Origin of the sequence: Mesorhizobium sp. LSJC285A00 (assembly GCF_000503155.1) — a bacterium.
GTDB lineage: Bacteria > Pseudomonadota > Alphaproteobacteria > Rhizobiales > Rhizobiaceae > Mesorhizobium.
The window spans coordinates 1-56888 of record NZ_AYVK01000007.1 but is presented as its reverse complement, the minus strand read 5'-3'; the positions used below and the strand labels follow the sequence as shown (position 1 = coordinate 56888).

Genomic DNA, 56888 nt, shown 5'->3' with positions numbered 1-56888 from the left:
GGCGACATCTTTGCCAACAACGATGCCTTCATCGGCACCGTGCAGGTGCCCGACGTCATGGACGTGGTGCCGATCTTCCATGAAGGCACGCTGGTCGGCTGGGCCGGTGCGGTCTGCCACGAGCTCGAAGCCGGCGGCATCACGCCCGGCGGCGACGTCTGCCTGGCGCAGGAGCGCTTCACCGAAGGCCTGTTCGTCTGCGCCGAGAAGATCGGCGAGAATGACGAGATCCGCCGCGACTACGTCATCCGCTGCGAGCGCAATCTACGCATGCCGATCTACTGGGTGCTCGACGAGAAGGCCAAGGTCGCCTCCTGCATCGACATGCGCGAAAGCGTCAAGCAGCTGATCTCCGAGATCGGCCTCGACTACTGGATGAAGGTGTCGAAGGAGTTCATCGAGGAGGGCCGTCGCGCCCAGCTCGCCCGCACCCGCCAGCTCACCGTGCCCGGCATTTATCGTGGCCACACCTTCTACGGCCATGTCACGACGGGCAAGCCCGGCTTCCAGCTGCTTGGCGATCCCGACTGGCTCTACAACATCCCGATCGAGATGGAGATCACCACCGACGGCAAGATCACCATGGACTTCGAGGGCACGCAGCCCTGGGGCTACCATTCGATGAACTGCACGCCGGCCGGCATGGATGGCGGCATGTTCGTCACCTTGACCCAGCACATGAATTTCGAGGGCCTGGTCAATGACGGCGCCTGGATGGCGACCGAGCTGAAGCTGCCGCACGGCACCTGGACCAACCCCGACAATGAGATGGTGGCGACCGCCACATCCTGGGCGCTGCTGCTGCCGGCCTATGGCGTGTTCCAGCGCCTTTTGTCGCGCGGCTTCGTCGCGCGCGGCTTCGTCGAGGAAGCCTTCGTTGGCCAGGTCAACAGCCCGATGATCGAGATGGGCGGCGAAAGCCAGTACGGTACGCCGTTCGGCATGGCGCATTTCGAATGCGCCGCCGCCGGCTCCGGCGCGCTGGCCATCGCCGATGGCCTCGACACCGCCTATGTCGGCTGGAATCCGGAATCCGACATGGGCAACATCGAGGTCTGGGAACAATCGATGCCGATGGTCTATATCGGCCGCTCGATCGTCCCCAATTCAGGGGGCGCCGGCAAATATCGCGGCGGCTGTTCCTTCGTCTCGACCTGGCTGATCAACAAGACCTCGCACCTGCGACTGCACACCTCGGAACACTCCTCGCGGGTATTCGACAATGGCGGCATGTGTGGCGGCTATCCCGCGCCGACCTGCCAGAAGCATCGCGCGGTACGCAATTCCAACATCCATGAACTGGCGGCAAAAGGCGAACCGCTCGCGCATGCCCCAGGTATCGATCCGCATGTCTCCGACTACGAGAAGAACATCGGCGGCGACCATGCCGTGGTCGAAGGCCCCTACATCACCTCGCCGCACAAGTCGGGGGACATCTTCAGCCATTCCTACAATGGTGGCGGCGGTTACGGCGACGTGCTGGAGCACGATCCGGTCAAGACCGCCTGGGATGCCGAGAACGGTTTTCTCACCCGCCAGGCGGCGATCCAGATTTTCGGCATCGTGCTGAAGGACGACGCCGAGGGTTATCCGGTTGCCGATATCGACGCCACCGTCGAACGTCGTGCCGCCATGCGCAGAGAGCGTCTGGCCAAGGCGATCCCGGTTTCGGACTGGATCGCTGCCGAACGCGGCCGTGTCGAGAAGGCCGACTTCGCGCCCGAGGTGAAGAAAATGTATGCCAGCGCGATCAAGCTGTCGTCGCGCTTCACCAGGGATTTCAGTGATTTCTGGACCGTCGACGCCAGATCGATCTTCATGCCGGGAGCAAAGCCATGACCTCATACAGCAAGGAAGTCCTCGGCGATCTCTCAGCCGGCAAGCTGCCCTGGCCGCAGACAAAGCGCATCATGAGCGCCTACAAGGACGACGACCGCTTCTTCAAGATGCTCGCCGTCTATCAGGACCGTGTCGCATGGAAGGACCCGATCCTGCTGCCGGTCTCGGATCACCTCTTCATCTGCCAAAGCGGCGATGAACGGATCACCCGCTGCGAATGCGGCCACTCCTTCGGCGACTACCGCAAGAACTGGAAGCTCAAGGCCGCGATCAACGTGCGAAACACCGAGGAAGCGCTGCGCGAGATCTATCCCAACAGCGATATTCCCGATCCGCAATGGATGGAAATTCGCGAATTCATCTGTCCACAATGCGGCACCATGCACGAAGTGGAAGCGGCGGCGCCGGGCTACCCGATCGTCCATGATTTCGAGCCAGATCTCGAAGGCTTCTACCGCGAGTGGCTGGGCAAACCGCTTTAGCGAAACTCGATGTTACGGCCGCGTTGCCGGCAAGGTAGCGCTCCTAGCCGGCGACGGACTATGAATAAACGCATCGTACGTCGCATCGGAGACTGCCCACCATGACAGACCTTTCCGGCCGCAGCGCCATCGTCACCGGCGGGTTTTCCGGCATGGGTTTCGCCATTGCTACGGCCCTGGCGCAAGCCGGCGCCAATGTCGCCGTCGGCTCCTACATCGCGCCCGCCGGCGCCGACAGATCCGACGCCGCCTACTATCCCGGCGCCGATGAACTCGAGGGCGTGCGGTTGGCCCTGTCGGCACACGGCACCAGGGTTTGTGCCGCCCATCTCGATGTCCGCGACAGCGAGGTGACCAACCGGTTTGCAGCCGACGTGCAGGCCGCCATCGGCCCGGCCGACATACTGGTCAATGCCGCGGGCACCACCGCCGAACAGCCGGTCTGCGGCCATTCCGACGCGCTGTGGGACAAGATCGTCGACACCAATCTCAGCGGAGCGTTCCGCGTCACCCGAGCTGTGCTGCCCGGCATGATCGAGCGCGGCTGGGGCCGTATCGTCAACATCGGCTCGACGGCGGCTTCCGTCGGCTGGAAGGACAACCCGGCCTACTGCGCCTCGAAGGCCGGGCTGCTCGGCCTTACCCGCTGTGTAGCGCTGGAAGGCGCCGCGCACGGTGTCACTTGCGTCATGATCAGCCCGACCTGGGTCGAGACCGAACTGATGCGCCGCAACGTGGCGCAGGTCGTCGAGCGTGAGGGCAAGGGCAGAACCGCCGAGGAAGCGATGGCCGAGATCGCCAAGGGCAATCCCCAGCAGCGCATGCTGCAGCCGCAGGAAATCGCGGCTCTAGCCGTGTTCCTGTGCTCGGATCTGGCCAAGGGCATCACCATGGAAAACATCCAGGTCACCGGCGGAGCGCTGTGGTAGCGGCCACAGTTTGAATTTTCGAACAAGCGAGCCGCATTAACGCCATTTGTCGGTTGCATGGTCGTTTTGGGCCTGCCTGCAGCAACTTTACCCCTCGCGGCAAATTTACCATTGAGTGACAGGCGATAGAGGTTATATTGTGCACTGCACAATGGATGCCCGCTGATCGGGGTCCGGCAAGGGCAGGTTCCGGCGATCGCGCATGACGCAGAAAAGCCGACCATGGGCGCTTCAGCCCAGCCGAAAGGCGGCAGCATGAGAAATCCGGTACGGATATGAAGATCCCGAAATCCATTCTGATCGATCCGGACAACAACAAGGCCTATGCCGCCTTCGCCGTTGCGGTGTCGGTCTTTGCCTTCGCCTACTCCACCAATTTCGGCCAGATCCTGATCCTCGCCTACTATCTGGTATGGCTGCCGCTGCTGTTCGTCGATTACCGGCGTTTCGCCCGCGATCTCTCCAGCGCCTGGCTGCCGCTGCTGTTTGCGGCCTATGTCTGCCTGTCGCTGTTCTGGTCGCAAGCGGCCGGCATCAGCGCGCGGGCGGGGCTGCAATATTTCTCCCACATGCTGTGCGCCTACATCGCGGCGCGCACCATCAGCACGCGCACGCTGGTGCTGGGCTCGCTGATCGGCATCTTCATCGTGCTGCTGTATTCGCTGAAGGTTGGCGCCTATGCGCTCGACACTATCGACGGCACCACCAATTTCGTCGGCGCCTTCGGCTCCAAGAACCAGATCGGCTTCTTCGCCTCGCTCGGCATCTTCTTCTGCTTCGCTTTTCTGGCCTTCTACCGGCGCAACTGGATGAGCTTCGTCTGGACCGCGCCGATCATCCTGCTGTCCGTCTATATGCTGGCGATCGCCCACTCGGCGACGTCAGTCGCTTCGCTTCCGGCGGTGATCGGTGTCGTTGCCTTGCTTGCCATGAGCAAGGTTCTGTCACGCCGCTACCGCCGCGTGCTGTTCGTCGTCGGCGCTACGGCGCTGGTCGGCGGTGTGATGGCTGCGCTGAACCTTGGCCTGCTCGATGTCGTGCTCGGCATCTTCGGCAAGGATTCGACGCTGACCGGCCGCACCTATCTCTGGGAACAGGGCTGGGCCGCCGCGCAGCAGCGTCCGGTGCTCGGTTATGGCTATGCCGCCTACTGGATCCAAGGTTTTGCCGATCCGGAACGGCTCTGGGCCGAGTTCTACATCTCCACCCGCACCGGCTTCCATTTCCACAACACCTATATCGAGACGCTGGTCGAGCTCGGCTTCATCGGCGTGACGATGCTGGCGCTGATCATCCTGCGCTCCTTCTGGGGCCATGTTTCGAAGGTGGTGTTCGGTGACTGGAGCGCCGATTCGGTGGTGCTCGCCGGCGCGGTCGGCATGATGCTGATCCGCTCCTTCTTCGAGGTCGAGATCCTCGGCCCCTATTTTATGGCCTCGTTCATCGTCTATTACGGCCTGTTCAAGCTGCGCCCGGTGCCGCTCGCCAGGGCAAGGCGGGCCTATGTTCCGGTGCCGGGCGAGAACACCGCCAACGGCCGCATGCCGGCGCGCGTCTGACTTGCTTATCTCAGGCGACGGCGCGCTTGCGCAGCATCAGCCGCTGCAGGAAGCGGCGCAACGGCTCGTCATAGAGGCGCGTGGCGATGTCGGCGATGACGATGACGGAAACCGCCATGACGATGCCGAACCAGGGATGATGCGCGAACGGGTCGATCGCTGCGGCCTTGCCCGCCCCGGCGATGATCATCAGCAGCGGCGTGTGGATGATGTAGATTGGGTAGGAAATCCGCCCCAGCCAGCCATAGAGGCCTGACAGGCGCGGCGCCGTCGGCGCAATAGTGCCGACCACCACCAGCGCCGGGAAAACAAAGACGACGCAGGCGAGATCGTAGGCGACGCGCGCGCCGCCGGCCGGCGCAATGGCAAAGACGATGAGCGTCAGTGCGATCGCGGCCTCTATCCACCAGCCGCGCCGCAGAAAGCCGAGCCCGCTTTGATAGCGTGTCATGGACCGGCAAAGCAGCACGCCCAGGAAGAACGAGAAACAGACGCGCGGCAGGCCGCTGATGATGGTCGATCCGGTCATGCCGAAGTCGAGGGTGCCGGCAATGATAGAGACGACCACCAGCAACACCAGACTGACGGCAATGAGCGTGCTCAGCACGCGTTTCGTCAGCAGGAAGAAGACGGCGACATAGGCTATGTTGACGATCAGCTCGAAGAACAGCGACCACGACGCGGGGTTGAGCGGAAAGATCGTGTGATAGGCATCGCTGACCAGCGGGATGAAGAACATGCCGGTCGTCAGCATGGTGCCGATCTCGGAGATCGGCATGTATTCCGCCGGAATCAGCCGGTTCTTGACGACGAGATAGAAGAAACCGAGCAGCGTGCCGGCGAGGTAGAGCGGGTAGAGGCGTATCAGGCGGATCGCCACGAACGTGCCGAAGCCCATGCCGTTTTCGATCTTGCGGTCATAGGCATGCGCGATAACGAAGCCGCTGAGCAGGAAGAACAGGTCGACCGCCAGATAGCTCGACGGCAGCACCTTGCCGGCGGCCAGGAACGGCGAGAAGTGGTAGAGCATGACGCTGATCGCCGCGACGCCGCGGATGGCATCGAGATTGAGATAGACGTGGCGCGGGGCAGCGGGCTGCATTTTTGCCTCAAGCGGTCGAAAACGGAAGTTCCCGCCCGCACCCTGGCGCGAACGAGCCGAACTTGTTCATCCCGCCCCTCCGTCGTTCCGGTCTAGCTGAGCGAGACAGGAACTTACTGGCTGGCCGTCGGCGCCAGCTTCACCTTGATGACGTCGCCCGGCAGCACCGGTGTATCTTCCTTGGCATCTATCTCGCTGGTCTTGCCGTCGGTCACGCGCACCAGCGAATAGATGAGCGCCGGCTCTTCATTGTTGTTTGTGATGGCGGCGGTCGTGGCCGGGTCCGATGCCTGGGCCATCAGGCCCTGTTGCATGTTGACCCTGAGTGCGGCTTCGTTGAGGTCTGCTTCGACCTGCTGCCGGTCGGCGGCAAGTCTCGAGTTCAACGTGTTCTGGGCATCGATGGCATCCTGCGTCGCCTTGCTGACCGACTGCTTGGCGGTGAGGATCGCCGTCTCATAGTCCAGGATCTTGCCCTGCAGATCGGTGACCGACTGTTGCGAGGAAAGCAGGCGTGCGTTGGCGACCAGGCCCTTTTGCGCCAGCGGACCGATACTGTCCGCCTGCTGCTGCGCCAGGTCGACCTGCTTTTGCTGGTTGACGATCTTTTTCTGCAGCGCCTCGATTTCGGACTGCAGGACCCCTTTCAGATCGTCAAGCGCCTGCAGCTTCAGCTTCAACGCTTTCTGGTCGGAGATCAGGATCTGCATTTCGTCGGAGACGATTGTCGCCAGGCGCGGGTCGCCCTCGACTTCCTTAGGCGCCTCGAAACTCTCCTTGCCGGCGAGATCGGCATCGATGCGGGCACGCTTGACGATCAACCGCACGCGCTGGTCGTCATAAATGTCGAAATTGCCCTTGGCGGTGATCAGGTCCTTGCCGAGCTGGGTGCCGTAATCGGCGTTGCGCCGGATGCCGCCGGCGATGCTGATCGCCTTGAGCACGGTCAGCTCCGGCACATAGGGAAACTGGCCAGGCGTCTGGATCTCGCCCGAGATGTAGAACGGCCGGAACTGCACCATTTCCACCGAGGCTTCGGGCTTGTCCGACAAGGCAAGCTTGCGCTGCAGGGCGACGCTGATCGCGGCCGCAACCTCCGACGTGGTCTTGCCGGCGGCCGGCAGTTCGCCGACGAACGGCACCGACAAATTGCCGGCTGGACCGACCGAATATTCGCCGTTTACCGCCGACCAGTCACGGAACGTGCCTTCCACCGTCTGCCACTCGGCGACGCGGATGTTGAGCTTGTCTTGCGAGCCGAGCCGGTACTCGTCGGCCATGGCCGGAACCGCGAGCGACAGAGCGAGGCACGTGGCGACGAGCCGTGCCGGCCGCATCGGGCCGGCAAGGCGAAAATACGCTGATATGTCTGTTTTCAACTGAACGTTTCCGATCCGTTTTGGCCCCATCCGCCCGATAGGCCTGCTGCCGAGTGCCTCCTTCGGAACCTGGCAGAATACTATGGCTGCAATGCGAGACCGGCCCATCACCGAATAGCTTTGGACCGGATTGGCTTCGGGCCGTACCGGCCCGATTGCTGACCAGTTGCGGTCGGTCAGTAGGAACCGCGCGACATCCACACCGCGGGCACGGTCTTGAGGATGATGCGAACGTCTTCGAACAGCGACCAGTTCTCGACATAGTGACGGTCGAACGCGACGCGACTGTCATAGGAGACATCGTTGCGTCCGCTGACCTGCCAAAGCCCGGTCAGGCCCGGCCGCGACTTCAAATAATAGACCGCGGCGCTGCCGTAGATCTCCAGCTCGTCGCGCACCACCGGGCGAGGCCCGACAAGGCTCATGTCGCCCTGCAGGATGTTGATGATCTGCGGCAGCTCGTCGAGGCTGAGCTTGCGCAGAACGGCGCCGACGCGGGTGACGCGCGGATCGTTCTTCAGCTTGCGGGTCGCGATCCATTCGGCGTTGGCTTCCGGATTGGCCGCGAGATAGGCGGCCAGCACACGTTCGCCGTCTTCGACCATGGTGCGGAACTTGAGGCAGGGGAAAATCCGCCCACCGCGTCCGATGCGCTTGTGGCCGTAGAAGATCGAGCCGCCGTCGGAAAGCTTGACCAGAAGGGCCACCATCAGGAACAGCGGGCTAAGCGCCACCAGGCCGACAAGTGAACCGAAAATATCGAAACTGCGCTTCAGCAGCCCGCCGATGGGTGGCGGAAAATCTACGCCGACATGCGAAAATGCCGCATTGGCCGACTTGGCAACGTCCCTCATGCAAAAGCTCCATACGTTGAACGGATGGTTTATGCCACGATACCAAAAAAATGCTGCAGCGCAACACACAATTTCCCATATGGCTGAAATAGTCACGTCAGGAATTGACTAAATAATAAACCCTCCTTGCCCAAATTTTGCCCTTTATGGCGGGTTTGTGACGAATAATTAGCAACCGTAGGAAATGTAATGCCTTTTTTCGGCGGGTTTTGGGCAAATCGTCCTTTGCCGCAGAGGGAACGGCTTTAACTGATTTTCGAATCACTGGCTTTGCTAAATTAATCAAGTAAAATACTAATCAACATTGCAGATTCTACTGTAGTATAAAGCGCATGACGAGTTAGGCCACCACCCCTGCGTGTGCATCGCAGCATGGCGGAGTCCAAGCCGCCGCCAAGCCGAAAATTATTGCTGGTTGCCCTTGCCGTCAGTTTCGCGCCTTAATAGAGTCGCAAATTATTCCTGATAGAGTCTGGATGGGTTGGGAAGGCCGGAAGCAACCGGCCGAAAAAGAGCAGCTAAATAAGCTCGCATGGCGAATGGGGAGATACTCGGGTGGGTAAGTCATCGCTTTTGCATGCTCGGGCCGGTTGACGGGCCGCCGAACATGTCATTACCAAAATTCGTCATTGGAATGGTTTTCGCCCTCGCGATCGTGGTCGCGTGGTCCTATGTCGACGGCGCGACGGTCACCACAACGGTGCTTCGCGTCATCGGCTGCGCTGTCCTCATCCAAATCGGTTATTTCCTGCTGGTGTATGTGATGATCGCCAGGAGCGCGCCGACATCGGCCGACAGGGCTCGCGACGCCGAAAGAAGCCTCGGCGCCGACAAGGCGGTTGAAGGCGAGAAGCTCTCGGCGAGGCGCAGCGTGCATTGAACAGTCTGAAGCCGCAAGGTCGGCCTCGGATCATCTTGCAGCCGGACTCAGCCTGCTTCGGCCGGCTCGGGTTCCGATTGCTCGCCTGAAAGCATTTTCGACAGGCGGCTGCCGGCCTTCGCTTTCAACCTCTGATATTGCCCCACTTCGACGATTCGTCCGTTTTCGACTGCAACCACCCAGTCGGCGAAGGCGATCATCGATGGCCTGTGCGCAATGGTCAGGATCGTCATCGATCCGCGCAAGCCGTCGATCGACTTGGCGATCAGGGATTGGTTCTGCCAGTCGAGCGCGCTGGTCGCCTCGTCGAGAATGAGCAGCGAAGGTTTGCGCAGCAGCGCGCGCGCCAGCGCGATGCGCTGGCGTTCGCCGCCCGAGAGCCGGACGCCGCGGTCGCCGACCACCGTGTCGAGCCGCAACTCCAGCCGCTCGACGAAGTCGGCGCCATGCGCGGCGCGCAGTGCAGTCCACAGCTCCGCGTCACTGGCTTGCGGCGCGGCAAGGCGCAGATTGGCGGCGATCGTATCGTGCAGCAGGAACACGTCTTGCGGCACATACGCCACCTGGTCGCGCCAGCGCCGGCGGTTGGCGGCGCCGATCTCGACGCCATCGGCCAGGATCTTGCCCTCGCTCGGTTCGAGCAGGCCAAGCAGCATGTCGGCAAGCGTGCTCTTGCCCGATCCTGACGGACCGATCAGCGCCGTTACCTTGCCGGCGGGAAGGCCAAAGGTGACATCGCTCACCACCGGCTTGCCGCCGGCCTCATAGGCAAAGGAGACGTTGCGGATGTTGAGCCCGACATCGAGCGACAGCTTGGCATCCGATTCGCGGTTTGCCGGCTCGCTTTCGGCATCGAAACGCGCCTGCATGTCGCGCATCGAGGCATAGGCCGGCAGGTTGATCAGTACCTGCTGCGCCTGCATCTGCATGTCCATGAAACGCGGCGCGATGCGCATGAACACCAGAAGCAGGACAACGATCTCGGCCAGCGAGAGGTTGAAGCGGACCAAAGCGACATAGATGAACAGGCTCAGACCAATGACGCTTGCGACCTGGAACAGAGCGGTGCCGACGGTGCTGTTGCGGACATAGTTGATGTTGTCGGCCTTCATCTTCTCCAGCGTCGCGCGAAGCTGCGCGTAATAGGTCGCCTCGACATTCAGACTCTTGGCCACCTTGATGCCGCCGAGGAACTCCGAGACCGTTCGGTACTGCTCCTGGCGATTGCTGGTCAAGACCCGGCCGAAGGCGCTGGCTCGTGCCCGAAACGGCTGCAGCGCCAGGAAGGTGACGATGCCGACGACAATGGCAAACGCCGTCATCACTGGCGAAATGAACAGCGAGACAACGAGATAACCCGCCAGAAGCACGGCGATCTGCACCAGCATAAGCAGCGAGAACGCCGCCGACTGCACGCGGTCGATATCGCCGGTCAGCGCATGGTCGAGATCCGAGCTTCGCATGCGCGCGAATATCCCCCACCGCGCCTTGCCGATGCTCTCGAACAGGTTCATGCGCAGGCGATTGATGAAGTCGAGCAGCAGCCGCGCCATGTAGACGGATTTATAGCGGTTGAACGCTGCCTGCAGCGCGACAAGCCCGACCAGCAGGCAAAGCACCGTGGTCAATTGCAGCGTTCCGTCCGGAGCCAGCCAGCGCACCCAGTCGCGGTCAGGCAACCTGACCGCGAAATTCTGCTCGGGTCGCCCGACCAGATGCAGCAGCGGCACCAGAAGCAGGATCGAGATGCCTTCGGTCAGGCTTCCCAGGATCAGGAACAGCAATGCCGTGAAGGTCCTGCGCCCGCCGATCCGGGCCATGGCGGCGCCGAAGCCGGCGACATCGCGGTAAAACGAAAAGCGCAGGATCTGCGATGCGGACATGTCAGTCACCGCGGCCCTTTGTCGGCCGCCAGATCGTTTTCGATCAGGGCGACAGCTTCGCCGATACGGTCGAGCCCGGTGGGCACTTCGAGGCGACAGACGCCGATCTGGCTGGCCAGGGCGGCGCATTGGCGAAGATGTGTCGTGGCAAAATCGCCGACCAGGGCTGGACGGCCGAAACGCGTCACATAGGAAAATTTGATGATTGCCGGCAGGGCGCCGATGCCTGGCAGCGCCGTGATCGCTGCTTTGTCGCTGCGCTCGAGGATATAGATCCGGGTCGCCGGCACCGCGTCTGCCGCAAATCCGGCGTGCAGGCGATGCTGCATCTTGTCGATCGCCGCATGCACCTGCGGGCGTATTTCTGCCTGGCGGATGGGAAACGCGGCGGCCGCATCGGCGGCGAGTTTCAGCTGCGGAAAACCCGGAACGATCATCGGCCGGTCCGTGAGATCGAGCGCCACGACATCGTCGGTCAGCAAGCGATGGCCGGCGCGGATCATCGCGCTCGCCGTCGTCGATTTCCCGGCGCCCTTGTCGCCCATGAAAACAGCGCTTTTGACGCCGACGGCAATGGCGCTGGCGTGCAGGATGAGCAGGCCGCGCTGGTGCAGGAGCAGTGCCATGACCGGACCGAGCAGCGGAAACGCCAGCAGCGCGTCGTCGACATCAGGCGCCGGCTCCACCTCGATGCGGCAGGCATCGGTAATCAGGAACGCGCCGACCGTCTGCCATGCCAGATATTGCTGCCGCGCCTCGAAGCGGAAAGCAGTTCCGGTCTCGGGCGAGGGTTTTGGCAAGTCGATCGGGCCGACTGTAATCACCACATCGACCGCCGCCGGCGCGCTCGGCTCCAGCTCGGGCAATTCGACCTGCGAACCGATCGTCAGGCCATAAGCCCTGTAGAAGCGTTGCGCGCGAGCCTTGGGATGGCCGGCATCGCGGATCGCATCGGCGGTGAGTGGCATGTTGGCCAGTGTCATGCTTGGCTCCCGCGCTGTTGCACCTGCCTTAGCCACAGCGACAACGCGATCGAACGCCAGACATACTGGACATCGGGCAGGGTGGCTTCGTCCGGTTGCCGCGCGATGCGGCCATAGGCGGCTGTCACTTCGGGCAAATTGACATAGGGCGCGATCAGCGCCGCATCCGCTACCAGCACCTTGTCGAGGAGATCACGGTGATTGCCGAGCATGCCTTTGACCAGGTTCGAGGTGAAATCGATCTTGTCGCGCCGCCACTGCACCGCCGGCGGCAGGATACCTTCCATGGCGCGGCGCAGCACCGAGCGGCCAAAGCCCTGGTTCAGCTTTTCCGCGCCGGGCAGCGCCAGGCAGAACTCGACCAGCGGCTTGTCCCAGAAGGGGTAGCGCGGCTCGACGCCGAAATTGGCGGCGGCCTTGTCGAGAACCTCGAAGGCGTGCGGCACCATGCCGTTCGACAGCAGCCAGCGATGGGTCAAGGTCTCGCTGGCGCTGACCGCGGGCGGCATGTAGCCGGCCCTGCGGAACCGCTCGACGAGGTCGGTGCGCATCGCCAGGTCCGGATTGATCAGGCCGCGCCAGCTCGTCGCCGGCCGCCCAGTTGGATGGCGCCGCAATTTGCCAAGCACGCGGTTCGCGAACCGCTTGATTCTCGCGATGCGCCAGGCCGGCCCGTAAAGGGTAAGGAACTGGTAGTAGAGGCCGAGCATGCCGTCGCCATAGGTGTTGGAGGCGCTGCGCAGCTCGCGCCACAGCTCCATCCATTTGCCGGCGTCGGCGAGTTCGTGCAGATGGCCGTGGCCTTGCGAAACCACCTCGTCGCCACCATGGCCGTCCAGCAGCACCTTCATGCCCTTGGCGCCGGCCGTCCTGTAGATGTCGCGGGTCAGCGACAGGCCGGGGGCCAGGAACGTTTCTTCCTGCTCCTCCAGAATGCGTTCGAATTCCGCGAAGGGCGCGTAGTTGCCGACGGAAATCAAAGTGCCGTCGACCTGCTCCTGTCCAAGCACTGCCTCGATGAAAGGCCGCTCGTCCATCGGCGAACCCTTTTCGAACACCAGCGAGAAGGTCGGCAGCCTCGGCTTGCGCTGCGCGGCATTCTGAAGGCCCGCCACGCAGGCGATCGAGGAGGAATCGAGGCCTCCGCTCAGCATCGCCCCGACCGCAGGCGTGCCGCGCATGCGGTTGCGGACCGATTGCGAAAACAAATGCCGGAATTCCTCGGCCGTATCCGATCGCATCGGCCTTGGCGAGGGTTCGATCTGCCAGTAGCGGCGCAACACCACCTGGTTCCCGGTCACCGTCAGGCTATGGCGCGCCGGCAGGCGGAAGATATCGGCATAGGCTGTCGACTGCGGATTATCGGGCAGCCCGGCCAGGAATCCCGAAATCTGGTGTTCGCTGATGCGCATGTCGACGCCGCCGGCATCGAGGATCGGCCCGATCTCCGAGGCAAAGACGAAGCGCCGGTCGCTCGAATGATAGTAGAACGGTTTGACGCCGAAATGGTCGCGCACGCAAAACAGCTGCCGGCGCTCGCCATCCCAGATGGCAAAGGCGAAGTCGCCTTGCAGATGCTCGGGGCAGGCTTCGCCCCAGCGCAGATAGGCGCGCATCAACAGCACGGCGTCGGCAACCGAACTGTCCCGGATGCCGAGCCTGGCCAGCAATTCGTCGCGATTGTCCAGCCGGCAGTCCGCGGTGATCGCGAGCTTGCCGCCGGCCATGGTCAGCGGGCCGGGGCCGGCTTCATCGGTGGTGTTGAGCCAGGCGTGGCCAAGAACGACGCCCTCGTCCATCCACCACGAACTGCCGTCAGGCGCGCGATGTTGCATGCGGGTAAGCATGCGCTGGATGTCGGCCGCGGCGGCCTGCCTGCCTTCCTGCCTCAGCAGAATTCCGGCGACGCCGCTCATCGCTCACTGGCCGTGGTCGACGAGATGGTTAAACCTGCCAAGCGAGCCGCCGAGCACGATATGGTCGCCGCTGACCAGCCAGGCATGCGCCTTCAACTCGGTGCCGGTGTCGCGCTCGATGCCGATGCGGATTTTTGAGGCGTTGCCCTGGCGGGCAAGCAAATATTGGCCGGAAAGCGCTTGGGTCAGACAGCTTGCGCCAGGCACCAGGCGGGCAGCCGCAGCCACGCCCCAGGCGACACGCCTGAGATCGCCGATGTCGGCTGGTTCGCGCGCGTCGAGCCGGGTCACCATGCGGCGCACTTTGTTGTAGGAAAGCAGCGTCAGCCCCAGCCGCACCGCCACGACCACCGCAAGGCAGTGGGCGAGAAAGAGCATCTCCGGCCCGCTCAGTGAGAAAGCTCTAGACAAGTTCCTCATCATGGAGCCTCGCAAGCCCGGCGTCCGCCAAGCCCTTCAACAATCCATCGACATCGGCCTTGCAGCGTTCCGGATCGACATTGTAGCGATCCAGCACGGCGCTGCGGATTTCGGAAATCGGCCGCGGCTCCTGGATCAGCTCCCAGATATAGGCGCCGACGCTGTTCAGGCTGTAATAGATGTTGGACCTCATATCGAGCAGGGCCAGGCCGTTGCCGAATTCGCAGGCCACGGCATCCTTGCTCGCGCTCATCCGATCATGGTCCGTGGGGTTCCAGTCCATCCTAAACCTCGCTCACAACCAACGCTTCGGCAATTCCGGACAAAGACGCGAGAGCCGGGGTTTGACCCCCGACTCTCCTTAGTGCGCTCTGTTTGCAGAGTCCGGACTTTGTCACCCCAACGAGAGAAGACTCAGGAGAAGGTGAGTTCGCCGACCGGCGTATGTGCCGGAAACGAGGCGTCGAGTGCCGTAGTACCGCTACCGCCTTGCGTGATGGTCTCGATCGAGCCGTGGACCGTCAGGCTAGGGGTTTCGTACTCATGCTTTTCAACATTCTGTTCCAATTTACTCTCCACTTGTGGACTGGAAGCGGCCTGTCGATTGCCGGCAGCGAGCTATTGCTGCACTGCAATAGCTGCATGGCAGCATTTATGAGTCAAGCCTGATTTACCAGCCGTTAATCAATTCTCGGTTGCGGTAGCCTTCAATGGTGATCAAAGCGCTTTGCATTTTCACATCCCAGGAGAATTCAGCAGAGTGTCCGAGGCCATCAACTAAGTATCTGATTTAATTACGCTAAATTTTCCTTCGAATGCTCCTCACTTGGGCGCTGGCGCATTCCCACAAAATTGTTGCTGACGTACCCGCCACAAGCCCCGATCAGGCGACGCCTTGCATCACGTTGTACGACTGTGTCGCCAGACGTCCAGGTTGCAGGAAAATTGTCTCCAAAGGAAAAACTGGACGCGGCGCATGAATTTGGCGATGCTTTGCTTCGCAGTTGCAATATAACGCGCCTGGCGAATTTTTTGCGGAGTTGCTGCAGCATATGGCATTGCAGGAAGGGACCTTCGAAAGGTTGCGCGCCGCTGGCTGCGCCGACGAAGTGGCCTATGTGCAGGCTTGCCTGCGGCTGTTCTTCGCCTCCAGGGCGAGCCCCAGCGCCGCGCCTGCACCGGCCATCTCCGTTGCCGATGTTTGCGATATCGCCAGGCTGAACAAGGTCGCCACCTTCATGCTGAAGGCGCTGTCGCGCCCACCGGCGGGCGAGACGCCGCCGGGATTGCTCGGGTGGCTCGACACTTATCGCCGGCGCACGATTGCGATGAACTCGTCCGGCATCATGGATTCGATGGCCATCGACAAGGCGCTGCGCGGCAGCGGCATCGATTTCGTGTTCCTGAAGGGGCCCCTCCAGCAGCAACTGCTCTATGGCGACCATTTCATGAAGCCGTCCGGAGATGTCGACATATTGGTGTCGCCGGCCGGCTTCTTTAGAGCTCGCGATGCGCTGCGCTCGATCGGCTACGAGGTCGCCGGCAAGTCCCGCTCCGTCTGGTGGGTGCGCTTTCTGGGCGAGCAGCACATGGTTCGCAGCCAGGGTCGGAAATTGTCCACCGTCGATCTCCATTACCGGCTCCAGCAGCCGGGATCGCCCAGCCCGCGCGATACGGAAGGGTTCCTGCGCCGCAAGCGCGCGCTTGCGATCGCCGGCTCCAGCGTGCCGTTCATCTCGGCCTCCGACACTTTGCTTCTGTCCTGCATCAGTGTCGCAAAGGCGCTGTTCAACCGCGAGCCATGCGCGGGCTATGTCTGCGATATCCGGGCCGCTGCCAGTCGGCTGAGCGAGGCCGAGCAGCAGACTGTGCTCGACTACGCGGCCGAGCAGGGGCTGGCCGACACCCTGCTGCTGGGCCTGCGCGCCGCCGATGTGCTGCTTGGTGGCGCCGGCACGCTGCTGTCGGATCGGGCCACCAGGATCCTGTCACGCATCGGCAATGAAGACCTGTTCCACATGGTCATCGCGCCGTGGCTGTCGTCGCTCAGATGGCCGCAACGGCGCACCGTTTTGTGGGAATTGTGCGGCCGCGAACCTGTCCGCTATCTGACCGAGGCCGGCTGGGCCGCGTCAGCCGACCTCAGCCGGCGGATTTTCGAGCGGGAAAGCCGGTGACGATGAGGGTCGTCATGCAGCAGGCAGATAACGTTCCGTCCCGATCCGCTGGGGATGGATCGGGGGATGGATCGGGGTCCGGCGCCGCGCGCCGGGAGGGCGAGGGGCCTCGCGACACTTTATGCAATCGAAAGGCCACCCTATGTCCATGACAGAATCCCGGGTCTGCGTGATCATCGCGGCGCGCAACGGGGCCCGGACCATTCCCGCAGCCATCGCCTCGGCGCTGCGCGAGCCGGAGGTGGCGGAAGTCGTCGTCGTCGACGACGCCTCCACCGATGACACCGCAAAGGTGGCCAGCGCTGCCGACGATGGCAGCGGCCGGCTTTCGGTCATCCGGCTCGACGCCAATCGCGGCCCGTCCTTCGCCCGCAATACCGCCATTGCCGGGTCGAAATCACCTTTCATCAGCATTCTCGACGCCGACGATTTCTTCCTTCAGGGACGGTTTCGCCAGCTGTTTGCCAGCGCCGACTGGGATTTCGCCGCCGACAACATCATGCTGATCCGTGACGATACGGCGACCGATGTCTCGAAGATCGTCGCCCCGTCCTTTTCGGCGGACCCGGAATTCCTCGACTTCGAGCGATTCATCGAGGGCAACATCTCCAGACGGCGTGTCCAGCGCGGCGAACTCGGCTTTCTCAAGCCGGTGATATCAAGAGCTTTCCTCGACAGGCATGGGCTGCGTTACGACGAGAACCTGCGTCTCGGCGAAGATTACGAACTCTACGCTCGCGCCTTTGCCCTTGGCGCACGCTTCAAGGTCATCCGTTCCTGCGGCTATGGCGCGATCGTGCGCGCCGATTCGTTGAGCGGGCGCCACAAGACACAGGATCTGAAGCGCCTCGCCGATGCGGATCTGGCACTGCTCGAGATCGACAGCCTGCCGGAAGGCTCCAAGGCCCTGCTGCGCAAGCACGAGCGGCATGTGCGTGACAAATACCGGCTGCGCAATTTCCTCGATGTGAAGGCCGAGCGCGGCATGGCGTCTGCCGCCGCCTATGCGCTGGCCAGCCAGTCGAACTTCATTCCCATCGTTGTCGGCGTGGCCGCCGACAAGCTCGATGCGTTGTTTCGCCACGCCGGTCTGTCCCCGCGGCAGCAGCCGGTGCCGCCTTTGCGCTTCCTCATGGCCGCTACCAACACGGCGGCGCAAAAGTAGGCTCCGCCAAGTCCGGGACGGCGGCCGCAAGGCTGAAAAAATTGCCTTTCTGAAACTCGGAGGTTGCCTACACGCCCCGACGATGGCACTGTATGTTGCGGTGCAGCAATTTTGGAAGGCCAACCGGATGGCTTCAATTTTCGGCTTCAGGTCCAGGGACCCAGCGCGCGACAAGCAGACCGATCTGGCGCGTTTCGACCGTCTGGCAAAGCTGTTGGATCAGATCACGGCCGAGATTGCGGCCGAGAAGACCGGGTTGGAGGCCCGCTACCGGTCGAAGTCCACCAACGCGGCCTTCCTGGTCGAGTCGATGGAGAACGGCTCGGCGTCGGCACGCAAGCTGTCGGAAGTCGGCGAGCTGACGAAGTCCATCCTGAACTGCGAACAGCGCATCGCCGAGCTGGTGCGCCAGACGAGCCGGATGAAGGAACTGCGTCATTCACTCGACGCGATCGTCGGCGAGGATGGCCAGAGTTCTGATTCGCACGGGGAATATGTCAAACCCGCAGGTCGCTTCGGCTGAACACGGTCACACGAGACACAGAAGAGAAAGTTCGGGGACGGAGGATCGGGATCGGCCCGTTAGCAATGTGGGCCAATCGGTGACTTTGGGTTGGGGCGGAACAGCACAAAGGTGAATTGATATGAACGCAGATCCGAAGACGACGCCCATGGCGGCAATCGATGCCATGATTTCGACGCGGCCAAATCGGCCAATGCGTCTTGTAAACCCAACGCGTCTTCTATCCGTTGGTGCGCTTCTGTTGGCGGCAGCCGCAGCTCTGCTCGGCGCCGCCCACCCCTCCCGCGCCCAGGACGCCTCCCCGGAGATGCAAAGCGCACCGTCCTTCGTCGACGATTTCAAGAGTTTCGATCGTTCGCGCTGGTATGTCTCCGACGGTTGGTCGAACGGCAATCACCAGAACTGCACCTGGTCGAAAAGCCTGGTAAAATTTTCCGACAACATGCTGACGCTCGGCTTCGAAAAGCGCAAACTGAAGGACCGCGAGTTCGCCTGCGCCGAGATCCAGACCAAGCAGCGCTTCGGCTATGGGACCTATGAAGCACGGATGAAGACCGACACCGGATCCGGTCTCAACGCCGCTTTCTTCACCTATATCGGCCCTGCCGACAAACAGCCCTGGTATGAGATCGACTTCGAGGTGCTGACCAAGGATACATCCAAGGTGCAGGTCAACAGCTACATCGCCGGCAAGCCCAAGAACGAGAAGCTGGCCGAGGTCGAAGGCGGCGCCGACAAGGGCTTCAACGACTATGCCTTTATCTGGGAAAAGGACCGGCTGCGCTGGTACGTCAACGGCAAGCTGGTCCAGGAAGTGACCAATCCCGAGCAATTGCCGACCCACTCGCAGAAGATATTCTTCAGCCTCTGGGGCAGCGACACGCTGAAAAACTGGATGGGCGCCTTTTCCGACCCCGGCCGCCAGGTGACGATGCAGGTGCAGCGCGTCGCCTTCACCGCGCTCGGCCAGCCGTGCCAGTTTCCGGAATCGCTGGCATGCAGTGTAAGCAGCATAAAGTAGATCTGAACCGGCCCGGCTATATAAGGCCAAAGGGCGTGAACAGGAATTAACCCGAATGAATTTGACGGTCTTTGGAATTGGCTATGTCGGTCTCGTGCAGGCCGCGGTGCTGGCGGAGGTCGGGCACCAGGTGGTGTGCGTCGATGTCGATGAAAAGAAGGTCGAGCGGCTCAACCAGGGCCTGGTGCCGATTTTCGAACCGGGACTGGAGGCCCTGGTCAAGGAGAACCACGCCGCCGGCCGCATCAAGTTCACCACCGATGCCGCCGCCGGCGTCAAGCATGGCGAGATCCAGATGATTGCGGTCGGCACGCCACCCGGCGAAGATGGTTCGGCCGACCTCAAATATGTGCTGGCGGTGGCCGAGACCATCGGCCGCGAGATGGACGGTCCCAAGATCGTCGTCGGCAAGTCGACCGTGCCGGTCGGCACCTGCGAAAAGGTGAAGGCCAAAATCGCCGCGACGCTGAAGGCGCGCGGGCGCCAGGACCTGGCTTTCGACGTCGCTTCCAATCCTGAGTTCCTCAAGGAGGGTTCCGCCGTCGCCGACTGCATGAAGCCTGACCGCATCATTGTCGGCACCAACAGCGAGGGCACCGAGGCGGTGATGCGGGAGCTCTACGCGCCGTTCAACCGCAACCACGAGAAGATGATCGTGATGGACGTGCGCAGCGCCGAATTCACGAAGTACGCCGCCAACTGCATGCTGGCGACCAAGATCTCCTTCATGAACGAAATGGCCAATTTGGCCGAGCAGCTCGGCGCCGACATCGAGGAGGTACGCAAGGGCATCGGCTCGGATCCGCGCATCGGCTACCACTTCATCTATCCCGGCCTCGGCTATGGCGGTTCGTGCTTTCCCAAGGATGTCCGCGCGCTGATCAAGACCGCCGAAGGTGTCAAGTTCGACGCCAAGCTGCTGCGCGCCGTGGAGGAGCGCAACAATGCCCAGAAGTCGGTGCTGTTCGACAAGGTGCACCGTTATTTCAAGGGCAGTCTCAAGGGCAAGACCTTCGCGCTCTGGGGCCTCGCCTTCAAGCCCAACACCGACGACATGCGCGAGGCGCCGGCGCGCGTCCTGATGGAGGCGCTGTGGCAGGCCGGCGCCAATGTGCAGGCCTACGACCCCGAGGCGATGCAGGAATGCCAGGCCATCTACGGCCTGCGCGACGACCTTTTGTTGTGCGGCACCAAGGAGGCGGCACTGCGCGGCGCCGACGCGTTGCTGATCGCCACCGAATGGAAGAGTTTCCGCGCCCCGTCCTTCGACGCGGTGAAGGATGCCCTGACCACGCCGGTCATCTTCGATGGCCGTAACCTCTATGATCCCAAGGTCATCGCCCGTCACGGCATCGAGTATTTCTCGATCGGCAGGATGGCGGCGTGAAGGCAGGGCGGCACAACGCGGAGCCAGGTTCATGAAAGTTCTGTTTGCAGGCGGCACCGGCTACACGCCGCAATTCAGCGGGGGCGTCCAGTCGAGCACCCACCACCTGGTCGAGCAATTGCGCGAAAACGGTCACGAGGCATCCGTTCTGGCAGCGCTGTTCGGCGACGGCATGTTCGGCTTCAGGGCGCGCGCCAAGATGAAGCTCCTTCGTCAGCGCGCGGTCATCGACAATTTCCCGGGCTATCCGGTTGTACGGGCGTGGTTCCCCTGGGAAGCGGCCGACTTCGCCGTCAAAAAGTTGAGGCCGGATGTCGCGGTCGTGCAGTGCCACAATTCGGTGCCGATCGGCAGAGAGCTGCAGAGGCTTGGCGTGCCGCTGACCGTCTATCTGAGGAATGTCGAATTCGACGAATTGGCCGGCGATCTGCGTGAGCTCCATTCGGCGGTCTATATCGCCAACTCCGAGTTCACCGCGCGCGCCTATAAGGCAAAATTCGATATCGATTCGACGGTTATTCCGCCGACCATCAATCCCGCGTTCTACAGCACACCGACGACCGGTGAATTTGTCACGCTCATCAATCCATATGAGGAAAAAGGCTTCGATCTTGCGGTGCGCATTGCCGCCGCCTGTCCCGAGATCCCGTTCCTGTTCGTCGAAAGCTGGAAGCTCGACGACGATCATCGAGCCCGGATCGAAGCAACAATCTCTCCCCTCCAGAACGTCAAGCTGGAAAGCCGCACCAGCGACATGAAGACGGTCTACGGCCGCACGAAAATCCTGCTTGCGCCCAGCAAATGGGAAGAAGCCTGGGGCCGGGTGGCCTCGGAAGCGCATTGTAGTGGCATTCCCGTGGTCGGCTCGCGGCGCGGCGGTCTGCCGGAAGCGATCGGCGCCGGCGGCGTGGTACTGGACTACGACGCCCCGCTCGCCGACTGGGTCGCAACGATCAGGCGGCTGTGGAGCGATGAGGCCGAGTACAAGCGGCTGTCAGCGACAGCACGTCAGTTTTCGGAGCGGCGGCAGATGAACCCCGACAGCCAGTTCGCAACGTTCATGGGCGTTCTCGACCGCGCAAGACGTGTCGGTTTGGAGCGCGCAGCCTAAACGCGTCGTGTTGCATTTCAGCTGAGACGCTGCACGACCGTGGTCGCGCTAAGATCCCGTTAGCCAGGTCCAGGCGTCGTGCGCCCGTCCGGATCACTTTTAATTGCTGCAGTGCAATATTTTGTGGCACTGCAGGAATCAACGTGTATTCTGCCTGTCTACATTAGGGCTTGTGCGATATGGACCGCTTGGTCCGAGCAAGCCCCAACCTTATGGGCGGGTCATGCGCGTGGGCTTTGTCGTCGGCGAATTCCCTCTGCTTTCGGAAACCTTCGTCGTGGACCAGATGGCTGGGCTGCTGGCGCGGGGCTTTCAGGTCGAAGTGGTCTGCGAAAAGATGCAAGGTGACCACCGAATTGACCGGCAAAGCGAGCCGATGGCGACGCTGCTCGCCAGAACCCGACATTGGTGGCGATGGGCCGCTGTAATCAGCAAATTTGTACAGCGTCTGCCGCCGCGTCTGCGATACAAGGCCTCGACCGTTCTCGACATCGCCTTTGCACGCCGCCTGAACCGCTGCGACGTGATTGTCGCCCACTTCGGACAGAACGGCGAGAGAGCAGCCGCACTGAAGAAATGGAAGGTGCTCGAACCACCGATCATAACCATCTTTCACGGCGCTGACGTGGCGATCCCGGCGCGGCAGGCAGTGCTCGCGACACAATATGCCGGGCTGACCAAGCATGGGACCCTGAACCTGCCCGTCAACGATTACTTCCGCACGATGCTGCTGGAAGCCGGCCTGTCCCAGGCGAGCACGACGGTCCACCATATGGGAATTGACACCCGCGAAATCGGCTATCGCTGGGAATCGTGGGAAGGCACCCAACTGGTCGTGACGACGGTTTGCCGCCTGGTCGAAAAGAAAGGCGTCGAGTTCGCCTTGCGAGCCCTGGCCTCTCTCAAGGCCTCCCAGCCGCAGCTAGACTGGCGTTACGACATTGTTGGCGACGGTCCTCTGCGGATGAATCTGGAGAAGCTGGCCGTAGAGCTGGGCTTGGCTGGTCGCGTAACATTCCTCGGCAGCCTCCCTCACGCAGAGGTGAAAAGACGGCTTCGCATGGCGCATCTCTTTTTGCTGCCAAGTATCACTGCCAGCGACGGGGATATGGAAGGCATTCCGGTCGCGCTCATGGAGGCCATGGCCGCCGGATTGATTGCGGTCAGCACGTATCATTCGGGAATCCCGGAGCTCATCAAGGATGGGGAGACGGGGTTGCTTGCGCCCGAGCGAGATATTTCAGCGCTTGCCGGCAAGCTTGCCTGGGCCGGGGAGCACCCGACCGAATGCGAGCGTATCGCGCTTGCCGCACGCCGCAAAGTCGAGGACGACTTCAACGCAGATGTTCTGAATGAACGTTTTGCGCAGATCGTTACCCAACTGGCCACATCGAGCCCTGCGCATGAACCTGCCGGTCATGTCGGCGTTTCCGAGGGCTTGGCGGATCCTTCATCTGCCGGCTGACACCGCTCCTCTGCGTTTGATCGGCAGACACGCCAAGCCGAGGGAAATCTTGCTACACTGCACCAAAAATGTTGCAGTGCAGCAAGACCTGTACTAACGTCCCTGCGGGTGGGCCAACAGCGGTAGAGTTCCATGCTGCATGTCTTGTGCCTCCGGCACCCTGTTTTCGGCCCGGCTTTTGTCAAGGGCACACCGGCTCTCCGCACGAGCGCATCCTGCCGATGAAGATTTGCTTCGTAGTCGACAAGTTCCCTTCATTGTCCGAAACCTTTGTTCTCGACCAGATAGCCGGATGCCTTGAGCGCGGCATGGAAGTCGGCGTCGTCTGCAACGAGACGTCCTTCGGCAGGGACAGCAACATCGATGATCCGCGCTGGCAGGCGCTGCCAGGAAAGGTCGTATGCTGGTGGGGTGGCCTGGGTCGCTATCGCCCGCTGCTCAGGAAATGGTCCGGCAGGTTCTGGGACAAGCTCTCGACCGCCATCGACATTGCTCATGCGCGAAAACTGCAGGGCGCCGACGTCATCGTTGCCCATTTCGGCAACAACGGCATGCGCGTGGCCCGCGCCATCAAGCGCGGGAGGATTTCCGCTCCCCTGGTGACGATATTTCACGGCCGTGATGTCGGCGAACCGCTGCATGACAATACGCTCGCGCGCTACAAAATTGTGTTCGAAAAGGGCGTTCTTCAACTGCCGGTGAATGCGTTTTTCCGCGATGCCTTGATTGAGGTCGGTGCATCGCCGGAGCAGGTTGTGGTTCACCATATGGGGGTGCGGCCGAGTGACATCGACTATCGGTGGCGTTCATGGGAGCAGGCTACGCTCTCTTTCATCTCGGTCTGCCGCCTGACTGAAAAGAAGGGCATCGAATATGCGCTTCGCGCGCTTGCTGGCCTGCCGCGGCGAGACTGGATCTACTCGGTGATCGGCGGCGGAGAACTTCTCGAGGAGCTGAAGGGGATCGCCGCAGAGCTCGGCATTGCCGACAGGGTGAATTTTCTTGGCCCCCGGCCGCACAGCGAAGTCAAACAGCGTCTGCGCGATGCGCATGTGTTCCTGCTGCCCAGCGTCGGCGCCCGCGATGGCGATCTGGAAGGCATTCCGGTTTCGCTGATGGAAGCGATGGCCGCCGGCCTGACGGTGGTCAGCACATATCATTCCGGGATCCCTGAACTGATCGATGATCACAAGACGGGTTTTCTCGTGGCTGAGCGGGACGTTGCGGCGCTGACCGGCAAGCTTGCCTGGATCGCCGAGAATCCGAAGCCGTGTGAAGGGATCGCTCTCGCGGCGCGCAAGAAGATCGAGGCGGAGTTCAACTCCGATCTGCAGAACCAACATTTCGTGGAAATCGCCATGCGGCTTGGCGAAACGAGGTCGCTTGCATGAACGCCAATCCGCCCCCCCAGTTCGGTCGTGTCGCCCTGCGTGGCGGGCTGGTAACCATCGGCGCCCAGGGCTTCAAGATGGCGATCCAGTTTCTCTCCGTCATCGTGCTGGCCCGTCTGCTCGTCCCAGAGGATTTCGGTCTGGTGGCTTCCGTCGGGCCGATCGTCGCCTTCGTCGGGCTGCTTCAGAATCTGGGCCTGCAGCAGGCTGTGGTTCAGCGCAAGGACATCAGCAACCAGCAGCTCAACCAGGTGTTCTGGATCAGCGCGCTCGTCGGGCTGGGCAGTGCCGTGGTAGTGGCCGGCCTGGCGCCTGCCATCGCCGCATTCTATGGCGATAAACGTATGTCCGGCATCACCCTTGGCTCCGCCCTGCCGCTGCTTCTCGGCAGTCTGGCCGCAGTGCCGCTGGCGTTGATGAACCGGCACCTGCAGTTCGGCCAGCTCGCACTGAACGACGTGATAAGCGCCGCCGCCGGACTTCTGGCCGCCGCGATCGCGGCCTATGCGGGGTTGGGCTACTGGTCGCTGGTCATCGGCCCGGCGGTTTCGGCAGCTATCGCCCTGGCTGCCGCCTGGCTGGTGGCGCGTTGGACGCCTTTGCGGCCGGACCTGAAGGTTGATGCCGATATATTGTCGTTCGGCGCCAACCTGACCGGCTTCAACCTCGCCAACTTCTTCTCGCGCAATCTCGACAACATTCTCATCGGAAAATATTCCGGTGCGATCGAACTCGGCTATTACGACCGCGCCTACAAGCTCCTGTTGTTCCCGCTGCAGAACATCAACCAGCCGCTGACACGGGTCATGGTGCCGCTGCTCAGCCGCATCCACGATGATAAGGCCCGCTTTCGCGATATCTATGTGCGCACCAACTGGATGCTGGCGGCCGTTACCATGCCTGGCATCGCGGCGCTGACGCTGACCTCCAATCAGATCGTCGGACTTCTCTTCGGCGCGGGCTGGGCACCGGTCGCACCGATCTTTGCCTGGCTGGGCATCGCCAGCCTGGTCCAGTCCGTTTCAAGCACGACGGGATGGATATTCATCTGTCAGGGCAAGACGAAGACCATGTTCCATTGGGGCATCTATTCGTCGCTGACGACCGTCGCTGCCTTCGTCGTCGGCCTGCACTGGGGCGCCGTCGGCGTTGCCGCGGCCTATGCCATCAGCGGTTACGTGCTGCGCGTTCCCGTGCTGGCGCTACTGGTCCATCGCGTCGGTCCGGTGACCGCCGCCGACTTCCTGCTCATGCAGGGGCTTTTCATCGCCTCGTCCCTGCTTGCCTGGTTCCTGTACCTGTGGTTGCCGGCGTCTCTAACGGGCCAGTCAGACCTGCTCGCGGTCTTTTTGGCGCTTGCCCTCAACTACGGCATCGGTCTCGTTTTCATGCTTGCCGTCCCGCAGTCGCGACGCGCTTTGTTCACCACCCTGTCCAACGCCGCGCGCAATATCCGCTGAGCGGCCGGCGATCAGCGGCGCCAGCAGGTTTGTGGCCGACATTGCCGAAGCATGTTCTTCGAGCACGGCCTGAAGGCTTGTCTTGCGATAGCGGTCGAGATTTCCCGCAAACCGGCCGAGCTTTTCGCGCGCCTCTTCGGGCGTCACGGTGTCGATGTCGAGCAGCACATCGTCGACACCGATTCGCTTGGCCACTTCCTTGGTTTTGAACTCGTAGGCGATCGGCAGCACCGGCGTGCCGACGCAAAGCGACATGATCATCATATGCATGCGCGTCGCGACGACGAAGTCGAAGCCCTTCACCAGCGCCATCAACTGGTCCGGCGTGTGGAACGAAGCGTCCACTGTCACGTGGCTGGCGATCTCAGGATCGAGCTCGGCAACGATGGCCTGTGCGGTCTTGGAATCGTCATGGGCATATTCCGGCACGCCCTGACACGTGGAGACGAAGGTCACCTCCTTGCCAAGGTCCCTGACAAGAATTGTGGCGATCTCGCGGACCGAATCCAGATAGCGGCGCATGCCGCCCTCACCGTCGCTGACGTAGTTCCAGTGGCGGACCGAAATAGCGACGCGGCCCGTCGACGCCGGCGGCTGGCTGGAAGCGAGACGCTTGCGGATCCTGTCGGTATCGGCCAAGGCGAATACGGCATCGGCCACCACGTGGCACTTGCCGAGATCCTTCACCAAGTCCCGGATATGGGTCCGCGACCGTTCGTCGCGCAACAGGATGAGCGGACTGCGGTCAAAGATCGGGCCGAGCTCCTGGCGGTTGTAACTTTTGTCGAACGGACCGAGGGATTGCGTGAAGAAGACCGGATCTTTGCCAAATACGGCATCGAGCCTGAACTGATTGAGGCGTCGTTCGAGATTGTAGTTCTCGACGAGATAGGTTCCCCCTGTGGTGACCACCATGTCCGCGTCGGCGTAGATATCGAGACCGCGCCGGTCGCGATGGCTGAAAAAATTGCCTAGCGCGCTGCTGCCAAACCAGCGCAGGGCCTGGAGAACGAGCCGATTGTAGATCGGCTTGAACCGGTCCCTCAGCCCGCTGCCATTCTTGTATCGGAACAGGGATTCCGACAGCAGCTTATGAAATTCGAGGTCGGGATAATCCGTCTTCGGATAGAGTCGTTCCGCAACCTCGGGCTGGCTGTCGAAGACGGCAAACCGCACGTCGCCTTGCACGATCGTCTTGAGAATGTGGCGGATCGCCAGCAGAATCGCCGCATCCCCGGTATTCAGGCAGACTGTGTTTTCAACGACGATCTTCATGGGATACCTCATTTCGTCAGCAGATTCCGCGGCGTGGCCTGCGGTGCCTAGGACGGGCATGGTGACCGAAAATACCCACGCCAGGACGATCCCGATGCGGCTCGCGTCACAATCCATCGCTGCATCGGGCTGGGTGACCAGCCAGAGCGGCGCTCAAGCCCGACGGAGGGTAACGCATCAATTTTGCAGTGCAACAAAAAACGTGCACTTATGCTACGGCGCACCAAAAATGTTGCGATGCAGCAAAAGCTGGGTTAGCATTCCCCTGGGTGGGCCAACAGCGGTCGAGTTTTCATGCTGCATGTCTTGTACCTTGTGCACGATGTTTCCGACCCGGCGGTGCGCCGGCGGATCATAATGCTCAAGGCAGGCGGCGCGCGGGTCACGTTGGCCGGCTTCCGTCGGACCACAAATGCTGTTCCCGACGTCGAGGGGCTGCAGCCGGTCGACCTCGGCGCGACGCGTGACGGCCGATTCGGCCAGCGTCTGGCGGCGGTCGCCAAGGCGGCGCTGTCGATAGGCTCGAAGCTTGCGGCGATGCCGAAGCCCGACCTCATCATCGCGCGCAATCTGGAAATGCTGGCGCTGGCCAGGCGCGCCAAGGCCGCCTTTCGCGGCGGCGTGCCGATCGTCTACGAATGCCTCGACATCCATCGCCTGGTGCTGCGCAATGACATGCTGGGCAAAGCACTGCGCAAAGCGGAGCGTTATCTCGCCCGCGACGTGAAGCTTCTGGTGACGAGCTCACCGGCCTTCATCGCCAATTATTTCAAGCCGTTCGGGCAGGTCGCCGCACCGGTGGAACTGGTCGAAAACAAATACTTCGAAACCGCGCCGATCGCCTTGGATGACAGGTCAACGGCCGAAAACCCTGCAGCACCCCCGTGGCGCATCGGCTGGTTCGGCGCGCTGCGCTGCCGCCGCTCGCTGGAGCTGCTGGCCGACTTCACGCGCCGTCAGGGCGGGCGCTTCGAGGTCGTCCTCCGGGGCCGTCCGGCACTCTCGGAATTCCCGGATTTCCACGCTTTTGTCGAGGCCGAACCCTATCTCTCCTTTCGTGGCCCCTACCGCAACCCGGAAGACATGGCCGCGATCTACGGCGAAGTGCATTTTTCCTGGGCGATCGATTTCTTCGAGGAAGGGCAGAATTCGGAATGGCTGCTGCCCAACCGCCTCTATGAGGGCTGCCGCTTCGGCGCCGTGCCGATCTCGATGGGCAATACCGAGACCGGGCGCTTTCTCAACCAGCAGGACATTGGCATCCTGCTTTCTGCTGCCACGCCCGAAATCCTGGAAACCGCGCTCGGCCGCATGGACCAGGAGCACTTCGGCAAGGCCAAGGCGCGTGTGCTGGCCCGCAACCCACGAACCTGGAGCTACGACCGCAGCGACTGCCGCGCCTTTGTCGACAGGCTGCGCGGTCTGGCGGCGGTCCCCGGTCCCTTCGTGACCGAAGCGCTGGCTTAGCGATGGCTGATGATGGGAAAAATACAGAGTATGGGAAGGCGCCGATGACGCAAACCGAAGCGCTTCCGTCGAGCCTGATCGTCATTCCGTGCCTGAATGAGGCAGCCCATATCGGCGCGCTGCTCGAGCAGCTCAGGCCGGCAGCGCTAAGGCTCGGCGCCCGCATCGTCGTTGCCGATGGCGGCAGCACCGATGGTACTTTGGCCATTGTCGAAGCGGTTGCGGCCAAGGACCCTCAGGTCGTCCTCCTGCACAACCCAAAACGTATCCAGAGCGCGGCGATCAATCTCGCCGTCGCCAGCCTCGGTGACGGCGCCGAATACCTGATCCGCATCGATGCCCATGGCGGCTATCCCGCCGATTATTGCGACCGGCTGGTCGAGGAGGCGCTCGCCACTTCAGCCGATTCGGTCGTCGTCTCGATGCTGACCAGCGGCAGCGGCGCGGTGCAGAAAGCGGTCGCGGCGGCGCAGAATTCCAAGCTCGGCACCGGCGGCTCCAAGCACCGGCACCTCTCGGCCGGCGAATGGGTCGACCACGGCCATCACGCGCTGATCCGGATTTCGGCCTTCACCGCGGTCGGCGGCTATGACGAGAGCTTCAGCCACAATGAGGATGCCGAACTCGACTACCGGCTGCGCCAGGCTGGCTACCGCATCTGGATGAGCGGCAAGACGCAGATGGTCTACTATCCGCGTTCGTCGCTGAAGGGCCTGTATTTCCAATATCTCGGCTATGGCCGCGGCCGCGCCAAGAATGTGCTCAAGCACCGTATGATCCCGAAAGTTCGGCAGATGATCCCGCTGCTGGTGGCGCCGGTCGTCCTTCTCGCGGTATTTTCCTTTATCCACTGGCTGGCGGCGGTGCCGCTGCTGGTCTGGACTTCGGTCTGTCTGGGCTACGGCGCTGTGACCGCCATCAGCCAGCGCAATCCCAACAATGTGCTGGCGGGCATTTCGGCGATGGTCATGCATTTCGGCTGGTCGCTCGGGTTTTGGCTGCAACTGCTCGGCTCGCGATCGCAGCGCGGGGTGGCATGATGGTCGCCGACAGCCGCCGAATCGACATCTGCGTCTGCACGTTCCGGCGGCCGGAACTGGCCGACACGCTGCGGTCGCTCGCTGCCATGGATATGCCTGCCGGTTTCGGCATCGGCGTCATCGTCGCCGACAATGACGACGAGCCGACCGCCGAGCCGCTGGTGACCGCGCTGGCGAGCGAATTGAAGCTCGTGGCCCGCTACCGGCACGCCCCGGCGCGCAACATCTCGGTTGCCCGCAACGCCTGTCTTGATGCCAGCACGGCCGATTTTGTCGCCTTCATCGACGACGATGAAACCGCTTCCCGGCAATGGCTGGCCGAACTGATTGCTATCGCGGAGACAAGCGGCGCCGAGGCCGTGCTCGGTCCGGTGCGGGCGCTCTACCGCTCGGATGCGCCGGACTGGATGCGCAAGGGCGATTTCCATTCGACCTTGCCGGTCTGGGTGCAGGGCGAAATCCGCACCGGCTACACCTGCAACGTCCTTTTGAGGATGAGCGCCGACAGCTTGCGCGACCGTCGTTTCAGCCTGGCGCGCGGCCAGAGCGGCGGCGAGGACACCGAATTCTTCGACCGCATGGTCAAGGCAGGCGGTCGCATCGCCTTTGCGCCGGAGGCGTGGGTCGAGGAAGTCGTGCCGCGTTCGCGAGCCGCTTTCGACTGGCTGCGCCGCCGCCGCTTCCGCTTCGGCCAGACGCACGGCCACCTCATCGGCCATGACGCAGGCGTGATACAGCGTGCGAAGGCTGTCGGCCTTGCCTCGGCCAAGGCCGCCTATTGCTTCGGCATGGCGGCGTTGACCGCGATTAGCCCGGTCCGCCGCAACCGCAGCGTGCTGCGCGGCATCATGCATGTCGGCGTCGTCAGCGGCCTGGTCGGTATCAGCGAAATTCGCCAATACGGACTGTCTTCCCCGCAGCAAGGAGGCAAGCGTGCAGCCTGACGTCTCCTTTGTCATCGCAGCCCACAATGCCGCGGCCACGCTCGACCGGGCGATCGCAAGCGCCATGGCCCAGCGCGATGTCAGCGTCGAAATCATCGTCGCCGATGACCAGTCGCGCGACAACACGCTCGACGTCGCAAGAGCCTATCCAAAAGATGTCGTCAAAGTGGTTGCGCTGCCGGCAAATCGTGGCCCTGGCGGCGCCAGGAATGCCGGCCTCGACCTCGCCACAGGCCGCTGGGTCGCGGTGCTCGATTCCGACGATGCCGTCCTGCCCGGGCGGCTCGCCGCCATGATCGCGCGAGCCGAAAGTGCGGGCGCTGTAATCGCCGTCGACAACCTCCAGGTGGTGCGCGAGGACGGCATTGCCGAAGCGACGATGTTTCCCGCCAAATATCTGGAGGGCCTGCGTGAAATCACGCTCGCCGACTACATCGCTGGCAACATCGTTTTCGAATCCACGTTCAACCTTGGCTATCTCAAGCCGATCTTCCAGCGCCGTTTCCTGATCGAAAACGGGCTTCGCTATGATGAAAGTCTGAGCATAGGCGAGGATTACATCCTGCTCGCCAACGCGCTGGCCAAGAGCGGAAAATGCGTCGTCGAGCCGACGACCGGCTATATCTACCACATCCGCACGGGCTCGATCTCGCGCGTGCTCGAGCTTCACCATATCGAGGCGATGCGCAAGGCCGACGCGGTCTTCGCCGAGACCAATTCCATGGACGCTGCTGCTGCGGCCGCCTTCGCCAAACGCGCCCGCAGCCTGCGCAAGGCGGCATCGTTCCTGTCGCTGGTCCAGCACATCAAGGCGCGTTCGCCGTTGAAAGCGATACGCACCGCGCTAAGTGATCCGGCGGCTGTCAGGCACATGTCGATGCCGATCGCCGTCCGCCTCAAAAGGGTGGCGGCGCAGTTTGCCGTCGGCGCGGAGAGGTAAGGAGGGCGAGTACATGAAGACGTTTGTTCGTGGCCTGCAACAGGCTGAAATCGATCTGCTCAGAAGGAATTTGCGATGAAGAAAATCAGGAAGGCAGTCATCCCTGTGGCGGGGCTTGGAACACGGTTCCTGCCGGCAACCAAGTCGATTCCGAAGGAGATGCTGCCCGTGGTCGACCGGCCGGTCGTCCAATATGCGGTGGACGAGGCCTTCGAAGCCGGCATCGAGCACATCGTGTTCGTCACCGGCCGCAACAAGGCTGTCATCGAGGACTACTTCGACCTGCACCCCGAACTGATTGGAACGCTCGAACAAACCGGCAAGAAGACCCAGCTGGAGGCGCTCGAAAGCATGCTGCCCGTGGCCGGCGCCACCAGCTTCATCCGCCAGCAGTCGCCACATGGTCTCGGCCATGCGGTGTGGTGCGCACGCGAAGTCATCGGCGACGAGCCCTTCGCCCTGCTGCTCCCCGATATGGTGTCGTTCGGTCGCCGAGGTTGCCTGGCTGAAACAGTCGATCTCTATCAGCAGACCGGCGGCAATGTGATCGCCGTCGAGCGCTGTGATCCCAGCGAGACCAGCAAATACGGCATCGTCGGGCGCGGCGCCGAGACAGGCAGCGGCTTCGAGGTGACGGCCATGGTCGAAAAGCCGGCGCCGGCCAATGCGCCGTCGAACTATTACATCAACGGCCGCTACATCCTGCAGCCCGAGATCTTCTCGCTGCTGGGCAACCAGCAGCGCGGCGCCGGCAACGAAATCCAGCTTACCGATGCCATGGTGCGGCTGGCGAAAAGCCAGTCTTTCTTTGCCCAGCCTTTCAATGGCCGCATGTTCGACTGCGGCTCCAAGGAAGGCTTCATAGAGGCGACCATCGCCTTCGCGCTGGCGCGCGACGACATGAAGGGACCTGTGCTGGAAATGCTGCAGGCGTTCGTGCGGTCGCATGAGCGTCAGGAAGTGGCCGCATAATGCCCATCTTTCGAGGGCATATGCGTTTGGACGATGGCGCGGCTCATGCCTGCACGCCTGGCCGCTCAGGCCCGGCGCCGGATGGCATGAAGCTTGCGTTGCATATCTTGCCCCCGATCTCCGCAGCTTCGGACGAGGTGGGACCTGACCCGTCTCGCTCCGGCGCCTGTAACCTAGAATTGGATCGAAGATGAATTATGCCAGCTTTCCTCTCGACAAGAGGATGCCATTGCCCAACCCCGATCAGGAAAAGGGTGAAGACTTCATCGACGTCGAGCGCCTGCTTGGCATGGCGGCGCGTCAGGTCAAGGTGGTGGCGGTCTGCGCCATCATTGGCCTGTTCCTGGGGTTGCTCTATCTGCAGACCACGCCCAAGCAATACATGTCGGTCGCCAGCGTGCTGATCGACGAAGGCCTGAACAAGGTCATCGACGACATCTCGGCTGCATCCGTCACCATGCAGACCGACGCCGCCCTGCTCAGCCAGATCGAAATCATCACCTCGGCGCGGCTGGCCTCGGTGGTGGTCGACAAGCTGAAACTCGACCAGAACGCAGAGTTCATGAACCCGCCGCAATCGGCGCTGGTCAAGGGCATCGGCTTCGTGCGCGGCGTGATCGGCTATTTCCGCTCAAGTTCCGCCGAGCAGATTCCCGGCATGGAAAACGTCGATGAGGCGACACGCCAGGCCATGATGCAGACGGCGCGCCACGACTATGCCGTGCTGAAGCTGCAGAGCGAGGTGCTGGCGCAGCGCAACGGCCGCTCCTATGTGCTCGCCATCGGTTACCAGTCGACCAATCCGGCGCTCGCCACCGCCATCACCAAGGCCTATGCCGACGCCTATCTCGCCGACCAGCTCAATGCCAGCTTCGACGCTACCGAGCGCGCTGCGGTCTGGCTGCAGGGCCGGCTGACCGAGCTTCGTCAGAACTCACAGGCGGCCGCTATGGCGGTCGAGAAATTCAGGGCCGAGCATGGTCTGGCCGCCAACAGCGACGGCCAGCTGATCAGCGACAAGCAGATTGCCGATCTCACCGCGCAACTGATCGTCGCGCAGGCCGATACGGCGCGCGCCAGCGCCCGCTACCAGCAATACAAGACCATCGTCGAAAGCGGCTCGGACAATGCCTTCAACGATTCCGCCATCTCAAGCGATCAGCCGGCAAGCTCGGTCATTGCAACGCTCAAGACCCGCTATCTCACAGTGGCCAAGCGGCTGCAGGATGTGACGGCCAATTTCGGCGCCGACCATCCGCAGGCGGTGGCGCTGGCCAAGGAAAAGGCCGATCTGTCGACCCAGATTTTCGGCGAGTTGAAGCAACTGACCGAAAGCTATCGCAATGAATATGAAGTCGCGCTTTCACGCGAGACCTCACTGAGGCAGAAGATCGCCGACGCGGCCGGCAAGAGCTCCATCGACAACCAGAGCCAGGTCAAACTGCGCGAACTAGACCAGCAGGCGCAGGCGCTGACCACGCTCTACCAGACCTTCCTTAGCCGCTACGAGGAGGCCTCGCAGCAGCAATCCTTCCCGGTCGGCAAGGTCCGCATCATCTCGGATGCCTCAACGCCGCTTTCCGCCTCAAGCCCGCGCACCTCCAGGGTGCTGGCGCTGTCGCTGGTGCTTGGCGTGCTGCTTGGCGCCGGCTTCGGTGGCCTGAATGAGTTCAACGAGCGCTTCTTCAGGACCGGCGAGGACATTCGCGATCGCGTCGGCCTCAAATTCCTCGGCTATTTGCCGATGATCGGCGGCAGGCTCGGCAAGGACGCCGACGGCGGTGCGGCGGATGCCAAAGGCGCCAACACATTGTCGGCGGCCGAGAAACGGGCGCGCATGCGGGTCAGCGTCGATGCGCCGGCATCGATGTTCTCCGAAACGCTGCGCAACGCCAAGATCGCCTTCGACGTCGTCATGGAAGGGCAAGGCAGCCGGGTCATAGGCGTGGTCTCGGTCCTGCCCGGCGAGGGCAAGTCTACGGTCGCCGCCAATCTCGCCGGATTGCTGGCCGCCAACGGCTCGAAGACGCTTTTGATCGATGCAGATCTGCGCAATCCTGGCCTCAGCCGCAACCTCGGCATGGAGGCCGAGCAGGGATTGATGGAAGCCGTGGTCAACGGCCAGACCTGGCAGTCGGTCGGCAAGGTCGACCGCCAGACCAAGCTGGCGATCATCCCGGCCGTGCTGCGTGGCCAGTTCTCGCATACCAGCGAGCTGCTGTCATCGGCCGGCATGCGGCGCTTCATCGACAACGCCAAGGAGACGTTCGAGTACATCATCGTCGACCTGCCGCCGCTCGGCCCCGTGGTCGACGCCAAGGCGTTTGCGCCGCTGGTCGACGGCTTCGTGCTGGTTGCCGAATGGGGCCGCACGCCGCGCGCCATGGTGCGCTCGCTGCTGGAGCAGGAACCCTACGTCGCAAGCAAGGTCGTCGGCGCCGTGCTCAACAAGGTCGATCTGAAGAAGCTGCCGAAATACGGCTCGCTCGGCGGCTCGGAAAAGTTCTTCGACCGCTATTCGACCTACTATCTGGAGAAATCGGACGTGCGGGCCAAGACCGCCGCCTGAACGGAGCGCGATCCTGAAAAGGAGCGTGATCCGGAAAAGCGGATCCGGTTTTCGGAAAGGATCACGCTCAAACGAAGAAGCACGGCAGGTCAGGAAAAGATCAGCTTGCCGAATTTACCCGCGATCCTGAGCGCTGTCAGCCGGCCGCTTTGAAAGGCGCCGGTGTCGATGCCGAGCCTTCGCCCGTCAAGCTTGGGGATATCGACCGGCGTGTGCCCATGCACCACAAAGCGGTCGAGCAGATGGGCGGCGTTGAAGAACTCGTCGCGGATGTTGAGCAGGTCCTGCTCATCCTGTGCGACCAGGTCGATACCCGGCCTGATGCCGGCATGGACGAAAACGAATTTATCCGAACAGAGCAGCACCGGCAGGCTGCGCAGAAAGTCGATATGGCTGGCCGGAATGACTTCCTTCACGCGCCGGTCGACCTCGTCGCTCGAGGCATAGAGGCTGGCAAGCCGCGCCGGATCGACCCCATAGGAAAACAGCGTCTCGCGGCCGCCGACCGCCAGCCAGCGGTCCCGCGACAGATATCCGTCGAGATAGTTCAGCATCGCCACTTCGTGGTTTCCCGCCAGGCAGACGCGCAGGAACCCTGTTGGCGGTAGCGCCAAGACATGGTCGAGCACGCGCGCCGATTGCGGCCCGCGATCGATATAGTCGCCGAGCATGACGATAATCTTGCGGCCGCGAAATTGCAGCGCGTCGAGCTGGATCTTCTGCTCCAGCGACAGCAATTCCTTGTAGCAGCCATGCACGTCGCCGATCGCGTAGACGACGGTGTCGTCCATATCCATTTCCAGGCGCTCGCGCGGCGCCGGCCGGGGAGGTCTGGACCGCTGAAACAACGCCACTGGGGCCGTCAGACCCCGATGCCGCGGGCTTTGAGCGCCGCGGTGATCTCGTCAAGAATGGCGGGATCGTCGATGGTCGCCGGCATCGTCCATTCTTCCTTGTCGGCGATCTTCTGGATGGTGCCGCGCAGGATCTTGCCGGAGCGCGTCTTGGGCAGGCGCTTGATCGTCACCACGGTCTTGAAGGCGGCGACCGGGCCGATCCGTTCGCGCACCAGCCCCACGACCTCGGCTTCGATGGCATCGATATCGCGGGCGACGCCGGCGTTAAGCACGACGAAGCCGAGCGGTATCTGGCCCTTCATCTGATCGGCGATGCCGATGACGGCGCATTCGGCGACATCGGGATGCGCTGAAAGCACCTCCTCCATGGCCCCGGTCGACAGCCGGTGTCCGGCGACATTGATGATGTCGTCTGTGCGCGCCATGACATAGAGGTAGCCGTCCTCGTCGATCATGCCGGCATCGGCCGTCTTGTAGAAGCCGGGAAATTCCTCGAGATAGGCTCGCCGGAAACGCTCGTCGGCATTCCACAGCGTCGGCAGGCAGCCGGCCGGCAGCGGCAGTTTCACCACCACATTGCCAAGCGTGCCGCGCGGCACTTCATGGCCGGCATCGTCGAGCACGCGAATGTCGTAGCCCGGCATCGGCACGCCGGGCGAGCCGTATTTCACCGGCAGCAGGCCGAGGCCCGCCGGGTTGATGGTCATCGGCGAGCCGGTCTCGGTCTGCCACCAATGATCGACCACCGGCACGTTGAGTTTCTGCTCCGCCCATTTGATGGTTTCCGGGTCTGCGCGTTCGCCGGCCAGGAACAGAGTGCGGAATTTCGACAGATCGTATTTCGGCACGAATTCGCCCTTGGGGTCCTGCCCCTTGATGGCGCGGAAGGCCGTCGGCGCGGTGAACAGCGCGACCACGCCGTGTTCTGCGATCACCCGCCAATAGGTGCCGGCGTCGGGTGTGCCGGTCGGCTTGCCCTCGAACAGCACGCTTGTCGCACCATGCAGCAGCGGTCCGTAAACGATGTAGGAATGGCCGACCACCCAGCCGACATCGGAGGCCGCCCAGAATACTTCGCCCGGTCTGACGCCGAACTCGTTTTCCATCGTCCATTTGAGCGCGACCATGTGGCCGCCATTGTCGCGCACGATGCCCTTAGGCTGGCCGGTCGTGCCGGAGGTGTAGATGATGTAGAGCGGGTCGGTGGCGAGCACCGGAACGCAATCGACGTTGGCGCCCGCGGCGCGCTCGCGGGCAACGGCGTCGGCAAAATCGATATCGTAATGCTCCCTCAGATCGCAGCGCAGCTGGTCGCGCTGCAGGATCAGGCAGGCGTCCGGCTTGTGGCGGGACATTTCGATCGCCTTGTCGAGCAGCGGCTTGTAGGCCACGACACGTCCAGGCTCCAGGCCGCAGGACGCGGAGATGACCAGCTTCGGCTTGGCGTCGTCGATGCGGGTGGCGAGCTCGTGCGAGGCAAAGCCGCCGAACACCACCGAATGCACCGCGCCGATGCGGGCACAGGCAAGCATCGCGACCGCCGCTTCGGCCACCATCGGCATGTAGATGATGACGCGGTCGCCTTTGTGAATGCCGCGGTTCTTGAGCACCGAAGTCAGCGCTACCACTTCGCGCTTCAATTCGGCATAGGTGAATTTCTTGACCGTGCCGGTGATCGCGCTGTCGTAGATAAGTGCGATCTGGTCGGCGCGGCCGCTTGCGACATGGCGATCGAGAGCGTTGAAGCAGGTGTTGCAGCTGGCGCCGTTGAACCAGCGCCCGTAAACGCCCGCCTTGGCATCGAAGACGCTGGTCCACGGCGAATACCAGTCGATCGCCTCGGCGGCAGCGGCCCAGAATTGTTCCGGGTCGCGTTTCCAGCCGTCATAGACCTCGTGGTAGCGTGACGCCATTCATCCCTCCTCGGGAAAACTCTCTATCTTGCAATAGCCTATGCGGGTTTTCCCGGCCACGTCTTTCCCCAAATGCCATGTCTTTCCCGAAATTTGGGGCTTGGCCGATCTCGCCTTGGCCATAAATTGCAGGCACCTAATCGGGGCAGGGCGCGCAATGACGGTACGATACGGGGTTGGATCTGCCGTTGGAGCAGCGCTGCTGTTGACGATCGTTTCCGCCGCCCAGGCCGGCGATGCCGCCGCGCGGCGCATCATCGGCTTTTCCCCCGACGGCAAATATTTCGCCTTCGAGCAATATGGCGAGCTCGACGCTGCCGTTTCCGGCTGGTCGCAGATCGACATCATCGAAACAAGCACAGACGAGTTCGTCGGCGGCAAGCCGATCCTTGTCCTCGACGAATCGGAAGAGGCGACCACGACGGTGGAGCAGGCACGGGCGCAGGCCGCAAAGCAGGCCGCGCCAATCCTGGCCAAATACGGCATCGCCGAGCGCGGCACGCGCACGGCCTCCGACAGGTTCACCTTCCCGGATGACACGGTCGAGTACAACGACATTTCCCGCCTCGAGCAGGCCGCGCAGAAATGGCTGTCGCCGTTCTATGGCGAAACACAGATTTCGACCATCCAGCTCGATGAGATTTTGGCCGACAGCAAGACGGACTGCTCGGCAAGCTTTGATGACGCCAAGCCAAGCGACCAGGCTCTTCCGAGCGACAAGACACTTCAGGGCGAAAAGAAACTTCAAGGCGCCAAGACGGGCAAGGCGCGCGGCTTCCGCCTGTCGCCGCAGGGGCAGGACGGCAAGCCGTTCAAGGTGCTGCACGAGGACAAGGCCGTGCCGGCTCGCGCAACTGCCCGACTTCCTACAGCCTGTCGGAATCCTACGAATACACCCCGCCCGGCAGGCCGGCGGTAGTGGCGGTGCTGGTGCAGCGCTTCAGCCAGGGCTTCGAAGGACGCGACCGCCGCTTCATCGCCGTAACCGGCCATGCACGCTAAGCCGCGGCCCGTCTTGTGGCAGGCAGAAAAAGCTCATGCGCCCGGAGAAAGCAGGGCGTTCGTGTCGGATATCAGGTCTTAAAGCGGCAAGGCCGCCAGCATCAGCCCGACGCCACCCGCGATCAATATGGCGGCTGCCAATGCTTTTCGATGACGTTCGAACGCGGTCGGAGCCCGCTCCCAGTTGTAACGCATACCCAATGCTCTCCCAAAACCCCGCGACTCCATAGCTTACTTTAGGTAAGAAAAGCAAGACCTTGACCCTGCGAGATAGCTGGCTTGACCGTTTGCGGCGGTGATTCCCAGCTGCAATCACCGACTATTTCTGGGGTGCTTCCCTGTTCTCAGGCTCTGAATGATGTGGAAGTTACCACAATCTGAAATTGGATGTCTCTATTAGGCTTCGGTTGCCTGTGTCGTGAGGATGGTGGCGTTGCCGGATTGCCACAGAACGGTCAGGCCGGCCTGTTCTCCCTCTCGTCCGCGCAATGGACAGACCCGCATCGCCGCGCTATCTGCTCTCCAGGAAAATGGTGGAGGGGCTCCATGGCCCAAATCGGTTCTGAAATGGTTCTGCGGCTGGCGGACGACGCCTCGGTCCAGCATGTCGGCGATGGCGCCGTCGTGCTCTTGGCGCGCAGCGGCCAGCTTTACACCTGCAACGGCACCACCGAAGCCTTTCTCGACAAGGTTGACGGCGCCCGCAGCCTTGACCAGATCGTCGTCCTGTTGTCTGACGAGTTCGAGGTCGACAAGGGCACGCTCGACCAGGACATCGCGGCGCTGGCCGCCGAACTGGTGAGCGAAGGCATTCTCGCCGACCCGGCTCCCTGATGGTGGACGGCGTTCTCCTGCGCGCTTTGTTTCGTGTCCATTTATGGGCAAGCGCGCGGCTGATGCCGACCCTGATCGGCCGCCGCAGCTTCGAATCGGTGCTGAAATGGGCGCCGCTCAGCGCACCCACCCCTTATCGCGGCCTGTCGTCAGCCTACATCGTCGCTGCCGTCAACCGGACCGTCCGGCACCCCTGGCTGATGCGCGACCGCAGATGCCTGCGCGAGGGCCTGCTCGCCCACCGCTTCCTGCGCTTTGCCGGCTTCGATCCGGATCTGCGCTTCGGCGTCGATCCGAAGTCGATGCAGGCGCCGCGTATGTCTGCCCATTGCTGGGTCTGTCTCGATGGCCGCCCGGTGGTCTCGGACAGCCTCCCCGGCATGGTGCAGATCTATCGCCATCACGCCGATGCCGGAAAGGCGCACGCTGCTTGACCGGTCCGGCGACCACCTTCTGCTATGATCTCCAGGGCCAGGTCATCAGCATATCGGCCTCGCGGGCCGATCTCTGGCCGAGCTTCGACCTCTTGCTCGGCACGTTGCGCGTGAGCGGGCCGGTCGAGCCCGATTTCCGCGTCGACATCGTCGAGATGCGGGAGTTACCGGAATCGCCTGCCGGAAAACTCGCTTTCGACGGCGAGGTGCCGGAGGACGGCCATTGCCGGCTGATCGACGGTGGCGGCACCGTTCATCTGGTCTTTCCCGGCCTGCAGACCGTCTCGATCAATGCCGATGGAGGCTGGGCCGAGATACGAGTCCATCCCGATGCCAAGGTCAAATGGACGGTGCTGATGATGGTGCTGGATGCAGCACTTGATGCCGGCGACCAGCACATGCTGCACACCGCCGGCCTGACATTGCCCGGCCGCGAGGCGCTCGTGCTGATCCATGCGCCGAGCGGCACCGGCAAGTCGACGACGTCGCTGGCGCTGGCGTCGCAAGGTTTCGGCCTGTGCTCGGATGACGCCATGATCCTCAAGGTTTTGGCCGGTGGCGGCATCACGGCCTGGGGCTTGCCGCGCAAGGTGAAGGTCCACCGCCACACCGCGGCAATGCTGCCCTTCGTGGCGCCTTGCATTGGCGACAAATGGGACGCCAATGGCGAGCAGGCCGTCTCGCTGGAACGTCTCGCCGAGATCATCCGCATCGAGGAAACTGTCGGCAGACCGGTTGCGGCACTGTTTCATCTCGCCCGCTCGGCGGACGCGCAAACCCGGCTCGTGCCCATGACCAGGACAGACGCCATGGTGGCGCTTGCCACCGACAATGTCAGGACCGGCATGACCGGCCTTTTGCCGGCGCAGAAGCGCCGCATGGCAACCATCGCAACGCTGGTCAAAGCCGTCCCGACATTTACCCTGGAAGTCGGCGCGAACCCGGCCGAGGCGGCCCCGCTGATCCGCTCGGCGCTGGCGGCGCGGGACTAAAGCACACTTCAGGCAGAATGCGGCTTTGGCCTGGCGAGGCGCTGGATCCAGCGGAAGGCGTCGCGGCGCAGGCGCGAATGCATCTTGTCCCTGGAATTGACGCCGAGCAGCGTATCGCCGGTGATCAGCCATTTGGCCAAAAATATCGAGAGGTCGGGCTTGATGCGGTCGGCCAGTTCGATCGCGCGCGGTGCATCAAACAGCCGCCCCGTCACATTGAGAACCGTCGCCAGTTCGAGCTCGATGCCGCTGATGCGCGCCGCCTCGAAAAGCCGGTCTTCATCCGCGGGCGACCGCAGCGCGCGCACGCCCTGCAGCACATCGACGCAAAGCTGCAGCCGGTGGAACTTGTGCCCGCCGGCGGCGTGGACAATGGCGATGGTCAGCAGCGCGGCCGGCGTGTCGGCCTCGCTGCCGTCGATGATCTGCAATTCGCGAAAGCCCAGCGACAGCCGCCGCCGCATGCCGGAATCATGCACCAGGTTGCCGTGCAGTTCGATCAGCAGGCTGGTATTCTCCTTCTCCAGCCACTTGAACTCCTGCAGATCCTGCGACTGCGCCTCGCCGCTCCAGAGCTCGAAGCCGCACCCGGCAATCACCGTGTTGGCTTCAATGATGCTGGCCGGCTCGACCAGAATGTCGATGTCGGTGAACGGCCGGTCAGCGGCGTGGCGGTAAAGTTTGCGTGCGAAGACCGGACCCTTGACGATGCGGGCCGGAACATTTTTCGCCGCCAATGCCTTCATGATGCGGTCGCCATGATATTGCAGCAGCATCGATTGGCCGGTCGCCAGCGTCGAGCGATCACGCAGTTCCGACAGCTTTTGCCGCAAGGCTGCGTCCGCAGGCAGTTGGGCGTCGCCGATCTCGCTGAGCTTGCGCAGCATGATCGGCAGCACGCCGTGGAACTCGGCATTGGCGAGCAGTGCCAGCAAGCTTTCGGCAGCAACGTCACGGCCAATGGCAACCGTCGCCTCCGGGTCGGCGAAGGTCAGCAGCAGTTTTTCATCGGCAGGCGCAAGAGATGGCAGCATCAAACCCGGATTGCGTTCGCCCACATCAGCAATTCCCGTCCGGAATTGAGTCAAACAACCAACTCAGAGGAGCGTATGTTGCAGAAAAGCATGCATGAAGCCAGCGTGTGGTGGCAGAACCAGCTCATGAATTGACTTTCCACGGTTTCGGTCCATTCTTTTGCACTTGACTGAAAAGGGTGTTTGGAATGGCCAAGAAAAAGTATGAAGCGCCCGTGCTGCGCAAGGCAGGAAAGTTGTCCAGCGTGGTGGCCGGGCCGTCGCTGCCGATACCGCGATAAGACTTCTACGGCTTCGGTTTGGATGAAGCCGGAGCGGTCGGCCGCAAGGCAAGCCGCGCTGCAGGCGGGCAATCTGTCGGCGTGACTGCGGGTAACGGTCCGTCCGGTCCCGCAGGCTAAGGCAAGTTCATAAGCCGCCTGTTCGGGATATGGGCAAGGCCCCTCCGTTACAGTCCCCAGCGCAGCGCGGCTGTGTGCACCGGCGCGTCCCACATTGACGTTGCCTCGTCATCCAGCATGGTCAGCGTGATCGAGCAGCCGGCCATGTCGAGCGATGTCACGTAGGACCCGACCAGCGAGCGGGTCACCGTCACGCCCTGTTTTTCGAAGATGTTTCGGGCGCTGTTGTACATCAGATAGAGCTCCATCAGCGGCGTGCCGCCAAAGCCGTTGATGAACAACAGTGCCGGGCCTTTCGCCCTGTCGCCGAGATCGCCCAGGATCGCGGCGCAAATCTCTTCGGCGATCGCATCGGCGCTTTTCAACGTGTCGCGACGCCGGCCGGGCTCGCCATGAATGCCGACGCCGAATTCCATCTCGCCATCACCAATCTCGAAGGTCGGCCTGCCGGCCGCCGGCACCGTGCAACTGGTCAGCGCCACGCCCATCGAACGCGTCGCGCTGTTGATGCGACCGCCGAGCGCCTTGAGATCCGCCAGCGCCATGCCTTGCTCGGCGGCGGCGCCGACGATCTTCTCCACCACCAGCGTGCCGGCGACGCCGCGCCGGCCGGTCGTAAAGGACGAATTCTCGACGGCGACGTCATCATTGATCACCACCTGCAGGACGCCGTCGGCCATTTCGCCGGCCATGTCGAAATTCATCACGTCGCCTTCATAGTTCTTGACGATGAACAGGCAGCCGGCGCCGGTATCGACGGCGGCGGCCGCCGCCAGTATCTGGTCCGGCGTTGGCGAGGTGAAGACCTGGCCGGGGCAGGCGGCGTCCAGCATGCCGTGACCGACAAAGCCGGCATGCAACGGCTCGTGGCCGGAACCGCCGCCCGAGATCAGCGCCACCTTCCCCGGCTTCATCACCTTGCGGCGAATGAATTTGTGCTCCTCGCCCAGCACCAGGATGTCGGCATGAGCTGCAACGAAGCCGTTGAGGCTTTCGGTCAGCACCGTGTCGACGGAATTCATAAACTTCTTCATGTGTCCTCCCGACACAACACGATCAGCCGCCACTCCTGCCGGTGATGCTGGTGATCTTCTGGATGAATTCGTTGATCGCCTTGTCGAGCGCTGCATTCTGCTTGTCGTCGCCGAAATCGGGCACGATCAGCGAGACATGCCGGGTCTTGCGCATGCCTGCCGCAACCGACATCTTGCCGGGATGCGCCAGATGATAGGCAGCCAGAAACTGATCGCGCTCGGCCGGACTGAAATGGCAGACCGAAAAAATAGCCGGCAGATGTTTTGACGGGATCGGGGTCGAATAGGCCGCGCTGGAAATCTGGGTGACGAAGCTGCGGTGCTTGCCAAGCGCGTCGGCAAGGCGTTGTCGCATACCCGACGGTCGCTGGTCGATGACCTGCGACAGGATCGTCTTGTAGGCGCGGATCGCCTCTTCGGAGCCGGCTTCTGGTGTCTTGTCGGCCATCTCAGTCATCCTAGACCGATGCATCCGAGATGGCCGCCTTGGCCATGGCGAGTTGGGCGGGAGCCACCGAGAGATCCCGCAGGCCGGCCTCGAGCAGTGCCGGGATCGATGCCGGATCGCCGCCGGCATCGCCGCACAGGCTGACTGGGATTTTCGCGCGCAGGCCAAAAGCGGCAACCGAGCCGATCAGCCGCAACACGGCGGGATGGCGGACAGAATTAAGATGCGCCACGGCTGCGTTATCGCGGGCAGCCGCCATTACATATTGGGTCAGATCGTTCGAACCGATCGAGAAGAAGGCGACATCGGCGAACGCCTCCGGCGCGATCGCCACCGAAGGCACCTCGACCATGATGCCGAGCGGCGGCATTTTTTGCGCGATGCCGCGCGCGGCAAGCCCGGCCTGCTCCTCCATGAACAGAGCGGCGGCGCGTTGGTATTCCTCCGCGACGGCGATCATCGGAAACATCACCTTCAGATTGCCGTGCACCGCCGCGCGCAGCAGCGCCCGGATCTGTACGCGAAACACCTCCGGCCTTGCCAGCGACAGCCTGATGCCACGCAGCCCGAGGAACGGGTTGCTCTCCTCGACGGTGAAGCCCGGCACCGGCTTGTCGCCGCCGGCGTCGACGGTACGGATGGTTACCGGCTTGTCGCCTGCCCATTCCAGCACCTTGCGATAGGCCTGGTATTGCGTCTCCTCGTCCGGCGGCGCCTTGCCGAACAGGAATTCGGTGCGCATCAGCCCGACCCCGTCGCAGGTCGAAATGTCGATGCCGTCGACCTCGGACGGATCGGCGATGTTGACCTGCACGCGCACTGTCGTCCCGGCCCGGGTTACCGCCGGTTTCGCGAGATAGACTCCGGCCTTGTCTCGATGTGCCACAAACGAGGACGAGGACCGGTGGAACGCTTCGATCTCGGTCGTGGTCGGCGAAAGCACGATACCGCCATGCTCCGCATCGAGCAGAGCCAGACCGACGGGATTAGCCGGCGAAGCGCCAAGCCCCACCACCATCGGCACGCCGCGCGAGCGCGCCAGCATGGCGACGTGGCTGGCGGCGCTGCCGGCCCTCAGCGCGATGCCGCCGCCGGTGCTCCAGTCGGTCTCGAGAAAGCGCGTCGGCGCGATGTCCTCGCCATAGAGAATGGCGCCGGCTGGTGGAGCGCTCTCCTGCTCCTCGGTAAGGGCGCGCAGCACGCGGTCGCGGATATCGCTGATATCGGCGGCGCGAGCCCGGAAATAGTCCTGGTCTGACGTTTCGTAGCCGGAGATTTCGGCGTCCAGCGCCTGTCGCCAGGCCATGTCAGCCGGCATGCCGGACGCGATCGCGGCAAAAGCCGGGCCGGTCAGTGCCTCGTCCCCAAGCATGGCGAGCTGGAATTCGAGAATGCCGGCGGCCTCGTCATCGGCGGTTTCGATCAGGGTCGCGAGCCGGTCCGTCGCGCTGGCGATAGCTGCTTCCAATGCGGCCTTCTCGTCCGCGGCGCTCGCCTTGCCCGTGTAGTGCGCGGTGCCGTTGTCGAGGTTGAACAACGGCCCCTCGGCATAGCCGGCCGAGGCCGAAATGCCTTGCAGCCTAAGCGGTTCGGGCATGGCCCGCATCCTCGTCGAAACCGCGTCGCACCAGCTCGGCCAGCGCTCTCACGGCATCATCGGCGCCGTCGCCTGTGGCCCGGATGTGCAGCATGGTGCCTTTCGGCGCCCTGGCCGCCATCACCTTGACGATGCTCTTGGCGTCGAACCATGGGCCGTTGGCAGAAAGCGCAATCTCCACCTCGGCCGCAAAGCTCTTGGCAAGCTTGGTGAACTTCACCGAAGGGCGCGCATGCAGACCCACCTCGTGGGTGATCAGGACGGTCGCTTCGGCAAAGGCGGACATCAGGTCAAAATTCCCGTTCACTCACGACGGCGACAATTCATGCGCCGTCGCCACCACTTCCTTCAGCGAGGCGCCGCCGGAGGACTCGGTCGCCGCCATCACCGCGCCTTCGACGATCGGCGCGTTGCAGACGATGATCTTCTGCGCCCGCGGCTCGCCGATCATTTCCACCGCCATTTCCGAATTGGTCTCGGCGCCGCCGAGATCGACCAGTATGGCGACGCCCGCCTCCGACCACGCCTTGTCGATGGCGCCTATGATCGCTTCGACGCTGGTGCCGAGCCCGCCATGGCCGTTTCCGCCGCACCATGCAAGCGGCACTTCGTCGCCCACCATCTGCCGCACCATGTCGGCCGTGCCTTCGGCAACCAGCGGGGAATGCGAGACGATGACGATGCCGACATTGCTCATGCTTGGCCCTCGACGGTTTCGGCGACGGTCCGCACCAGCAGCGCCACAGAGCGTCCGCCGGCATCCATATGACCGATTGAGCGGTCGCCGAGGAATGAGGCGCGACCGCGTGTTGCCTTCATCGGCACGGTCGCCTCGGCAGCCATGTCGGCGATATCTGCAATTTCCATGGCCGTCTTTCCTTCGACCAACGCGTCCTGCACAGGTTGCAGCACATCGAGCATGGTCTTTTGACCGACCTGGGATTTGCCTCTGGCGGCCACAGCTTCGATTGCCTTGCCGAAAGCAGCCGCCAGATTGGCACGATCCGGCTCTCCCGAAATCTCCTTGCCCAGCGCCAGGAACAATGTACCGAAGAGCGGCCCGGATGCACCGCCAACCGTCATCACCAGCTTGGTGCCGATCGCCTTCAGCGCCTCGGGCAGCGGCTTGGCCGAAAACGCCTCGGCATCGGCACGCAAGGCCTCAAACCCGCGCTTCATGTTCAGCCCATGGTCACCGTCGCCGATCGCCTGGTCGAGCGCGGTCAACTCTTCCGAGTGAGCGGCGATCGTGTCCGCGGCGGCGGTGATCAGCCTGGCAAGGTCGAACGCTGCCATGTCCAGATTCCCGGTTTCGATCCTGCCGGCAGTATCGCAAGAGTTTTCATTCGACAATCTAAGCATGCCGTCAGGCCGTTGCATGCAGCGCGGCGGCCGCGAACACTTCGGCCACGGCATGGGCGCCAGGGTCGACTACGCCCTGCAATTTGGTGCCGACATAGGCGGAGCGCCCGGCCTTCGCCTTCTCCATGGCCGCGGTCGCCTCGGCGCCGTGCCGTGCCGCTGTAGCCGCGGCATCCAGCCCCTTGGCATCGAGCGCCTTCAGCCCCGGCTCCAAGGCATCGACCATGGTGCGGTCGCCGACCCTGGCGCCGCCATAGAAGGTCATCCGGTCAAGCCCGGCAAGCAGCGCCTTGGACAGGGTTGCTCCGCCGTTCGAAGCCTGAGCCGCCGCCGTGAAGAAGATCGACAGCAAGACGCCTGAGGAGCCGCCCATTGCGACGCCCAGACTATCGCCTATAGCCGCAAGCGTGGCGGCAGGGTCGGCCAGCGGCAGCGCATCGAGCCGTTCCAGCACGCTGCGCGCGCCGGTCGCAACCGTCGAACCGGTATCGCCATCGCCCGCCTTGGCGTCGAGCCCGTTCAGTGTCTCTTCGAGCGCGATCAGCCGTTCGCAGACCGTGATGATCAAACGCCTGGTGCCGGAATCCTGGCTGGCCCTTTGGGCTGCGCTGTTTCCAGCCGCTTTCGCCATAGGCACGATAGCCGGCGCGACGACGGTTTTGGCCGGCATCCAGGCATGTGGGCCGACAGGCGCCAGCAAGGCTGCCTCGCGCGCCGCATCGAGCTTGATCAGCGACAGCGAAAAACCGTTCATGTTGAGCGCCGTCATCAGCGGTCCGGGGCCGATCGCAAGCTTCACGGTCTTGGCCAGCGGCGAGGCCAGCACGGCATTGGCGACCAGCGACATCTCAAGCGGCGGCACCGAGCCGAGATTGTTGATGAGCAACGCGTGGCTGGCGTTCGGGTCGAGCCGCGCGGCCAGCCGCTCCGCCATGATCGCCACCAGCTTGTCGGCGCTTTGCACCGCGATGCGCTCGACGCCCGGCTCGCCATGGATGCCGAGGCCGAGTTCGCCGTCATTTTCGCCGAACCGCTCTTCATGTGGCTGGCCGGGGATCGAGCAGGACGACAGCGACATGCCGAGCGAGACGATGTCCTTCGCCGCCGCGCGAGCGGCTGTAGCAACGGCTGCCAAGTCCTGACCGGTCTCCGCCAAATGGCCGGCGATCTTGTGCACGAACAAGGTGCCGGCGACGCCGCGCGGCTGGTTGATACCCGGCAGGGCGATGTCGTCGGCAACGATCGCCATCTCGACGCGAAACCCCTCGGCGCGCGCCTTCTCGGCCGCCAGGCCGAAATTGAGCCGGTCGCCGGTGTAGTTCTTGACGATCAGCAGGCAGCCGGCGGGGCCGGTCACCGCGCGGATGGCCGCCAGCACCGCCTCGACGCTGGGCGAGGCAAAGATCTCGCCCGAAACCGCCGCCGTCAGCATGCCCTTGCCGACAAAGCCGGCATGAGACGGTTCGTGTCCGGCGCCGCCACCGGAGACGACGGCAACTTTCGCCTTGTCCCAGTCGGCGCGCAGCACGACCTTGATCTCGGGGTAACCGTCGAGGCGCGCGAGATCGCCGGAACCGATAGTCCGCAACAGCCCGTCCAGCGCCTCGGTGACGATCGTTTCCCTGCGGTTGAAAAAGTGCTTCATCGAATTCGTCCTGTATTCGTCAATCAGAAGCCGGTGCCGTGCCCTTGGCGAGACACCGAAAACCTCACATCAGTCTTTGTCCGTCGGCGCCGAAATAAAGTGGCGAGCGGTAGCGGATCACCACTTTGTCGCCCTCGGCCAGATCCGTATCGGGGTCGGTGAGCGTCACCAGTTTCTTCGGGCCGACCGTAACATGCAGATGGTTCTGGTCCCCGAGATGTTCGACCCAGTCGACGACGCCGTCGGCATGGCCGTTTGCGGTCTTCTCGATCGACAGATGCTCGGTGCGCGCGCCGATGGTCTTGGTTCCGGTCGGCGCCCCACCATCAGGCAGCAGTCCCGCTGGCAGCAGATTGATCGCCGGCTGGCCGAGCCGTGCGGCGACATGAAGGTTTGCCGGCTCGGAATAGATGGTGCGCGGCGTGCCGATCTGCACCAGCACGCCATTGTTGAGGATGCCGATGCGGTCCGCCATGGTCATCGCCTCGATCTGGTCGTGCGTGACATAGAGCATGGTGGCGCCGAGCTCGGCTTGGATGCGCTTGAGTTCGAGCCTGAGATCGGCGCGCAATTTGGCATCCAGCGACGACAGCGGTTCGTCCATCAGATAGATCGACGGTTTGCGCACCAACGCTCGGCCGATGGCGACGCGCTGCATCTCGCCGCCCGACAGCTTGGTCGAGCGGTTGGCGAGCTTGTGGTGGATGCGCACCATCTTTGCCACCTCTTCGACGCGGCGGCGAATCTGGTCCTCCGGTACTTTCCGCGCCGGCGAGCGCAGCGGGAAGGCGAGGTTGTCGTAGACTGACAGATGCGGGTAGAGCGAATATTGCTGGAAGACGAAAGCGGTGTCGCGCTCGGCCGGCGACAGCGTCGTCGCATCGTGGCCGCCAATATGGATCGTGCCGCCATCCGGCCGCTCCAGTCCGGCGATCAATCTCAGCGTCGTCGTCTTGCCGGCGCCGGTCGGGCCGAGCAGCACGACGAATTCGCCATCGGCGATGTTAAGGTCGAGGCCATCGACGGCGACATGGTCGCCGAAGCTTTTGGTCACGCCCTTGATGTGCACGTCAGCCATGCTGCGCTCTCCCTTGAGAGGCGGTATCGTGGATCGCGGTGCGCACCGCCCGACCCGAGCCCTTGTCGAACAGCGACAGCCGCGCGCTGTTCAACGTCAGCCCGACATGATCGCCGCCAGCGAGCCGGATTTCGGCCGGCACCCGCGCCTTGATGATGCCGTCCGCCGTCTCCACCGCCACGATCTGCGTCGTGCCGAGATATTCGGTGCCGTAGATGGTGCCGCGCAGTTTCGACGCATCGTCGAAACGGATGTGCTCGGGACGGATGCCGAGCGCCATGTCGGCGGGCGCAATTTCCTCGCGCACTTCCGGCACCGCCACCTTGGCGCCCTGGACGACGATTTCCTTCGCCCCCTTCGCCAGCCCGCCACCGAAGCCCAGGAAATTCATCGGCGGCGAGCCGATGAAGTCGGCGACGAACATGGTTGCCGGGCGGTCGTAGATTTCGCGCGGGCTGCCGAACTGTTCGATAACGCCATGGTTCATCACGGCGATCTTGTCGGCCATCGACATCGCTTCCATCTGGTCGTGCGTGACATAGACGGTGGTGGCGTGGATGCGGTTGTGCAGCTCGCGCAGCTCATGCACCATCAGATCGCGGAATTCGGTGTCGAGCGTGCCGAGCGGCTCGTCCATCAGGAAGCATTTTGGCCGTCGCACGATGGCGCGACCGAGCGCCACGCGCTGGCGGTCACCGCCGGCAAGGCCCGAGACCGATTTGTTGAGCAGATGGTCGATGCGCAGCAGCTTCGCCGTTTCCTCGACACGGCTTCGAATCTCGGCCGAGGGCATGCCTTGCGCGAGAAGCGGGAAGCCGATGTTCTTGCGCACGTTCATATGCGGATAGAGCGCGAACAGCTGGAAGACGAAGGCGATGTCGCGTTCGCGCGCCCGGCGCATGGTGACGTCCTCGCCGCCGAGCAGGATCTGGCCGCCGGTCGGCAATTCGAGGCCGGCGACCATGCGCAGCGTCGTCGTCTTGCCGCAGCCCGAGGGACCAAGCATGACGAAGAACTCACCATCTTCGACGACGAAGCTGGAATCCTGCACCGCGACGAAATCGCCGAAGGCCTTTCTCAAATGTTGGACGCGGATTTCGGCCATGATTATTCCGGGAACTTCGAGACGATGATGAACATCACCGTGCCGGCGAGCATGGTGATGAAGGAGTAGGTGTAGAGCGCCAGCGCGAAGGGCTGGAACAGCATCAGGAATCCAATGGCGATCAGCGTCGTGGCGATGTTTTCCATCAGGCCGCGCCGGGCCCAGCGAGGCCAGGATGACTTTTTGGAGATGGCTGGGCGCGTCATGCGCAGCTTCCTTCCTTCTGCCCGGCAACGGGGCGAGACGGTTGCCAGGTGGTTCCCCCACTCCGTCGCTGCTTCGCAGCGCCACCTCTCCCCCCTCCGGAGGGAGAGGAAGGGAGCCTGGCTGAATGAAGTTCGCGTCCTTCCTCTACCCCGTCGATCGGGGGAGAGGTGTCGAGCGAAGCTCGACGGAGTGGGGGTCGACCTGGCACACCAATCATTTGCGCACCGCCCCAAAAGTGATGCCGCGCAGCAATTGTTTGCGAAGCAGGATGGTGAAGACCAGGATCGGCACCAGGAAGATGGTCGTGCCGGCCGCCACCGCCGGCCAGTCCTGGCCGCCTTCGCCGATGATGGTCGGGATGAAGGGCGGCGCGGTCTGCGCGGTGCCGGAGGTCAGGAGTGCGGCGAACGCATATTCGTTCCAGGCGAAGATCAGGCAGAAGATGGCGGTCGCGGCGATGCCGGTAGTCGCTTGCGGCAGCACGGTGCGCCAGAAGGCCTGCAGCCTGGTATAGCCGTCGATCATCGCCGCTTCTTCATACTCGCGCGGGATCTCGTCGATGAAGCCTTTCAGCAGCCACACCGCGAGCGACACGTTGACCGCGGTGTAGAGCAGGATCATGCCGAGCGCGGTGTCGGACAGGCCGAGCTCGCGGTACATCAGGTAGATGGGAATCGCGACCGCGATCGGTGGCATGAAGCGCGTCGACAGGATGAAGAACAGAAGGTCATCGGCCAGCGGCACCTTGAAGCGCGAGAAACCGTAGGCCGAAAGCGTGCCGAGGAATACGGCGCAGAAGGTGGAACCGAAGGCGATGATCAGTGAGTTGACGAAGCGCGGCAGGAAGTTGGACGGGCCGGCAATCACCATGTTGCGCTTGCGCGAGGTCTCGTCGCAGAAACCGGTCGCGGGTCCGAGCGAGTTGATATACTCGGCCGTTTGCCTGGTGCGCGTCGTGAACAGGTTGCAATAGCCCTCGATGCTCGGCTGGAACAGAATCTTGGGCGGATAGGCGATCGAATCCGGCGGCGTCTTGAAGCTGGTGGCGAAGATCCACAGCAACGGCACGATCGAGATCAGCGCGTAGAGCACGATGATCGTGCCGGCGATCCGCTTCGAATTGGCCGAGGGGGCGACGACGGAGTGGGCGGTGGTCAGGCTCATCTCTGCTTCACCTTGTTCAGCGCCTTGACGTAGATGTTGGCCAGCCCAAACACCGCGACGAACAGGATGATGGCGAAGGCCGAGGAATATCCGGTGCGCCAGCTCTCGAAGGCCTGCCGCTTCAGCGTGATCGAGGCGACCTCGGTGGTCGAGCCCGGCCCGCCACCGGTCAGCAGGTTGACCATGTCGAACATCTTGAAGTTCTCGATGCCGCGAAACAGCACCGCCAGCATGATGAAGGGCAGCGCCATCGGCAGCGTGATCGACCAGAACTGCCGCCAGTTGGACGCGCGGTCGACCTCGGCGGCTTCATAGATGTATTCGGGGATGGAGCGCAGGCCGGCGAGACAGATCAGCATAACATAGGGCGTCCACATCCAGGTGTCGACGATGATGATCGACCACGGCGCCAGCGACACGTTGGACAGCATCTGGATGTCGGTCGGTGGTATCCGGGTGACGAACGAGATGGCGTAGGCGAACAGGCCGATCTGCGGCTCGTAGAGGAAACGCCAGAAATTGCCGACCACCGCCGGCGACAGCATCATCGGCACCAGGATGATGGTCGTCCAGAAGGCGTGGCCGCGAAACTTCCTGTCGATCAGCCATGCCAGCGTGAAACCGATCAGCGTCTGCAGCAGGATCGTCCAGAACACGAAATGCGCCGTCGTCTGCATGGCGATCCAGATGTCCTGGTCGCCGAGGATGCGCTGGTAATTGGCGAAGCCGAGGTTTTTCACCACCTCGTTCGGGCGGTTCGCGCGGAAGTTGGTGAAGGACAGGTAGATCGCCCAGAACAGCGGGAAGATGTTGATGGCCAAGAGCAACAGGATCGTCGGCGAGATGAACAGCCAGGCGAGGCCCTTGTCGCTGATCCCCCGGACCTTGCGGGCCAACGGCTCCGGGGTCGCCCGGGCAACGTTCTCCGCAGTCCGATTGAGCATGGTGAGTCCTGCTTCGGTCACGTCAAGTCTCGACACTGGAATTTATCTGAACTGCGTCCCGTGCCAAGGGCAGCACGGGACCAAGAGCATGATGCCGAAAAGTGTGAAGCGGTTTTCGGACGACATCATGCTCTCTCTCTTTTTAGCCCTGAGGCGGATGATTTCTGATCGATTCGGCCTGAAAATCATCCGCCTCTGGGGTCAGGCTCGGGAGGAGCCGTTGGTCCGGTTACATCTTGCCGTCGTCCTGGAACACTTGCGTCCAGTCCTTGACCAGGCCGTCAAGCGCGTCCTTGGCCGAACCCTGGCCGGCAACGACATAGTCGTGGAAGCGCTTCTGCGACGCCTGCAGCAGCGGTGCGTAGCTCGGCTCGGCCCAGAAGTCCTTCACGATCGCCATCGAGTCGAGGAAGGTCTGTGCATAGGGCTGGCTGGACGGGAAGGCCGGGTCCTTGACCACCGCGTTCAGGCAGGAATAGCCGCCGAGCGACCACCATTTGGCCTGCACATCCTTGTTGGCGAACCACTTGATGTATTTCAGCGCCGATTCCTGCTTGTCTGAATAGGACACCACCGAAATGCCCTGGCCGCCAAGCTGCGCAAACTGGGCGCCACCGGGACCCTTCGGATTGACGAAGTAGCCGATCTTGTCGCCGNACCACCGAAATGCCCTGGCCGCCAAGCTGCGCAAACTGGGCGCCACCGGGACCCTTCGGATTGACGAAGTAGCCGATCTTGTCGCCGCCGACATTCTCGTCCTTCTGCAGGCCGGGCCAGGTGAAGGCGAAGTTCATGTGCATGGCCACCTGACCGGATTTGAAGGCGTCGACACCTTCGCCCATATAGCTGTTCGAGGCACCCGGAGGCGTGCAGCAATCGTAGAGCGACTTGTAGAACTCCAGGCCTTTGACCGCGTCTGGCGAATTGACGAAGCCTTCCATCTCGTAGGGCTTCTTGGGGTTTTCATACTGGAAGCCGTAGCTGTAGAGCACGTCCATGGCGCCCATGGTGATGCCTTCCGAGCCACGCTCGGTGTAGATCGAAGCGCCATAGACGGTCTTGCCGTCGATCTCGCGCTTCTGGAAGAACTCGGCGACCTGCTTCAGTTGGTCGAAGGTGGTCGGCGGGCCGAGATCCCAGCCATATTTTTCCTTGAATTCATTTTGCAGCTCCGGCTTGGAGAACCAATCCTTGCGGTAGGTCCAGCCGACGACGTCGCCCATGGCCGGCAGCGCCCAGTAATTCGGCGTGTTCTTCGGCCATTCGGAATAGCCGACGACTGTTGCCGGCACGAAGTCGTCCATGCTGATCTTCTCCTTGTCGAAGAAGTCGTTCAGCTTGACGTAGTGGCCGTTCTCGGCCGAGCCGCCGATCCACTGGCTGTCGCCGATGATCAGGTCGCACAGTTTGCCGTGCGAGTTGAGCTCGTTGAGGAAGCGGTCGGCATAGTTGGTCCACGGCACGAATTCGAATTTCATGCCGATGCCGGTTTCCTTGGTAAAATCCTTGGACAGTTCGACCAGCGCGTTTGCCGGATCCCAGGCGGCCCAGCAAAGCGTCAGGTCTTCAGCGTGCGCGGCGTTCGAGACGGCTGTCGACGCGGTAATCGCCGAGGCCAGCCCCAACGCCAGTTTCAAGCTCGATTTCATGCCTTCCTCCCATTTGCGAAACGCGCCCGGATGGCCGTTTCAAGAACCCCTCAACCCTCGCTCCTCCGAGGGCCTAAACACGGCGCGCTATGCGTCGCCAGGGCGGCGCGGTGCACCGCAGATGTTTAGTAATTTGTTTAGTGATGCAATTTTTACTAAACAAGGCAAGCGAATTCGTCGCTGCGCCGCAACATGGCGAAACCGCGAATTGAAATCGTTGGGAAATGATTGCCGGACGGCTCGCCCGGAAGTTGCTTAGCCGGGGTCGCCTATATTTTTCGTCTGCGGCGTCATCGGCCGAACAGGGGGCGCGGGCGGCAGCAGCGCGCGGATATCGGCGAAGGGAAATGTCGGCTCGAATCGGAAGGCCTCGGCCAGGGCGCCTGGAACGCTGTTGCATTGCCCGGCGCGAAACTCATTCTGGACGCGCGCTCTGTCGACATATTGCTCCGGCCACTGCGACTGGTGCGCGCGGATCGCCTGCGTCTTGATATCGCCATAGGCGGAAATGTCGACGTAATGCGTCGGCGCAAAGCCGGTGCCGCCCATCGTATCGGCATGCAGCACGGGGACGCCGAACGAGGCCGCGATGCGCACGCTGTCCGACAAAGCACGATGGTCGGCGTGATAGTCGTTGGGGGCATGCGTGATCACCAGATCCGCCGCGGTCTCGCGTATCAGCGCTTTCAGCGAAGCGATCAGTGCCGCATCAGCCACCAGTTCGCCGTCGGGAAAGTCGAGAAAGCGAAGGGTTGCGCCGAGCAGCGCCGCAGCGGCCGCCGCCTCGTCGCGGCGGACACGAGCCAAAACGCTCGGGTCGCCCATGCCGCCCCTGGCGCCATCCGTGGCCACGGCAAAAGTCAGTTCTGCGCCTTGCGTGGCATAGGCAGCCAGCGTACCGAACATGAATATCTCGATGTCGTCGGGATGCGCGCCGAGCGCCAATACCTTCACTGCACTCTCCCCGGAAATGGAAAAACGTGACGAACGGAATCCTGCTCGCCCTCATCGCCTATGCAAGCTATTCGTGCAGCGATGCCGTTATCAAGAGCCTTGGCGGACAGTTCACCGTCTTCGAGATCGGCTTCTTCATCACGCTGTTTGCCGGCTGCTTCCTGTTTTTCAGCCGCCCAGTCGATGAGCGCTGGCGCGACTTCTGGCGCACCGGGCGGCCATGGGCGGTGCAGGCCCGCGCCTGGGCCGGCATCGCCTCGGGCGTGCTCAGCGTCTACGCCTTCACCACCATTCCGCTGGCCGAGACCTATGCACTGATCTTCCTGGCGCCGCTTTGCGTTACCATTCTCTCGACCGTCATCCTGAAGGAAAAGGTCGGTCCATGGCGCTGGCTGGCGGTGGTTGCCGGCTTTGCCGGTGTCATGCTGGTGGTGCGGCCAGGTTTTCGCGAGTTGCATCTCGGACACCTTGCCGCCTTCACGGTGGCCTTCCTTGCCGCGGCCAGCGTCATCTTGGTGCGGTCGCTCGCCCAGCAGGAAAAGCGCACCACCATGCTCGGCGTGCTCATCGGTTACGGGCTGCTGTTCAACGGGGCCGGCACCATCGCCACATCGTTCACCCTCCCCAACGCCATGCAGCTGCTGTGGCTGGTGCTGGGCGGCGCCTTTACCGCCGGCGGCCAATTGCTGCAGCTGCTGGCCGCCAAATACGCACCGGCCAACCGCATCGCGCCGACGCATTATTCGCAGATCGTCTGGGCGGTCATCCTCGGCGCGCTGTTCTTCCAGGAGTATCCGGACTGGATATCGCTGGTCGGCCTCGCCGTCGTCGGCGCGTCCGGCCTGCTCACCATGGTGCGCGAGGAGGTGCGGCTGGGCACGGTGCGCTGGAACCCGTTTTCACGCACAAGGCTTTGAGCCGTTGCACGGTTGTGGTGACCGCTGATATGCGGACGCAATGACGACGAGATCCTTGCCGGAGCTTCCGGTATCCGCCGTGCTGCCGGCCCTGAGCCAGGCGCTCGGCTCCGGCAACAGCGCCGTCCTGGTGGCGCCGCCCGGCGCCGGCAAGACGACGCTGGTGCCGCTGGCGCTGCTCGAT

Annotated in this window: 51 protein-coding genes and 2 pseudogenes (1 of these 53 running past the window's edge); 26 read left to right on the top strand and 27 right to left on the bottom strand. The window is 62.8% G+C overall.

Translation table 11 applies throughout. The features are described from left to right. From X726_RS159985 to X726_RS160000, 4 genes are all read left to right on the top strand, one after another. Window positions 1–1839, top strand: the 3' portion of a protein-coding gene (locus X726_RS159985) for a hydantoinase B/oxoprolinase family protein (RefSeq protein WP_023668822.1). 366 nt of this gene lie to the left of the window's left edge; only the last 1839 of its 2205 coding nucleotides appear in the window; its start codon lies off the left edge, out of view; the stop codon is at window positions 1837–1839. After that, window positions 1836–2321, top strand: coding sequence for an acetone carboxylase subunit gamma (locus X726_RS159990; protein WP_023668821.1), 486 nt, complete (start codon window positions 1836–1838; stop codon window positions 2319–2321). The genes X726_RS159985 and X726_RS159990 overlap by 4 nt, the downstream gene beginning before the upstream one ends. 101 nt (window positions 2322–2422) lie before the next feature. Beyond that, window positions 2423–3250, top strand: coding sequence for an SDR family oxidoreductase (locus tag X726_RS159995; protein ID WP_023668820.1), 828 nt, complete (start codon window positions 2423–2425; stop codon window positions 3248–3250). A gap of 275 nt (window positions 3251–3525) precedes the next feature. Then, window positions 3526–4809, top strand: coding sequence for an O-antigen ligase (locus tag X726_RS160000; RefSeq protein ID WP_023668819.1), 1284 nt, complete (start codon window positions 3526–3528; stop codon window positions 4807–4809). Window positions 4810–4819: 10 nt separating this feature from the next. Here X726_RS160000 and X726_RS1000000167955 read toward each other — a convergent pair whose 3' ends face one another. The 3 genes from X726_RS1000000167955 to X726_RS160010 all read right to left on the bottom strand — a co-directional run bounded on the left by X726_RS1000000167955 (window position 4820) and on the right by X726_RS160010 (window position 8144). Then, on the bottom strand, window positions 4820–5911 hold the full coding sequence (locus X726_RS1000000167955) for an acyltransferase (protein ID WP_023668818.1): 1092 nt from the start codon (window positions 5909–5911) through the stop codon (window positions 4820–4822). Between the two features lie 113 nt (window positions 5912–6024). Further along, window positions 6025–7248 carry a polysaccharide biosynthesis/export family protein gene (locus X726_RS160005; RefSeq protein ID WP_033001761.1) on the bottom strand — a complete coding sequence of 408 codons (1224 nt, stop codon included), beginning with the start codon at window positions 7246–7248 and terminating at the stop codon, window positions 6025–6027. A gap of 218 nt (window positions 7249–7466) precedes the next feature. Beyond that, entirely contained in the window at window positions 7467–8144 is a 678-nt protein-coding gene (locus tag X726_RS160010) for a sugar transferase (RefSeq protein WP_023668816.1), read from the bottom strand. Between the two features lie 607 nt (window positions 8145–8751). On the opposite strand from X726_RS160010, the gene X726_RS160015 reads away from it, so the two are divergent. Then, entirely contained in the window at window positions 8752–9024 is a 273-nt protein-coding gene (locus X726_RS160015; protein ID WP_023668815.1) for a hypothetical protein, read from the top strand. A gap of 47 nt (window positions 9025–9071) precedes the next feature. On the opposite strand, the gene X726_RS160020 is transcribed toward X726_RS160015, so the two are convergent. The 6 genes from X726_RS160020 to X726_RS1000000168610 all read right to left on the bottom strand — a co-directional run bounded on the left by X726_RS160020 (window position 9072) and on the right by X726_RS1000000168610 (window position 14793). After that, window positions 9072–10907: an ABC transporter ATP-binding protein gene (locus tag X726_RS160020; RefSeq protein WP_023668814.1), complete on the bottom strand. Its 1836-nt coding sequence runs from the start codon at window positions 10905–10907 to the stop codon at window positions 9072–9074. 5 nt (window positions 10908–10912) lie between these two features. After that, window positions 10913–11890: an HPr kinase gene (locus X726_RS160025; RefSeq protein WP_023668813.1), complete on the bottom strand. Its 978-nt coding sequence runs from the start codon at window positions 11888–11890 to the stop codon at window positions 10913–10915. After that, complete coding sequence (locus X726_RS160030; RefSeq protein ID WP_023668812.1) at window positions 11887–13806, bottom strand: lasso peptide isopeptide bond-forming cyclase; 1920 nt, start codon at window positions 13804–13806, stop codon at window positions 11887–11889. Before X726_RS160030 ends, X726_RS160025 begins: the two co-directional genes overlap by 4 nt. 3 nt (window positions 13807–13809) lie before the next feature. Further along, on the bottom strand, window positions 13810–14184 hold the full coding sequence (locus X726_RS160035; protein ID WP_245261015.1) for a lasso peptide biosynthesis B2 protein: 375 nt from the start codon (window positions 14182–14184) through the stop codon (window positions 13810–13812). Between the two features lie 25 nt (window positions 14185–14209). After that, window positions 14210–14479 carry a PqqD family protein gene (locus X726_RS160040; RefSeq protein WP_245259933.1) on the bottom strand — a complete coding sequence of 90 codons (270 nt, stop codon included), beginning with the start codon at window positions 14477–14479 and terminating at the stop codon, window positions 14210–14212. Between the two features lie 161 nt (window positions 14480–14640). Next, window positions 14641–14793, bottom strand: a complete 153-nt coding sequence (locus tag X726_RS1000000168610) for a lasso RiPP family leader peptide-containing protein (RefSeq protein WP_023684233.1) — start codon at window positions 14791–14793, stop codon at window positions 14641–14643. A 485-nt stretch (window positions 14794–15278) separates the two neighbouring features. On the opposite strand from X726_RS1000000168610, the gene X726_RS160045 reads away from it, so the two are divergent. The 9 genes from X726_RS160045 to X726_RS160085 all read left to right on the top strand — a co-directional run bounded on the left by X726_RS160045 (window position 15279) and on the right by X726_RS160085 (window position 25926). Next, window positions 15279–16403 carry a nucleotidyltransferase family protein gene (locus tag X726_RS160045; protein ID WP_023668809.1) on the top strand — a complete coding sequence of 375 codons (1125 nt, stop codon included), beginning with the start codon at window positions 15279–15281 and terminating at the stop codon, window positions 16401–16403. A gap of 142 nt (window positions 16404–16545) precedes the next feature. Further along, a complete protein-coding gene (locus X726_RS160050; RefSeq protein ID WP_023668808.1) occupies window positions 16546–17568 on the top strand; it encodes a glycosyltransferase family 2 protein in 1023 nt (340 codons plus the stop codon). 127 nt (window positions 17569–17695) lie between these two features. After that, window positions 17696–18091 (top strand): hypothetical protein, encoded by a 396-nt coding sequence (locus X726_RS160055; RefSeq protein ID WP_023668807.1) that lies wholly within the window; start codon window positions 17696–17698, stop codon window positions 18089–18091. 121 nt (window positions 18092–18212) lie between these two features. Next, window positions 18213–19112: a glycoside hydrolase family 16 protein gene (locus X726_RS160060; RefSeq protein ID WP_023668806.1), complete on the top strand. Its 900-nt coding sequence runs from the start codon at window positions 18213–18215 to the stop codon at window positions 19110–19112. 55 nt (window positions 19113–19167) lie between these two features. Further along, window positions 19168–20499: a UDP-glucose/GDP-mannose dehydrogenase family protein gene (locus X726_RS160065; RefSeq protein WP_023668805.1), complete on the top strand. Its 1332-nt coding sequence runs from the start codon at window positions 19168–19170 to the stop codon at window positions 20497–20499. A gap of 31 nt (window positions 20500–20530) precedes the next feature. Next, the gene (locus X726_RS160070; protein ID WP_023668804.1) at window positions 20531–21610 is read left to right on the top strand and encodes a glycosyltransferase; all 1080 of its coding nucleotides are present in this window, start codon (window positions 20531–20533) and stop codon (window positions 21608–21610) included. Between the two features lie 223 nt (window positions 21611–21833). Then, window positions 21834–23075: a glycosyltransferase gene (locus X726_RS160075; RefSeq protein WP_023668803.1), complete on the top strand. Its 1242-nt coding sequence runs from the start codon at window positions 21834–21836 to the stop codon at window positions 23073–23075. Window positions 23076–23296: 221 nt separating this feature from the next. After that, window positions 23297–24466: a glycosyltransferase gene (locus X726_RS160080; protein ID WP_023668802.1), complete on the top strand. Its 1170-nt coding sequence runs from the start codon at window positions 23297–23299 to the stop codon at window positions 24464–24466. Next, window positions 24463–25926, top strand: a complete 1464-nt coding sequence (locus X726_RS160085; protein ID WP_023668801.1) for a lipopolysaccharide biosynthesis protein — start codon at window positions 24463–24465, stop codon at window positions 25924–25926. The genes X726_RS160080 and X726_RS160085 overlap by 4 nt, the downstream gene beginning before the upstream one ends. 225 nt (window positions 25927–26151) lie before the next feature. Here X726_RS160085 and X726_RS1000000168605 read toward each other — a convergent pair. Next, a pseudogene (locus X726_RS1000000168605) lies at window positions 26152–27201 on the bottom strand (polysaccharide pyruvyl transferase family protein); the annotation flags it as partial. A 294-nt stretch (window positions 27202–27495) separates the two neighbouring features. Between X726_RS1000000168605 and X726_RS160090 the strand changes: the two are divergent. The 6 genes from X726_RS160090 to X726_RS160115 all read left to right on the top strand — a co-directional run bounded on the left by X726_RS160090 (window position 27496) and on the right by X726_RS160115 (window position 35133). Continuing rightward, window positions 27496–28668, top strand: a complete 1173-nt coding sequence (locus tag X726_RS160090) for a glycosyltransferase (protein WP_023668799.1) — start codon at window positions 27496–27498, stop codon at window positions 28666–28668. Window positions 28669–28712: 44 nt separating this feature from the next. Continuing rightward, window positions 28713–29708 carry a glycosyltransferase family 2 protein gene (locus tag X726_RS160095; protein WP_023668798.1) on the top strand — a complete coding sequence of 332 codons (996 nt, stop codon included), beginning with the start codon at window positions 28713–28715 and terminating at the stop codon, window positions 29706–29708. Continuing rightward, window positions 29705–30652 carry a glycosyltransferase family 2 protein gene (locus X726_RS160100; protein WP_023668797.1) on the top strand — a complete coding sequence of 316 codons (948 nt, stop codon included), beginning with the start codon at window positions 29705–29707 and terminating at the stop codon, window positions 30650–30652. The genes X726_RS160095 and X726_RS160100 overlap by 4 nt, the downstream gene beginning before the upstream one ends. Continuing rightward, window positions 30642–31592: a glycosyltransferase family 2 protein gene (locus X726_RS160105; protein ID WP_023668796.1), complete on the top strand. Its 951-nt coding sequence runs from the start codon at window positions 30642–30644 to the stop codon at window positions 31590–31592. The genes X726_RS160100 and X726_RS160105 overlap by 11 nt, the downstream gene beginning before the upstream one ends. Window positions 31593–31667: 75 nt before the next feature. Beyond that, entirely contained in the window at window positions 31668–32564 is an 897-nt protein-coding gene (galU, locus tag X726_RS160110; RefSeq protein WP_023668795.1) for a UTP--glucose-1-phosphate uridylyltransferase GalU, read from the top strand. Window positions 32565–32754: 190 nt separating this feature from the next. Next, complete coding sequence (locus tag X726_RS160115) at window positions 32755–35133, top strand: polysaccharide biosynthesis tyrosine autokinase (protein ID WP_023668794.1); 2379 nt, start codon at window positions 32755–32757, stop codon at window positions 35131–35133. A gap of 89 nt (window positions 35134–35222) precedes the next feature. Here the strand turns inward: X726_RS160115 and X726_RS160120 are convergent, their stop codons facing one another. After that, window positions 35223–35924 carry a metallophosphoesterase family protein gene (locus X726_RS160120; protein ID WP_245260639.1) on the bottom strand — a complete coding sequence of 234 codons (702 nt, stop codon included), beginning with the start codon at window positions 35922–35924 and terminating at the stop codon, window positions 35223–35225. Window positions 35925–35995: 71 nt separating this feature from the next. Further along, window positions 35996–37903, bottom strand: a complete 1908-nt coding sequence (locus tag X726_RS160125; RefSeq protein ID WP_023668792.1) for a propionyl-CoA synthetase — start codon at window positions 37901–37903, stop codon at window positions 35996–35998. Between the two features lie 205 nt (window positions 37904–38108). Here X726_RS160125 and X726_RS01000000166730 point away from each other — a divergent pair, with 205 nt between their 5' ends. From X726_RS01000000166730 to X726_RS160140, 5 genes are all read left to right on the top strand, one after another. Beyond that, complete coding sequence (locus tag X726_RS01000000166730; RefSeq protein ID WP_245272081.1) at window positions 38109–38822, top strand: DUF2259 domain-containing protein; 714 nt, start codon at window positions 38109–38111, stop codon at window positions 38820–38822. Then, complete coding sequence (locus tag X726_RS1000000171515; protein ID WP_245272082.1) at window positions 38777–38905, top strand: DUF2259 domain-containing protein; 129 nt, start codon at window positions 38777–38779, stop codon at window positions 38903–38905. The genes X726_RS01000000166730 and X726_RS1000000171515 overlap by 46 nt, the downstream gene beginning before the upstream one ends. 546 nt (window positions 38906–39451) lie before the next feature. After that, the gene (locus X726_RS160130; protein WP_023668790.1) at window positions 39452–39739 is read left to right on the top strand and encodes a PqqD family protein; all 288 of its coding nucleotides are present in this window, start codon (window positions 39452–39454) and stop codon (window positions 39737–39739) included. Further along, window positions 39739–40173 carry a lasso peptide biosynthesis B2 protein gene (locus tag X726_RS160135; RefSeq protein WP_023668789.1) on the top strand — a complete coding sequence of 145 codons (435 nt, stop codon included), beginning with the start codon at window positions 39739–39741 and terminating at the stop codon, window positions 40171–40173. Before X726_RS160130 ends, X726_RS160135 begins: the two co-directional genes overlap by 1 nt. Further along, complete coding sequence (locus X726_RS160140; protein WP_023668788.1) at window positions 40170–41165, top strand: HPr kinase; 996 nt, start codon at window positions 40170–40172, stop codon at window positions 41163–41165. The genes X726_RS160135 and X726_RS160140 overlap by 4 nt, the downstream gene beginning before the upstream one ends. Before the next feature lie 8 nt (window positions 41166–41173). Here the strand turns inward: X726_RS160140 and X726_RS160145 are convergent, their stop codons facing one another. From X726_RS160145 to X726_RS160210, 15 genes and pseudogenes are all read right to left on the bottom strand, one after another. Next, the gene (locus X726_RS160145; RefSeq protein ID WP_023668787.1) at window positions 41174–42199 is read right to left on the bottom strand and encodes a nucleotidyltransferase family protein; all 1026 of its coding nucleotides are present in this window, start codon (window positions 42197–42199) and stop codon (window positions 41174–41176) included. 448 nt (window positions 42200–42647) lie between these two features. Continuing rightward, window positions 42648–43634: a dihydroxyacetone kinase subunit DhaK gene (gene dhaK, locus X726_RS160150; RefSeq protein ID WP_023668785.1), complete on the bottom strand. Its 987-nt coding sequence runs from the start codon at window positions 43632–43634 to the stop codon at window positions 42648–42650. A gap of 22 nt (window positions 43635–43656) precedes the next feature. Further along, the gene (locus tag X726_RS160155) at window positions 43657–44082 is read right to left on the bottom strand and encodes a hypothetical protein (protein WP_023668784.1); all 426 of its coding nucleotides are present in this window, start codon (window positions 44080–44082) and stop codon (window positions 43657–43659) included. Window positions 44083–44092: 10 nt separating this feature from the next. Next, on the bottom strand, window positions 44093–45679 hold the full coding sequence (ptsP, locus tag X726_RS160160; protein WP_023668783.1) for a phosphoenolpyruvate--protein phosphotransferase: 1587 nt from the start codon (window positions 45677–45679) through the stop codon (window positions 44093–44095). Beyond that, a complete protein-coding gene (locus tag X726_RS160165; protein WP_023668782.1) occupies window positions 45663–45965 on the bottom strand; it encodes an HPr family phosphocarrier protein in 303 nt (100 codons plus the stop codon). Before X726_RS160165 ends, ptsP begins: the two co-directional genes overlap by 17 nt. A gap of 21 nt (window positions 45966–45986) precedes the next feature. Continuing rightward, entirely contained in the window at window positions 45987–46376 is a 390-nt protein-coding gene (dhaM, locus tag X726_RS160170; protein ID WP_023668781.1) for a dihydroxyacetone kinase phosphoryl donor subunit DhaM, read from the bottom strand. Continuing rightward, window positions 46373–46975, bottom strand: a complete 603-nt coding sequence (dhaL, locus tag X726_RS160175; RefSeq protein WP_023668780.1) for a dihydroxyacetone kinase subunit DhaL — start codon at window positions 46973–46975, stop codon at window positions 46373–46375. Before dhaL ends, dhaM begins: the two co-directional genes overlap by 4 nt. A 70-nt stretch (window positions 46976–47045) precedes the next feature. Further along, the gene (locus X726_RS160180; protein WP_023668779.1) at window positions 47046–48686 is read right to left on the bottom strand and encodes a dihydroxyacetone kinase subunit DhaK; all 1641 of its coding nucleotides are present in this window, start codon (window positions 48684–48686) and stop codon (window positions 47046–47048) included. A gap of 64 nt (window positions 48687–48750) precedes the next feature. Continuing rightward, entirely contained in the window at window positions 48751–49764 is a 1014-nt protein-coding gene (locus X726_RS160185) for an ABC transporter ATP-binding protein (protein ID WP_023668778.1), read from the bottom strand. After that, complete coding sequence (locus X726_RS160190; RefSeq protein WP_023668777.1) at window positions 49757–50869, bottom strand: ABC transporter ATP-binding protein; 1113 nt, start codon at window positions 50867–50869, stop codon at window positions 49757–49759. Before X726_RS160190 ends, X726_RS160185 begins: the two co-directional genes overlap by 8 nt. 2 nt (window positions 50870–50871) lie before the next feature. Beyond that, the gene (locus X726_RS160195; RefSeq protein ID WP_023668776.1) at window positions 50872–51075 is read right to left on the bottom strand and encodes a hypothetical protein; all 204 of its coding nucleotides are present in this window, start codon (window positions 51073–51075) and stop codon (window positions 50872–50874) included. Between the two features lie 214 nt (window positions 51076–51289). Continuing rightward, window positions 51290–52240, bottom strand: coding sequence for a carbohydrate ABC transporter permease (locus tag X726_RS160200; RefSeq protein WP_023668775.1), 951 nt, complete (start codon window positions 52238–52240; stop codon window positions 51290–51292). After that, window positions 52237–53184 (bottom strand): sugar ABC transporter permease, encoded by a 948-nt coding sequence (locus tag X726_RS160205; protein WP_031198535.1) that lies wholly within the window; start codon window positions 53182–53184, stop codon window positions 52237–52239. The genes X726_RS160200 and X726_RS160205 overlap by 4 nt, the downstream gene beginning before the upstream one ends. Window positions 53185–53413: 229 nt before the next feature. Then, window positions 53414–54833, bottom strand: a pseudogene (locus X726_RS01000000166725) (ABC transporter substrate-binding protein). Window positions 54834–55088: 255 nt separating this feature from the next. Further along, window positions 55089–55787: a PIG-L deacetylase family protein gene (locus X726_RS160210; protein ID WP_023668773.1), complete on the bottom strand. Its 699-nt coding sequence runs from the start codon at window positions 55785–55787 to the stop codon at window positions 55089–55091. Window positions 55788–55813: 26 nt separating this feature from the next. Between X726_RS160210 and X726_RS160215 the strand changes: the two genes are divergently transcribed. Next, the gene (locus X726_RS160215; protein WP_023668772.1) at window positions 55814–56704 is read left to right on the top strand and encodes a DMT family transporter; all 891 of its coding nucleotides are present in this window, start codon (window positions 55814–55816) and stop codon (window positions 56702–56704) included. The last annotated feature ends 184 nt before the right edge of the window (window positions 56705–56888 follow it).

What these genes read in the sequence shown, in the direction of transcription:
- X726_RS159990 (WP_023668821.1), top strand. Translation starts at nt 1,836, where the DNA reads ATGACCTCATACAGCAAGGAAGTCCTCGGCGATCTCTCAGCCGGCAAG.
- X726_RS159995 (WP_023668820.1), top strand. Translation starts at nt 2,423, where the DNA reads ATGACAGACCTTTCCGGCCGCAGCGCCATCGTCACCGGCGGGTTTTCC.
- X726_RS160000 (WP_023668819.1), top strand. Translation starts at nt 3,526, where the DNA reads ATGAAGATCCCGAAATCCATTCTGATCGATCCGGACAACAACAAGGCC.
- X726_RS1000000167955 (WP_023668818.1), bottom strand. Translation starts at nt 5,911, where the DNA reads ATGCAGCCCGCTGCCCCGCGCCACGTCTATCTCAATCTCGATGCCATC.
- X726_RS160005 (WP_033001761.1), bottom strand. Translation starts at nt 7,248, where the DNA reads ATGCGGCCGGCACGGCTCGTCGCCACGTGCCTCGCTCTGTCGCTCGCG.
- X726_RS160010 (WP_023668816.1), bottom strand. Translation starts at nt 8,144, where the DNA reads ATGAGGGACGTTGCCAAGTCGGCCAATGCGGCATTTTCGCATGTCGGC.
- X726_RS160015 (WP_023668815.1), top strand. Translation starts at nt 8,752, where the DNA reads ATGTCATTACCAAAATTCGTCATTGGAATGGTTTTCGCCCTCGCGATC.
- X726_RS160020 (WP_023668814.1), bottom strand. Translation starts at nt 10,907, where the DNA reads ATGTCCGCATCGCAGATCCTGCGCTTTTCGTTTTACCGCGATGTCGCC.
- X726_RS160025 (WP_023668813.1), bottom strand. Translation starts at nt 11,890, where the DNA reads ATGACACTGGCCAACATGCCACTCACCGCCGATGCGATCCGCGATGCC.
- X726_RS160030 (WP_023668812.1), bottom strand. Translation starts at nt 13,806, where the DNA reads ATGAGCGGCGTCGCCGGAATTCTGCTGAGGCAGGAAGGCAGGCAGGCC.
- X726_RS160035 (WP_245261015.1), bottom strand. Translation starts at nt 14,184, where the DNA reads ATGCTCTTTCTCGCCCACTGCCTTGCGGTGGTCGTGGCGGTGCGGCTG.
- X726_RS160040 (WP_245259933.1), bottom strand. Translation starts at nt 14,479, where the DNA reads ATGAGCGCGAGCAAGGATGCCGTGGCCTGCGAATTCGGCAACGGCCTG.
- X726_RS160045 (WP_023668809.1), top strand. Translation starts at nt 15,279, where the DNA reads ATGGCATTGCAGGAAGGGACCTTCGAAAGGTTGCGCGCCGCTGGCTGC.
- X726_RS160050 (WP_023668808.1), top strand. Translation starts at nt 16,546, where the DNA reads ATGTCCATGACAGAATCCCGGGTCTGCGTGATCATCGCGGCGCGCAAC.
- X726_RS160055 (WP_023668807.1), top strand. Translation starts at nt 17,696, where the DNA reads ATGGCTTCAATTTTCGGCTTCAGGTCCAGGGACCCAGCGCGCGACAAG.
- X726_RS160060 (WP_023668806.1), top strand. Translation starts at nt 18,213, where the DNA reads ATGAACGCAGATCCGAAGACGACGCCCATGGCGGCAATCGATGCCATG.
- X726_RS160065 (WP_023668805.1), top strand. Translation starts at nt 19,168, where the DNA reads ATGAATTTGACGGTCTTTGGAATTGGCTATGTCGGTCTCGTGCAGGCC.
- X726_RS160070 (WP_023668804.1), top strand. Translation starts at nt 20,531, where the DNA reads ATGAAAGTTCTGTTTGCAGGCGGCACCGGCTACACGCCGCAATTCAGC.
- X726_RS160075 (WP_023668803.1), top strand. Translation starts at nt 21,834, where the DNA reads ATGCGCGTGGGCTTTGTCGTCGGCGAATTCCCTCTGCTTTCGGAAACC.
- X726_RS160080 (WP_023668802.1), top strand. Translation starts at nt 23,297, where the DNA reads ATGAAGATTTGCTTCGTAGTCGACAAGTTCCCTTCATTGTCCGAAACC.
- X726_RS160085 (WP_023668801.1), top strand. Translation starts at nt 24,463, where the DNA reads ATGAACGCCAATCCGCCCCCCCAGTTCGGTCGTGTCGCCCTGCGTGGC.
- X726_RS160090 (WP_023668799.1), top strand. Translation starts at nt 27,496, where the DNA reads ATGCTGCATGTCTTGTACCTTGTGCACGATGTTTCCGACCCGGCGGTG.
- X726_RS160095 (WP_023668798.1), top strand. Translation starts at nt 28,713, where the DNA reads ATGACGCAAACCGAAGCGCTTCCGTCGAGCCTGATCGTCATTCCGTGC.
- X726_RS160100 (WP_023668797.1), top strand. Translation starts at nt 29,705, where the DNA reads ATGATGGTCGCCGACAGCCGCCGAATCGACATCTGCGTCTGCACGTTC.
- galU (WP_023668795.1), top strand. Translation starts at nt 31,668, where the DNA reads ATGAAGAAAATCAGGAAGGCAGTCATCCCTGTGGCGGGGCTTGGAACA.
- X726_RS160115 (WP_023668794.1), top strand. Translation starts at nt 32,755, where the DNA reads ATGAATTATGCCAGCTTTCCTCTCGACAAGAGGATGCCATTGCCCAAC.
- X726_RS160120 (WP_245260639.1), bottom strand. Translation starts at nt 35,924, where the DNA reads ATGGACGACACCGTCGTCTACGCGATCGGCGACGTGCATGGCTGCTAC.
- X726_RS160125 (WP_023668792.1), bottom strand. Translation starts at nt 37,903, where the DNA reads ATGGCGTCACGCTACCACGAGGTCTATGACGGCTGGAAACGCGACCCG.
- X726_RS160130 (WP_023668790.1), top strand. Translation starts at nt 39,452, where the DNA reads ATGGCCCAAATCGGTTCTGAAATGGTTCTGCGGCTGGCGGACGACGCC.
- X726_RS160135 (WP_023668789.1), top strand. Translation starts at nt 39,739, where the DNA reads ATGGTGGACGGCGTTCTCCTGCGCGCTTTGTTTCGTGTCCATTTATGG.
- X726_RS160145 (WP_023668787.1), bottom strand. Translation starts at nt 42,199, where the DNA reads ATGCTGCCATCTCTTGCGCCTGCCGATGAAAAACTGCTGCTGACCTTC.
- dhaK (WP_023668785.1), bottom strand. Translation starts at nt 43,634, where the DNA reads ATGAAGAAGTTTATGAATTCCGTCGACACGGTGCTGACCGAAAGCCTC.
- X726_RS160155 (WP_023668784.1), bottom strand. Translation starts at nt 44,082, where the DNA reads ATGGCCGACAAGACACCAGAAGCCGGCTCCGAAGAGGCGATCCGCGCC.
- ptsP (WP_023668783.1), bottom strand. Translation starts at nt 45,679, where the DNA reads ATGCCCGAACCGCTTAGGCTGCAAGGCATTTCGGCCTCGGCCGGCTAT.
- X726_RS160165 (WP_023668782.1), bottom strand. Translation starts at nt 45,965, where the DNA reads ATGTCCGCCTTTGCCGAAGCGACCGTCCTGATCACCCACGAGGTGGGT.
- dhaM (WP_023668781.1), bottom strand. Translation starts at nt 46,376, where the DNA reads ATGAGCAATGTCGGCATCGTCATCGTCTCGCATTCCCCGCTGGTTGCC.
- dhaL (WP_023668780.1), bottom strand. Translation starts at nt 46,975, where the DNA reads ATGGCAGCGTTCGACCTTGCCAGGCTGATCACCGCCGCCGCGGACACG.
- X726_RS160180 (WP_023668779.1), bottom strand. Translation starts at nt 48,686, where the DNA reads ATGAAGCACTTTTTCAACCGCAGGGAAACGATCGTCACCGAGGCGCTG.
- X726_RS160185 (WP_023668778.1), bottom strand. Translation starts at nt 49,764, where the DNA reads ATGGCTGACGTGCACATCAAGGGCGTGACCAAAAGCTTCGGCGACCAT.
- X726_RS160190 (WP_023668777.1), bottom strand. Translation starts at nt 50,869, where the DNA reads ATGGCCGAAATCCGCGTCCAACATTTGAGAAAGGCCTTCGGCGATTTC.
- X726_RS160195 (WP_023668776.1), bottom strand. Translation starts at nt 51,075, where the DNA reads ATGACGCGCCCAGCCATCTCCAAAAAGTCATCCTGGCCTCGCTGGGCC.
- X726_RS160200 (WP_023668775.1), bottom strand. Translation starts at nt 52,240, where the DNA reads ATGAGCCTGACCACCGCCCACTCCGTCGTCGCCCCCTCGGCCAATTCG.
- X726_RS160205 (WP_031198535.1), bottom strand. Translation starts at nt 53,184, where the DNA reads ATGCTCAATCGGACTGCGGAGAACGTTGCCCGGGCGACCCCGGAGCCG.